At 61.0% G+C, this 57,182-nt stretch carries 53 protein-coding genes, 2 tRNA genes and 3 pseudogenes (1 of these 58 cut by a window edge); 28 read left to right on the forward strand and 30 right to left on the reverse strand.

Annotation, left to right across the window (positions count from 1 at the left end):
* Positions 1 to 357 precede the first annotated feature (357 nt).
* Positions 358 to 567 (reverse strand): ribbon-helix-helix domain-containing protein, encoded by a 210-nt coding sequence (locus NJU76_RS02700; protein ID WP_254531269.1) that lies wholly within the window; start codon positions 565 to 567, stop codon positions 358 to 360.
* A 204-nt stretch (positions 568 to 771) separates the two neighbouring features.
* Here NJU76_RS02700 and NJU76_RS02705 point away from each other — a divergent pair, with 204 nt between their 5' ends.
* Positions 772 to 1,101 carry a DUF5789 family protein gene (locus NJU76_RS02705; RefSeq protein ID WP_254531270.1) on the forward strand — a complete coding sequence of 110 codons (330 nt, stop codon included), beginning with the start codon at positions 772 to 774 and terminating at the stop codon, positions 1,099 to 1,101.
* 98 nt (positions 1,102 to 1,199) lie between these two features.
* Here the strand turns inward: NJU76_RS02705 and aglJ are convergent, their stop codons facing one another.
* From aglJ to NJU76_RS02725, 4 genes and pseudogenes are all read right to left on the reverse strand, one after another.
* Positions 1,200 to 2,207 carry an S-layer glycoprotein N-glycosyltransferase AglJ gene (gene aglJ, locus NJU76_RS02710; protein ID WP_254531271.1) on the reverse strand — a complete coding sequence of 336 codons (1,008 nt, stop codon included), beginning with the start codon at positions 2,205 to 2,207 and terminating at the stop codon, positions 1,200 to 1,202.
* Between the two features lie 375 nt (positions 2,208 to 2,582).
* The gene (locus NJU76_RS02715; protein WP_254531272.1) at positions 2,583 to 2,933 is read right to left on the reverse strand and encodes a type II toxin-antitoxin system VapC family toxin; all 351 of its coding nucleotides are present in this window, start codon (positions 2,931 to 2,933) and stop codon (positions 2,583 to 2,585) included.
* A gap of 46 nt (positions 2,934 to 2,979) precedes the next feature.
* Complete coding sequence (locus NJU76_RS02720; protein ID WP_254531273.1) at positions 2,980 to 3,207, reverse strand: antitoxin VapB family protein; 228 nt, start codon at positions 3,205 to 3,207, stop codon at positions 2,980 to 2,982.
* A 64-nt stretch (positions 3,208 to 3,271) separates the two neighbouring features.
* Positions 3,272 to 3,568: pseudogene (locus NJU76_RS02725) on the reverse strand (UDP binding domain-containing protein); the annotation flags it as partial.
* A 330-nt stretch (positions 3,569 to 3,898) separates the two neighbouring features.
* On the opposite strand from NJU76_RS02725, the gene NJU76_RS02730 reads away from it, so the two are divergent.
* Positions 3,899 to 4,579, forward strand: coding sequence for a carbonic anhydrase (locus NJU76_RS02730; RefSeq protein WP_254531274.1), 681 nt, complete (start codon positions 3,899 to 3,901; stop codon positions 4,577 to 4,579).
* A gap of 138 nt (positions 4,580 to 4,717) precedes the next feature.
* On the opposite strand, the gene NJU76_RS02735 is transcribed toward NJU76_RS02730, so the two are convergent.
* From NJU76_RS02735 to NJU76_RS02750, 4 genes and pseudogenes are all read right to left on the reverse strand, one after another.
* The gene (locus tag NJU76_RS02735) at positions 4,718 to 5,527 is read right to left on the reverse strand and encodes a formate/nitrite transporter family protein (protein WP_254531275.1); all 810 of its coding nucleotides are present in this window, start codon (positions 5,525 to 5,527) and stop codon (positions 4,718 to 4,720) included.
* Positions 5,528 to 5,765: 238 nt separating this feature from the next.
* Positions 5,766 to 6,635, reverse strand: coding sequence for a hypothetical protein (locus tag NJU76_RS02740; protein ID WP_254531276.1), 870 nt, complete (start codon positions 6,633 to 6,635; stop codon positions 5,766 to 5,768).
* A complete protein-coding gene (locus tag NJU76_RS02745) occupies positions 6,632 to 7,228 on the reverse strand; it encodes a flavodoxin domain-containing protein (RefSeq protein ID WP_254531277.1) in 597 nt (198 codons plus the stop codon). The genes NJU76_RS02740 and NJU76_RS02745 overlap by 4 nt, the downstream gene beginning before the upstream one ends.
* Before the next feature lie 75 nt (positions 7,229 to 7,303).
* Positions 7,304 to 7,548, reverse strand: a pseudogene (locus NJU76_RS02750) (zinc ribbon domain-containing protein); the annotation flags it as partial.
* Positions 7,549 to 7,775: 227 nt separating this feature from the next.
* On the opposite strand from NJU76_RS02750, the gene NJU76_RS02755 reads away from it, so the two are divergent.
* A complete protein-coding gene (locus NJU76_RS02755) occupies positions 7,776 to 8,588 on the forward strand; it encodes a helix-turn-helix transcriptional regulator (RefSeq protein WP_254531278.1) in 813 nt (270 codons plus the stop codon).
* Between the two features lie 291 nt (positions 8,589 to 8,879).
* Positions 8,880 to 9,935: pseudogene (locus NJU76_RS02760) on the forward strand (FAD-dependent oxidoreductase); the annotation flags it as partial.
* Positions 9,936 to 10,108: 173 nt separating this feature from the next.
* On the opposite strand, the gene NJU76_RS02765 reads toward NJU76_RS02760, so the two are convergent.
* From NJU76_RS02765 to NJU76_RS02775, 4 genes are all read right to left on the reverse strand, one after another.
* The gene (locus NJU76_RS02765; RefSeq protein ID WP_254531279.1) at positions 10,109 to 11,386 is read right to left on the reverse strand and encodes an RNA-guided endonuclease InsQ/TnpB family protein; all 1,278 of its coding nucleotides are present in this window, start codon (positions 11,384 to 11,386) and stop codon (positions 10,109 to 10,111) included.
* A gap of 220 nt (positions 11,387 to 11,606) precedes the next feature.
* Complete coding sequence (locus tag NJU76_RS26960; protein ID WP_425604309.1) at positions 11,607 to 12,014, reverse strand: GNAT family N-acetyltransferase; 408 nt, start codon at positions 12,012 to 12,014, stop codon at positions 11,607 to 11,609.
* 101 nt (positions 12,015 to 12,115) lie between these two features.
* Complete coding sequence (locus NJU76_RS02770; RefSeq protein WP_254531280.1) at positions 12,116 to 12,451, reverse strand: chorismate mutase; 336 nt, start codon at positions 12,449 to 12,451, stop codon at positions 12,116 to 12,118.
* The gene (locus NJU76_RS02775) at positions 12,448 to 13,320 is read right to left on the reverse strand and encodes a shikimate kinase (RefSeq protein WP_254531281.1); all 873 of its coding nucleotides are present in this window, start codon (positions 13,318 to 13,320) and stop codon (positions 12,448 to 12,450) included. Before NJU76_RS02775 ends, NJU76_RS02770 begins: the two co-directional genes overlap by 4 nt.
* Positions 13,321 to 13,447: 127 nt before the next feature.
* Here NJU76_RS02775 and NJU76_RS02780 point away from each other — a divergent pair, with 127 nt between their 5' ends.
* A complete protein-coding gene (locus tag NJU76_RS02780) occupies positions 13,448 to 13,879 on the forward strand; it encodes a DUF5796 family protein (RefSeq protein ID WP_254531282.1) in 432 nt (143 codons plus the stop codon).
* Entirely contained in the window at positions 13,879 to 14,124 is a 246-nt protein-coding gene (locus NJU76_RS02785) for a DUF7508 domain-containing protein (RefSeq protein WP_254531283.1), read from the forward strand. Before NJU76_RS02780 ends, NJU76_RS02785 begins: the two co-directional genes overlap by 1 nt.
* A gap of 330 nt (positions 14,125 to 14,454) precedes the next feature.
* Here the strand turns inward: NJU76_RS02785 and NJU76_RS02790 are convergent, their stop codons facing one another.
* The 4 genes from NJU76_RS02790 to NJU76_RS02800 form a co-directional block, all read right to left on the reverse strand.
* Positions 14,455 to 15,285 (reverse strand): IS5 family transposase, encoded by an 831-nt coding sequence (locus tag NJU76_RS02790; RefSeq protein WP_254531048.1) that lies wholly within the window; start codon positions 15,283 to 15,285, stop codon positions 14,455 to 14,457.
* 23 nt (positions 15,286 to 15,308) lie between these two features.
* Positions 15,309 to 16,181, reverse strand: a complete 873-nt coding sequence (locus tag NJU76_RS02795; protein WP_254531284.1) for a transposase — start codon at positions 16,179 to 16,181, stop codon at positions 15,309 to 15,311.
* A 395-nt stretch (positions 16,182 to 16,576) separates the two neighbouring features.
* Positions 16,577 to 16,711, reverse strand: coding sequence for a DUF7128 family protein (locus NJU76_RS26500; RefSeq protein ID WP_256566142.1), 135 nt, complete (start codon positions 16,709 to 16,711; stop codon positions 16,577 to 16,579).
* 86 nt (positions 16,712 to 16,797) lie between these two features.
* Entirely contained in the window at positions 16,798 to 17,700 is a 903-nt protein-coding gene (locus NJU76_RS02800) for a ribonucleotide-diphosphate reductase subunit beta (protein WP_254531285.1), read from the reverse strand.
* 87 nt (positions 17,701 to 17,787) lie between these two features.
* On the opposite strand from NJU76_RS02800, the gene NJU76_RS02805 reads away from it, so the two are divergent.
* Positions 17,788 to 18,420 (forward strand): helix-turn-helix domain-containing protein, encoded by a 633-nt coding sequence (locus tag NJU76_RS02805; RefSeq protein ID WP_254531286.1) that lies wholly within the window; start codon positions 17,788 to 17,790, stop codon positions 18,418 to 18,420.
* 92 nt (positions 18,421 to 18,512) lie between these two features.
* Positions 18,513 to 20,747: an AAA family ATPase gene (locus NJU76_RS02810; protein ID WP_254531287.1), complete on the forward strand. Its 2,235-nt coding sequence runs from the start codon at positions 18,513 to 18,515 to the stop codon at positions 20,745 to 20,747.
* 533 nt (positions 20,748 to 21,280) lie between these two features.
* On the opposite strand, the gene NJU76_RS02815 is transcribed toward NJU76_RS02810, so the two are convergent.
* Positions 21,281 to 23,509, reverse strand: coding sequence for a CDC48 family AAA ATPase (locus tag NJU76_RS02815; RefSeq protein ID WP_254531288.1), 2,229 nt, complete (start codon positions 23,507 to 23,509; stop codon positions 21,281 to 21,283).
* A gap of 211 nt (positions 23,510 to 23,720) precedes the next feature.
* On the opposite strand from NJU76_RS02815, the gene larC reads away from it, so the two are divergent.
* Positions 23,721 to 25,043, forward strand: coding sequence for a nickel pincer cofactor biosynthesis protein LarC (gene larC, locus NJU76_RS02820; RefSeq protein WP_254531289.1), 1,323 nt, complete (start codon positions 23,721 to 23,723; stop codon positions 25,041 to 25,043).
* 398 nt (positions 25,044 to 25,441) lie between these two features.
* On the opposite strand, the gene NJU76_RS02825 is transcribed toward larC, so the two are convergent.
* From NJU76_RS02825 to NJU76_RS02840, 4 genes are all read right to left on the reverse strand, one after another.
* Positions 25,442 to 26,152, reverse strand: coding sequence for a hypothetical protein (locus NJU76_RS02825; protein ID WP_254531290.1), 711 nt, complete (start codon positions 26,150 to 26,152; stop codon positions 25,442 to 25,444).
* An 887-nt stretch (positions 26,153 to 27,039) separates the two neighbouring features.
* Positions 27,040 to 27,429 (reverse strand): hypothetical protein, encoded by a 390-nt coding sequence (locus tag NJU76_RS02830; protein ID WP_254531291.1) that lies wholly within the window; start codon positions 27,427 to 27,429, stop codon positions 27,040 to 27,042.
* A 1,056-nt stretch (positions 27,430 to 28,485) separates the two neighbouring features.
* Entirely contained in the window at positions 28,486 to 28,884 is a 399-nt protein-coding gene (locus NJU76_RS02835) for a hypothetical protein (RefSeq protein WP_254531292.1), read from the reverse strand.
* A gap of 682 nt (positions 28,885 to 29,566) precedes the next feature.
* A complete protein-coding gene (locus NJU76_RS02840) occupies positions 29,567 to 29,953 on the reverse strand; it encodes a hypothetical protein (protein WP_254531293.1) in 387 nt (128 codons plus the stop codon).
* Positions 29,954 to 30,708: 755 nt separating this feature from the next.
* Between NJU76_RS02840 and NJU76_RS02845 the strand changes: the two genes are divergently transcribed.
* Complete coding sequence (locus tag NJU76_RS02845; protein WP_254531294.1) at positions 30,709 to 32,214, forward strand: hypothetical protein; 1,506 nt, start codon at positions 30,709 to 30,711, stop codon at positions 32,212 to 32,214.
* Between the two features lie 318 nt (positions 32,215 to 32,532).
* Here the strand turns inward: NJU76_RS02845 and NJU76_RS02850 are convergent, their stop codons facing one another.
* Positions 32,533 to 33,312, reverse strand: coding sequence for a RuvC family protein (locus tag NJU76_RS02850; protein ID WP_254531295.1), 780 nt, complete (start codon positions 33,310 to 33,312; stop codon positions 32,533 to 32,535).
* A gap of 659 nt (positions 33,313 to 33,971) precedes the next feature.
* Here NJU76_RS02850 and panB point away from each other — a divergent pair.
* Complete coding sequence (gene panB / locus NJU76_RS02855) at positions 33,972 to 34,799, forward strand: 3-methyl-2-oxobutanoate hydroxymethyltransferase (RefSeq protein WP_254531296.1); 828 nt, start codon at positions 33,972 to 33,974, stop codon at positions 34,797 to 34,799.
* 227 nt (positions 34,800 to 35,026) lie between these two features.
* Positions 35,027 to 35,767, forward strand: a complete 741-nt coding sequence (gene radB / locus NJU76_RS02860) for a DNA repair and recombination protein RadB (protein ID WP_254531297.1) — start codon at positions 35,027 to 35,029, stop codon at positions 35,765 to 35,767.
* A gap of 187 nt (positions 35,768 to 35,954) precedes the next feature.
* Here radB and NJU76_RS02865 read toward each other — a convergent pair whose 3' ends face one another.
* Positions 35,955 to 37,112, reverse strand: coding sequence for a CBS domain-containing protein (locus NJU76_RS02865; protein WP_254531298.1), 1,158 nt, complete (start codon positions 37,110 to 37,112; stop codon positions 35,955 to 35,957).
* A gap of 106 nt (positions 37,113 to 37,218) precedes the next feature.
* Between NJU76_RS02865 and NJU76_RS02870 the strand changes: the two genes are divergently transcribed.
* The 5 genes from NJU76_RS02870 (at position 37,219) to NJU76_RS02890 (ending at position 40,515) form a co-directional block, all read left to right on the forward strand.
* Positions 37,219 to 37,542, forward strand: coding sequence for a lycopene cyclase domain-containing protein (locus NJU76_RS02870; protein ID WP_254531299.1), 324 nt, complete (start codon positions 37,219 to 37,221; stop codon positions 37,540 to 37,542).
* A gap of 81 nt (positions 37,543 to 37,623) precedes the next feature.
* Positions 37,624 to 38,373 carry a CAP domain-containing protein gene (locus NJU76_RS02875; RefSeq protein ID WP_254531300.1) on the forward strand — a complete coding sequence of 250 codons (750 nt, stop codon included), beginning with the start codon at positions 37,624 to 37,626 and terminating at the stop codon, positions 38,371 to 38,373.
* A gap of 141 nt (positions 38,374 to 38,514) precedes the next feature.
* On the forward strand, positions 38,515 to 39,297 hold the full coding sequence (locus NJU76_RS02880; RefSeq protein ID WP_254531301.1) for a YihY/virulence factor BrkB family protein: 783 nt from the start codon (positions 38,515 to 38,517) through the stop codon (positions 39,295 to 39,297).
* 199 nt (positions 39,298 to 39,496) lie between these two features.
* Positions 39,497 to 40,015 carry an IS630 family transposase gene (locus NJU76_RS02885; protein ID WP_254530415.1) on the forward strand — a complete coding sequence of 173 codons (519 nt, stop codon included), beginning with the start codon at positions 39,497 to 39,499 and terminating at the stop codon, positions 40,013 to 40,015.
* Positions 40,012 to 40,515 (forward strand): IS630 family transposase, encoded by a 504-nt coding sequence (locus NJU76_RS02890; RefSeq protein ID WP_256566672.1) that lies wholly within the window; start codon positions 40,012 to 40,014, stop codon positions 40,513 to 40,515. The genes NJU76_RS02885 and NJU76_RS02890 overlap by 4 nt, the downstream gene beginning before the upstream one ends.
* A gap of 32 nt (positions 40,516 to 40,547) precedes the next feature.
* Here the strand turns inward: NJU76_RS02890 and NJU76_RS02895 are convergent, their stop codons facing one another.
* Entirely contained in the window at positions 40,548 to 41,297 is a 750-nt protein-coding gene (locus tag NJU76_RS02895; protein WP_254531302.1) for a hypothetical protein, read from the reverse strand.
* Between the two features lie 189 nt (positions 41,298 to 41,486).
* Positions 41,487 to 42,887, reverse strand: a complete 1,401-nt coding sequence (locus NJU76_RS02900) for a selenium-binding protein SBP56-related protein (protein ID WP_278002477.1) — start codon at positions 42,885 to 42,887, stop codon at positions 41,487 to 41,489.
* A 461-nt stretch (positions 42,888 to 43,348) separates the two neighbouring features.
* Here NJU76_RS02900 and NJU76_RS02905 point away from each other — a divergent pair, with 461 nt between their 5' ends.
* Entirely contained in the window at positions 43,349 to 44,716 is a 1,368-nt protein-coding gene (locus NJU76_RS02905) for an aspartate aminotransferase family protein (RefSeq protein ID WP_254531303.1), read from the forward strand.
* A gap of 95 nt (positions 44,717 to 44,811) precedes the next feature.
* Positions 44,812 to 45,297: an Lrp/AsnC family transcriptional regulator gene (locus tag NJU76_RS02910; protein ID WP_254531304.1), complete on the forward strand. Its 486-nt coding sequence runs from the start codon at positions 44,812 to 44,814 to the stop codon at positions 45,295 to 45,297.
* 373 nt (positions 45,298 to 45,670) lie between these two features.
* Here the strand turns inward: NJU76_RS02910 and NJU76_RS02915 are convergent.
* Positions 45,671 to 45,745, reverse strand: a tRNA-Val gene (locus NJU76_RS02915).
* Positions 45,746 to 45,935: 190 nt separating this feature from the next.
* Here NJU76_RS02915 and trpD point away from each other — a divergent pair.
* The 4 genes from trpD to trpG are packed head-to-tail and all read left to right on the forward strand — an operon-like array spanning position 45,936 to position 49,993.
* On the forward strand, positions 45,936 to 46,958 hold the full coding sequence (gene trpD, locus NJU76_RS02920; protein ID WP_254531305.1) for an anthranilate phosphoribosyltransferase: 1,023 nt from the start codon (positions 45,936 to 45,938) through the stop codon (positions 46,956 to 46,958).
* Positions 46,955 to 47,605: a phosphoribosylanthranilate isomerase gene (locus NJU76_RS02925; RefSeq protein WP_254531306.1), complete on the forward strand. Its 651-nt coding sequence runs from the start codon at positions 46,955 to 46,957 to the stop codon at positions 47,603 to 47,605. The genes trpD and NJU76_RS02925 overlap by 4 nt, the downstream gene beginning before the upstream one ends.
* Before the next feature lie 10 nt (positions 47,606 to 47,615).
* Positions 47,616 to 49,340: an anthranilate synthase component I gene (gene trpE, locus NJU76_RS02930; protein WP_254531307.1), complete on the forward strand. Its 1,725-nt coding sequence runs from the start codon at positions 47,616 to 47,618 to the stop codon at positions 49,338 to 49,340.
* Complete coding sequence (gene trpG, locus NJU76_RS02935) at positions 49,337 to 49,993, forward strand: anthranilate synthase component II (RefSeq protein ID WP_254531308.1); 657 nt, start codon at positions 49,337 to 49,339, stop codon at positions 49,991 to 49,993. The genes trpE and trpG overlap by 4 nt, the downstream gene beginning before the upstream one ends.
* A gap of 86 nt (positions 49,994 to 50,079) precedes the next feature.
* Here the strand turns inward: trpG and NJU76_RS02940 are convergent, their stop codons facing one another.
* Positions 50,080 to 50,268, reverse strand: a complete 189-nt coding sequence (locus tag NJU76_RS02940) for a DUF8029 family protein (protein WP_254531309.1) — start codon at positions 50,266 to 50,268, stop codon at positions 50,080 to 50,082.
* Between the two features lie 437 nt (positions 50,269 to 50,705).
* On the opposite strand from NJU76_RS02940, the gene NJU76_RS02945 reads away from it, so the two are divergent.
* The 4 genes from NJU76_RS02945 to NJU76_RS02960 all read left to right on the forward strand — a co-directional run bounded on the left by NJU76_RS02945 (position 50,706) and on the right by NJU76_RS02960 (position 55,206).
* The gene (locus NJU76_RS02945) at positions 50,706 to 54,275 is read left to right on the forward strand and encodes a TSCPD domain-containing protein (protein WP_254531310.1); all 3,570 of its coding nucleotides are present in this window, start codon (positions 50,706 to 50,708) and stop codon (positions 54,273 to 54,275) included.
* A 162-nt stretch (positions 54,276 to 54,437) separates the two neighbouring features.
* Entirely contained in the window at positions 54,438 to 54,614 is a 177-nt protein-coding gene (locus NJU76_RS02950) for an HVO_2523 family zinc finger protein (protein WP_254531311.1), read from the forward strand.
* A 112-nt stretch (positions 54,615 to 54,726) separates the two neighbouring features.
* Positions 54,727 to 54,921 (forward strand): hypothetical protein, encoded by a 195-nt coding sequence (locus NJU76_RS02955; RefSeq protein WP_254531312.1) that lies wholly within the window; start codon positions 54,727 to 54,729, stop codon positions 54,919 to 54,921.
* A 200-nt stretch (positions 54,922 to 55,121) separates the two neighbouring features.
* Positions 55,122 to 55,206, forward strand: a tRNA-Leu gene (locus NJU76_RS02960).
* Positions 55,207 to 55,653: 447 nt separating this feature from the next.
* Here the strand turns inward: NJU76_RS02960 and NJU76_RS02965 are convergent.
* Positions 55,654 to 56,145: a PIN domain-containing protein gene (locus NJU76_RS02965; RefSeq protein WP_254531313.1), complete on the reverse strand. Its 492-nt coding sequence runs from the start codon at positions 56,143 to 56,145 to the stop codon at positions 55,654 to 55,656.
* 470 nt (positions 56,146 to 56,615) lie between these two features.
* A complete protein-coding gene (locus NJU76_RS02970; RefSeq protein WP_254531314.1) occupies positions 56,616 to 56,975 on the reverse strand; it encodes a helix-turn-helix transcriptional regulator in 360 nt (119 codons plus the stop codon).
* Positions 56,976 to 57,156: 181 nt separating this feature from the next.
* On the opposite strand from NJU76_RS02970, the gene NJU76_RS02975 reads away from it, so the two are divergent.
* Positions 57,157 to 57,182, forward strand: the start of a protein-coding gene (locus NJU76_RS02975; RefSeq protein ID WP_254531315.1) for a hypothetical protein. The gene runs 355 nt beyond the window's last position; 26 of the gene's 381 nt are visible here — the first part of the coding sequence; it begins with the start codon at positions 57,157 to 57,159; its stop codon lies off the right edge, out of view.

Genomic DNA, 57,182 nt, shown 5'->3' on the forward strand with positions numbered 1-57,182 from the left:
CCCGGAGCCTGCTGCCGGTGTTTTCGTCGCCGATGGTGCGTCCAGCGACCGAAAAAATACGAGCCGAGGACGTCACCCCGAGTTTGATACCGGAAACCCGTCGTCGCCGATAATTCGGTCGATGATGCTTCCGGGAGACCGATCACGACTGTCGTCGTCAGCGTCGTCGGACGGGAAATTCGGAATGTGAGGCATGCATTTCGGCCCTCCAAACGGAGCCTACCGGCTCGAGTCGGAAAAGCGCTTGCCCGCGACTGCGTGGACGCGCCGACCCTCGAACGGAAGCCGGAAACACTGGACCCTACCCGTGCAGAAGCCCCGACTTGCTCCCCGCGGAAACCGTTCCCCGTCGGTTGCTCACTCGAGGTAGCCGAGTCCGCGGAGCTGTTCGGTGATCTCCTCGAACTCCGCTTCGGTGAGCTGTCCTTCCTTCTGGTGCTGGATGACGATGCTGCGCAGCAGGAACCGGACGAGATCGCTGGTATTCTGGAAGCTCGTTCCCTCGATCGTCTCCTCGACGCGGTCTGCGAGGTCCTTCGGTATCGACACCGTGGTATATTCGGTCATACGCCATACTCCGTCGCAGTGCCCAAATGCGTGTCGGCAATCTGGCGTCACTGCCGGTTCGTGGAGGGTGTCGCTCCGGGGTCGGCGGGCCGTGTTACCGTCAGTACAGGGATGGAATCGCTGGCGGTTCGGCGGCAGTCGTTCGCAGCGTTGATCGTCTTCGCAGCCATTTTTATATCCGGCTCCGTACCGTGAGGTATAGATATGGGAGTCCGGCCACCATCGAGCGGAGACGATGAGACACCCGACAGTATCGAGTTCGGCATCGCCGCTGTCGACGCCCGCCTCAAAGACGCCGATCTCTCCTTTCCGGCCACGAAAGACGACGTTGAGGCCGAACTCGGCCACGAGCGCATCCCGTACGACGTCCACGGAAACGACGTTCCGTTGAGCGAAATGCTCGACCGCGTTCCGACGACCCAGTTCGATTCCCGACAGGAACTGCTGAACCAGCTCCACCAACCGTTCGAGAAGTACCGCCGGAACCGATCCGGCGGCGTCGTCGCGCAGGTCCGCTCGTTGCTGCCGTTCTGACTACCCGGTTCGAGTTCCGACTGGCGGTTCGATTTCGCTCGCGACGTCGCAGGTGACTGCAGCGCCGAATCCGTCCACGGCCTCGTGTCTGTACTACACTAGTCTTCGCGGGCTTCGCGTGCGATGCGCTCGAGTCGCCGTCGTTGCTCGCGGTGGAGGGTCACGAGCATGTCCGAGAGGACACCGAACATGAGCAACTGAACGCCGAGCAGGATGGCGGCGGCCGAGACGACCGCCAGGACCTCGTGGCTCTGGGTGTATTGGATCCACTCCCAGAGAACGTAGACTGCAATGAAACTCCCGGATACGATGCCGGCGACGCCGAGGCTTCCAAAATAAAACAGCGGATTGTTCGTCTTCGCCAGCGAGTACAGCGCGAGGATGATCGTCCCGCCGTCTTTGATCGGATGAAGGTTCGTCTCGGACTCGTCGGGCCGAGCCGTGTAGCTGATCGGCACGACCGTCGTTTCGATACCGTGTCTGACGCACTCGACGGCCAGTTCGGTCTCGAGCGTGAACCCCTCGGAGTCCAGCGATAGCCGTTCGAACGACTCGACGGTAAACGCCCGGTAGCCCGAGAGGATGTCCTCGTAGTTGGCGCCGTGGACGAACCCGAACGCTCGGTTGATCATCCGGTTGCCGACGCCGTTTAACGCTCGCATCGCGTCGTCGTCCATATCCGCGAAGCGGTTGCCGATGACGTGTTCGTACCCGCGCGCGAGCGGTTCGATCATCGTATCGGCGTCGGCCGGGTCATAGGTCCCGTCACCGTCGAGCATCAACACGTACGGCACCGTAATGTACTCGAGGGCCTCGCGGACGGCCTGGCCCTTCCCGTCGCCTGACTGGACCAGCACTTCCGCGCCGTATTCGCGGGCGATGTCGCGGGTACCGTCCGAGGAGTCGCCGTCGACGACGACCACGTTCGTGTATCCCTCCTCGAAGAACCCCTCGATCACGTCGCCGATCGTGGCCGCCTCGTCGAGCGTGGGGATGAGGACGCAGACATCGTCGGGCGAAACCTCCCCCGACTCCTCCGTGACGGTGACGCTTTTGCCACCGTCCGAGAGGACGCTCGAATCCGCACGAGCTGCGTCGTCTTCCATCGAGACATACTCCCCCGCCGATCTGCAAAAGGCTACTGATTGGCCAGCGGTGGGACTACATCGTCGATATCCGCGTTGAAGTGATTGACACGACTCAGGTAATCTAGCCGGTAGCTGACTACCAGGCCAGCCCCTCGAGAACGACCGGGTCGCCCGGCGTCGAACTACCAGACAAGTCCCTCGTGAACCGCCTCGGGGTCGAGCCCCGAGGCATTCGGCCTGCCCCGCCTGTAGACCTCGAGAGCGGACTCGTCGACGTCGATCCGGCGGTCAATCTGTTGTGAGACAGGGTGTCTGGTATGGGTCTCGTTTGCGATCAGGAACCACCCTGTGACCCGGGCGATTTGTACACATTCGTCGAACGAAAGATACCGTTCAAAAAGACGCCCAGTCGACGACTGTAATACCATCGATCCGCTCGAAGTGGTCGACGTTTGCGGTCAGAACCGGCAGTTGTTCGACCATTGCTGTCGCTCCGATGTAGACGTCGTGCAAGTCGTGTAATGGGTCTCCACGTCGCTGCAAGGAAGAAATTATGTCGGCTGCGGCGGTTGCAACGGCTCGTTTCACGTCGACAATTTGGAATCTGGCGAGTAACCGCTCGAGATCCGCAAGCGCCTCCTGGCGAACTGCACTCTCCTGATAGCGTTTGTTGACGCCGAGTCGTAGCTCGGTGACCGTGACAGTACTGATCGCGTGGCGGCCTTCGTCGTCGAGTTTCGCCACACGGTCAGCAAACCCTCCACGATCGATATCGACGAGAACCGAAGTGTCACACAGTTTCATCGTCGAGCCGTGAAAGCGTGCCGTGGCTGAGGTCCTCAATTTCGTTCTTCACGTCGTCGTATGTCTCCCGGTCCAGGATATTGGCCCCCGTGACGTCGGAGAGTCGCTGGCGCTCCTCGAGGTGGTCCCGGATGACTTCGCTGAAACTTCGATCCCCCTTCTCACGTTTCAACGCGCGGTACACGTCGTCGGAGATTGCGATGTTTTTGCTCATATGCTATGTATGGGTACCCATACGAAAAAAGATTCCCTCCCCAGTGACGTTCGTCTCGACCGTTTCAGTTTGGTTCGAGACCGGTCGTTGCGAAGATCCGTTCAAGTTCAACGAGCGGTTCCCAGGTAAGCCCCTCGTAGACCTCGAGGGCGGACTCGTCGACGTCGATCGGCCGGCCGTCGACGACGACCGTACGGGACATGCCCTCGAACGACAGGTCGTCGAACTCCGGCCAGTCGGTCGCGACGACGGCCCCGTCCGTGCCCTCGGCCGAGTCAGCGTACTCGACATCTGGGTAGTCGGACCGAACGTTTTCGATTGCCACCACGTCGTACGCGACGGTCGCACCCCGCTTCTGGAGGTGATCGTCGTCTGTGTCCTCGAGCGCGGCCGAACGATCCCCTGGCGCACATGATCGCGAGGTCGAGACTCGCCGTCTTCGGACTGCAGCGTGGGCAGACAGCGGAAGGTGACGTGTGCGGGTCTCGTCGTAGTCCGTCGACCCGCTCGACGTCGCGATCGATCGTGACGAGCGGTTCTTCGTGGATAATTCCCGGCCACCGAGTGACGATCACCGGCCATCGAACGGGACGTGCATCGGGGTCGGGAATCACCACGGGGCGTCTACGACCGTCCGGCGGACCCGTTCCAAACGATTGGAATTATTAACGAAGCCACCGCCTGGTTACGTATGCGGGACGAATTTGTCGAGATGCTGCACCGTAACTCGGACCATGCCGACGCATTCCAGTCCGAGTTCGACGACGTACAGGACTCCCAGCGACCGGACGTCGTCACCGTCTGTTGTTCGGATTCTCGAGTCCTCCAGGACCACATGTGGGGCAACGACGAACCGGGACGAACGTTCACCTGCGGGAACATCGGCAATCGAGTCGTACAGCGGACCGACGCTGGACGGGTCGTCTCGGGGGACGTGCTCTATCCGGTCGAACACACGGGAACGGAGACCATCGTGGTCGTGGGACACACCGGGTGCGGGGCGGTGACGGCGACCTACGACGAGCTAACCGAGGGTGTCTCCGAACCTGACGGAATCACTCACTGCATCGAGTTACTGAAGCCGCTCCTCGAACCGGGCGTGGATCGCCTCCCGCCGGACGTGGACCGAACGGAGGCCATCAACCGGCTCGTAGAGTATAACGTTGACCGACAGGTCGGGTTCCTCGAGGAAAGCGACGACGTTCCCGATGACGTCGACGTAATCGGCGTCGTCTACGATTTCCAGGACGTCTACGGCAGTCGTCGGGGGGAAGTCCACGTTATCAACGTCAACGGAGAAACGAGCGTCGACGCGCTGCGAACAGAATATCCGGAGATCGGCTCGAGAATCGAACGATACTGGGAATACTGAGGGTCAGCGTTCCGGGGCCGTCGACCGTCGATATCGATTGGAAGGCCCGACAGGAAGGATCGTTCGTATCGTATCGGATTGTGGGTGGGTTCTCGCCGGGGCACGGATGAACGCACCCGAGCGTCCTCGGCGGGCCTGTCAATCGCCACCGCGGACGACGTGGCCGTACTTCAGGAGCGCCACGAAGACGCCGCCACCGACCGCGTTACCGGCGGTTGCCATCAGTAGGAATTTCACGTAGTCGACTACCGTAATGTCTGCCGCGAGGAAGAGTCCGAACAGTACCTCGACGTTCCCAGCGATCGAGTGTGGGAGGTGGAGTAAGCCGATCAACGCGGTGACGAGCCAGATGATGAACAACCGGCTGGTCGTTTCCTGCGCGGCGGCGAGCAGCCACGCCACCAGGCCCATGAGCCAGCCCGCGAGGACGCCGGCGATGAACAGCCATCTGACGTTGTGAGCGACGAGTCCGTGTGCAATCGTGGCGAACGCATCCGGAGAGGCGACCCCCAGTCCGGGCAACAGGACGACGATGAAGACGGTGAACACTGCCCCACCAACGACGTTACTGATCCAGACCAGTCCCCAGACTCGAGCCAGATTCTCGAGCGACGCGCGGCCGGCGAGGACGGGCATCACCGCGAGAGTCGTATGCTCGGTGAACAGATCGGATCGTGCGATGATCACGAAAATGAATCCGACGGCGTAGGCGTTCGCCAGCAGGAGTTCCGTACCGAGTTCGCCGTACCCGCCGTCAGAGAGCGTGAGCAAGACTGCCATGAGCAACGGCCCGAACCCGATGTCGAGACCCGCCGAAAACCCCGATAGCAAGAGTCCCTCTGTTTCGCGCTCCATTTCGTGCTGTCCGGCCTCGATGGCTGACTTGAGGATGGTTCTCGACGGCGTTTGCTTGCCGGCGACGGACGGCGCTGAATCCGAATCATCCACGCTGGTCACCTTCCTGCACGGGGGTATCGGTGACGCGGTTCTCGAGCCAGCCCATATCGGTTAGTTCGGTTCGAAGGTGGAAGAAATATGGGCTGATAGTCATTCACAGGGCCTCTTATTACGGCCCCCTCGACGGACCAACAACGCCGAGTACGACGACGGGACGCCGAGGCGATCGCGGACGGCGCACGCTTCCCCATCCCGATTCCGCCAATCGCAACTCCCGAGAAAAGGCCGGTTACGTCTCACTCTTCGTTTCGGTCGTTGAATCGATCGGTGGCCGATTCGACTCCGGACCGATCGCGAGGAAAAACCGAACGAGTAGGAGGGTGCTGACGAGGGTTATCGTGCCGAAGATACCCATCTGCGCCACCGAAACCGGTTGCCCGTCCCGAATCATGAAGATCGCCATCGCCAACACGGCCCCGCCGAGGGTCGCGATTTTGATGAGAAGGACCACGGTGAACGCGTATCCCCACGGCCGCCGGTTCCAGAGCCAGTACGCCGAGAGCGCAGTGCCCGGAACGACCACGCCGAGGTCCAGCGAGTAGATGGCCGACGTCGGAAGTCCGGCATCAGCTATACTCGGCGGAGTCGTCCCCCCGATTATTGCAGGGAGTATCTCCGACAGCCACACGAATCCGATCAGTACGACGAACAGCAGTTGGAACCCCACGAACGAGCGAATCGACGTCTCGCCGACCGATCGTTTCAGCGCGGGTGCGTCGAGTCTGACCATCCCGCCGACGAACGTGCTGAGCGTAAGCCAGAGCAACGCGACGTACACGAGATAGAGCTCGTTGAACGCGGTCATGAACGCGTACGACGCGTAGGTGTACAGCAGATATCCCGTCACGCCGAGCCAGAGGACGTATCCGCGAAACGATCCGTACACGGCAAGATACAACGATCCAGTCAGCGCGGGAACAGCGACAGTCAGCGTTAGCAGATCCTGACCGTATAGCTGTGGGAGGATCACCGGCGCGTCTCTGTAGAAGCCCGGAACGAACAATCCGACGAGCGTCGCAACGACTGTCAGTGCCAGCGTCGCGACCGTTGCGAGGATGGACGAACGCGGGGGCTCGCATCCGCCTCGAGAGGCGGTCATTCGACCGTCTCCTCGTCACCATCCCGTGCATCGGTCGGTCGCACGCCGAGACGGCTCTCGACGAACGCGGCGTAGTCCGCCGCGAAGGCGTCGACCTCGTGCCAGTCGGTGTACTCGTAATCCCGAGACGTGTCCGTATCCCCGGTCGCATCCCCGGCGATCCGCTTCATGAGCAGCCGTTTGAGAAAGCCGTACTTCGAGTAGCGGAGCGCGCCGCCGAAGAGCCCGATCCGGTCGGGGTGCCAGCCGGTTTCCTCGAGAAAATCGTCGACGTAGCTGGCAGCCTCCGCCTGTCGCGTTTCGTCGGAGACCGCCGATGACATCGACAACTGGAAGAACGCGGTCGGCTTGGGCGCCAGCGCGTTTCGGTTGGCCCTCACGAACTCACGAACGGCCGACTGGTGTTTCCCCATGTGGATCGAGGCACCGATACAGACCGCGTCGAACGCGTCGACCTCGAGGTTGGGCGGGAGTTCGTCGACGTCGATCGCAGTCGCATCGTGGCCGCGTTCGGCGAGGACGTCGGTGATTCGGTCGGCGACCGACGCCGTCTGCCCTTCCCCTGTTCCGTACAGGACGAGAATCGAGACCATGGCGGTTCCCCGTTTACTACGTCTGTCGTCCCATTGAATGTTACCCTGCACACGGTGGCGCGGGGAATCCTGTTCTTACGAGGGGAGGTTTCCTGTTTCGACGACGTGACTTGCAGACACGCGCTGGAAATCAGCGGTGTCCGTAGCGGTCACAGTCTCCACAGACGTGGATTCGGTCCACCCCAGCCCTACTTCAGAAAACCCTCTCTTGAGAACGGTCATCGACGCATTCGCGTCCCATCTGTTTCAAACCCACACGCCGGGCATGAATGCTCCCGCACCCAGATGGGTTTCGCGGTCTCCACACCACATTTTGCACATAGTGGGAATCTTCCGCCACGGTATTTACTAGCAAACTTACACACACCGCTCTGCTCGACTGACTCTACGGCAACGATGTCGCCTATTTCGACCGAGAACGTCCCGTTACCTCGGCTGGAGATGAACCGTGCGATCGCCACCTCGACGCGTTCGACGTGGATCTCGGCTGCAACCCCGACGATGCGAAAGTCTAAATCGAGAAACCTCGAATTTGGTAGCATTCAGCATGACACACTCAGACGCGCCGGGAACTCCGCTGGAGGAAATCGAATTCCTTGCGCGGTCGCCGAACAGGGTAACCGTTCTCGACGCGCTGACTCGGGGGCCGATAGGACGATACGAATTGGAGGACTCGATTGGCGTAACACGGGCCACCCTCGGACGTGTCCTCGAGGATTTCGAGGAGCGAGGATGGGTCCGTGAGGACGACCGACAGTATCAGACGACACAGCTTGGCACGTACGTCTCGCGGGAAATAACGAACATCTTGGAACGGTTTGAGCCGGTCCCTGCACTCAACGAGGTGGCGCAGTGGTTCCCCGATGAGGGGTTCGGTTTCGACCTGAGGAACCTAGCTGGCTCGAGGATCATTCGATCGACGAAACGGAATGCCATCGCTCCGACGGCACATATCTCAAAACGCATCCGAACTGCCGACCGTGTCCGACTCATCACGTATTCTGTGCTTCCGAACGTCATGGACGAGTGCTGGCGAGGAATCGTCGATGGCGCCCTCGAACTCGAGGGCGTGCTCGATACTGGAACGCTCGAGAGCTTTGGAACCGACCCGCAGATGATCGAACAGGCACGAGAAATGATCGAAACCGGGCACTCTGAGGTCTACGTGTACAACGGAACCATCCCGTCCACCGTATTCATCGTCGACGACGTGGTACTCCTGTGCCTGTCGGGTAGCCAGGGCGCGCCACTCGCAGTGATCGAGACCGACGACGAGGCGGTCCACTCGTGGGCCGAATCCACCATCGACGACCTCCGCGACGATGGAGAGCGGCTCAACCCAGCCCTGTTCACGGCGTGAGCGTCGTTCACGGGGTGTGAAATTCCCGGCGCGAATCTATACCGCGTGTGGGAGGGTCATTCGTAATGGGAAACTCATGCGACATCGAATTGTGACCCGGCAGAAGAAGCGAACACGGCGCTCGTCCGGAGGTGGTTCCATGGTGGACATTCGGAAACGGAGCAATGGCAACGGCAATACACGACCGGATCCACAGGTCGGGCTGTCAACTCGACGACGGGGGCTCCTCTGCGCATGTTCTTCACCTGGGGAGACCGCTCAACAGGGAATAGGTCGGCGGAGTCTCCCGGAATGACCCTCGCAACCGTTCCGCGGTACGACAGCGACCAGAGCGCTGCTATCGGTGATCATGCGGTCGTAGTCGGCGCAAGCATGGCCGGCCTATTTACGGCCCGCGTCCTACATGATGGATTCCAGAAGGTCACTGTCATCGACCGAGACACGCTGCCAGATACGCCGGTGCCACGTAACGGGGTACCGCAAGCCCGTCAGCCACACGTACTGTTGGAGGCGGGGCGAGCGACGCTAGAAGATCTGTTTCCGGGATACGGTGAGAACCTCATTTCGGCTGGTGGATTACTCGTCGATGGTGCAAGCGATTTCAAATATTTCGACGAGGGTGATTTCGTCGCCGACGGTCCGACACGGCAACTTATGTACTTTGCCAGCCGGTCACTGATCGAGGTGATCGTACGGCAGCGCGTCGCCGATCTCGACGGAGTCCGTATACGCTCGGGCCATCAGTTCATTGACTATTTATTCAATAACGCAACTGCGACCGTAGACGGTGTGGTCGTCCGTGGAGAGGAAACCGATCCGGAGGAGATTCGTGCCGATCTGATCGTCGATGCCACCGGTCGGACGAGTCGGACCCCGAAGTGGCTGGAGAACCACGGCTACACGTCGCCCGTCCTCGATGAGGTAAATATTGACTTGGTCTATAGCAGTACCCTCATCGACCGTCCTCCCAACGACCGCCGTGTGTTGTACGTGCTAGTTTCGCCGCCCCGTACCCGCGGTGGCGCGGCGTTTCCGGTCGAAGGCGATCGCTGGCTGGTGAACCTCCACGGTATGCACGGCGACCATCCCCCACGGACCCTCGATAGCTACGTGGAGTTCGCAGCGAGTCTGCCGACTCCCGAGCTGAAGCGGCTGCTTGACGATCATCCGCAGGCTTCCGAGGACATCGAGCACTATCCAATCCCGTCCAACCGCCGATACCGATACGAGGATCTCGATAGATTTCCCGACGGCCTGATTGTCATCGGCGATGCGATCGCCAGCTTCAATCCGATCTACGCCCAGGGGATGTCGGTTGCCGCACTCGAGGCTGTAGTGCTTCACCACACGCTGGCTACGGGAGACCGCGAGGGGGTTGCCCTGCGCTTTTTCGATCACGCCAAAGCGGTGATCGACATCGCGTGGACAATGGCGGTCGGCGCCGACTTTGGGTTCTCCCAAACCACCGGCCCAAAACCTCGGGGCACCGATCTCTTCAACGGGTATCTGTCCCGAGTGAACTACCCCGCCCTACTCGTCGCCTTCGGCGACTCCTTGAGGGCAGGGCTTCCTGCTTCGACGACGCGACTTGCAGACACTTCAGAAGTATCTACAGCGGTCGCAGTCTCCACAGGCGTTGCTTCGGAGTGAACCACTCCTAGGTTCTCCAGACCACGCGACTGGATGTTCAACGCCGCGTTCCAATCCCTCTCCAACTCGAACCCACACGACGGGCAGGAATGTTCCCGAACCCACACCGGTTTCGCCGTCTCCACGCCACACGATGCACACTCTTTCGTCGTGCCACTCGGTTCGACTTCGATGACGTGACACCCGTTCTTCCGACCGTGATGTTTCAGAATCGTACTGAAGTTTCGCCAGCCAACCTCGGCCTTGTTCCGCGCGTTGCCACTGGCTTCAAGCAGTGACGTCACGTTCAGGTCTTCGACGAACACGGCATCGTGCTCGGTCGTGTAATAGTGCGCGAGCTTGTGCTTATAGTCTCGCTTCTTGTTCGACATGCGAGCATGGACCGTCGCGACTCGCCGCCGTTGCGTCTCCCAGTTGTTCGACTCGTACTGCTTGCGAGAAAGAGCGCGTTGCTCGCGCTCAAGGCGCTCACGCTCCGCAGACAGGTCAAGACGACCGATGGAGCGTCCGTCCGAATCGTGGACAAAGTTAAGGACGCCAAGGTCGATTCCTACGGTACCCTCCGCGTCGATGTCCGCTGGGTCTGGTTTCTCTGGTTCCTCGGTGCTGATGCAGAACGAGGCGTACCACGCTCCTGTGGGTTCTTTCTTCACCGTGACTTCTTTGATAGCATCGTGGTCGGGAAGGTCACGGTGAAGTCGGAGTGGGATTTCGATGGTTTCACCGCGTACTTTTGTGAGGCGGAGTATCGCTCGGTCTCTCGGGCCACTCTTCGTGTCGAGTTCGAAGCCCGATTGCCGGTACGTAAAACTCCGGTACTCACGCGGTGACTTCCAGTTCAACGAGCCAACGTCGTATCCCTTGGCTTTGAGTGTGCCGAGGTTGGTGATGTTGGTTCGGATACGCTCGACAGCTTTCTGCAAGACGGTTGAGTAGACCTGTTTGAGGTCAGTCCACTGTTGTTTGAGTTGTGGGAGTTCGTCGCGGACGTGCCAGACGCGCTGTCGAAGCGTCCCCTCGTCTTCTGGTATCTTGTCGAATTCGTGGAGGGCGTGGTTGTAGAGTTGTCGCACGGTGTCACGAGTCCAGTCCAAACTCTCCCGTTGGGTGGTGGTGGGAAAGAGACGGTATCGTGGACTGTACTCCATGCGACTTGCTTTCGTCTATGGAGTGTAGTTTATTAAGCGTTTATGAGTAGAGATGTGTGACAATCGTGGGGGTGCTGTATCCCCGCCCTCCTCGCTCCCGTCGGTCGCTCCTCGAGGACGGGGGCTTAGCACCCTCTCTTTCAGCTAAATTGCTGGTATCGTGTCAATAAACTCCGAAACGACGGACAGACGAATGTAATTCATCTGTAACCTCTATCGACTACTCTCGTGTGTCGAAGACGAATCCTGTTTTCTCGTCTTTGTCAAATCCGCAACTCTCGTAGAAATCGTGTTTCCACTCCTTATTAGACCCGGTTAGCAGCATGATTTTGTAGCAATTCCGTCCCTCCGCTATGTCGGTGGCGCTCTTCAGACACCGTTTGCCGAACCCTCGCCCTCTGTACTCCTCGTGAGTCACGACGTTCTCTATTAGCCCAAATGGTTGAGCGTTCCGAGTGAGGTTTTTCGTAATCGAAAGTACGCACGTAAAGTACGCACGTAGAGACGAGTCGGTCGTCTTCTTCCACGACGACGATTTCGAGCGAATCGTCGTGTAGCATCTCGTCCCACTGTTCGTGAAGCGCTTCGGTTCGTTCCAACGGTGGGTCGTCTGGATTGAGCATCCGATACAGCGTCAGGAGTTCGTCTAATTCGTCCGCTCGAATCGTTCTCGCGGTTACCATGCTCTATGCGGTTTTCGGTCAGTGACGACGAAAAAGTATGGTGTACTTATCGGCTTTCGCGCTGCTCGACCTTGTTCAGTTCGATCAACAACCGGAAAATCGCTTTGACCAGGTTCGCGTCGACGTCGAACTGCTCGGCGTTGTCGCCCGCGCGGTCCATCACCTGCTGTTCCTGTCTCTCGTCAGTCGTCGGCAGTTCCTGTTCGTCTTTGACCGCCGCGATCGTGTCGGCGACGTAGGTTCGCTGGGCGATCAACTCGACGATCTCCTGATCGATCGCGCGAATCTCCTCGCGCAACTCGTCGAGGGTCATTTCTTCAGGTGTTCGATTCGCGTCGTCCGTTCCACCGTCCGTTACCGCGTTCACTGACTCTCCTGTCATGTCGTTCGTGTTCCGTCTGTGCGCGTCTGCAGTAATCGTGTCGTTCCGTCCCGTTCGTCCCAGCGGTCTCGAACGGCCTCGAGCGAGTCGCGGTCGGCGACGGCGACGTAGCTCGGGCCGGTTCCGGAGAGCGAAACGCCGGCGACGTCCGGAAGCGCGTCGATCATCGGCCCGGTCGAGAACTCGAGTGCGCCACAGAACGCGAAGCCGTTGACGGTCATGGCGTCGCCGTAGCGACCGTCGAGCGCGAGTTCTTCGACGAGGTCGGCCATCGGGGCGACGCGCTTGCAGGCCGAGACGTCGGCGTCGGCGCTGTAGGACTGTTCGGGTGGCGTGTAGACCAACGCAAGCCAGTCGATTTCTTCGCGGGCGAGCAGCGTGTCGGAGGTGTTGTCGGTTACCGTTACACCGCCGAGCATGCTCGCGCTAGCGTCGTCGAACGCGCCGGTCACCGTCACACCGGCGTCGCGGGCCGCCCGGACGCCGAGTCGGCAGGCCTCGATTCGCTCGACCGAGTCAGTAACGGCCAGGGCGTCGAGCGTCGCGAGTACCGTCGCGTTGGCCGCGGCACTGGAACTCTTCAGTCCGGATGCCATCGGTACCTCGCTCTCGGTTCGAACGTGGGCCCCGACGGGTGACTCCTCGAGGCCGGCCTGGTCCGTGTATTCGTCGATCGTCATCGACGCGCACCGCTCGACGAGCGTCGTATCGGCCTCTGGCTGATCGGCGACCTCGCCGACGATCTCTCCGTCGCTGGTGAGTTCGACGGTCGCCGTCGTCTCGAGGTCGATCGCGAACGCGGAACCGGTCCCGGTCGCGAGCGCATTGAGTATCGTCCCGGCTGCAGGGGCGACAGCACGGCCGTCCATACTCGATAGTCTCAGACGGGATACTTACGGCTGACGATCCGCGGGACCCGTTGGCAGGGAAGTCGTCGCGGACGCGCCCAGTCGGGAGAACGCACTTCTTTTCCCCGATCCGGTCGAAAGGCGGATTATGAGCGCGCGCAACAATGTCGCCCCCGGTACGATCGGCGTGGATCTCGTCGACGGCGGCGTCGTCGTCCAGTATCTCGACGGTCGGGAGGTGTTCTATCACGGGCCACCCGAACCCGTCGAAAAGACGGTCACGACGCCGCCGGGCAAGGAGGTTCACGTCCTCGTCACCGATCCCGACGGCGTCGAGGGTGTCATGACGTACGTCAACGACCGGAACACGCACGACGACATCCTCGAGACGACCGGCGTCGGCCGCGTCATGTTAGAGCGGACGGACGAGGAGGAACTCTTCCCAGGCGTAACGGTCGCGACGGAAGCATATTCGATCCGCGTCGAGGCCGATCTCTCGATCGTCGACGGGCGAGTGTTCGTGTTTGCCGAAGACGAGATGAGCGAACACGCCTACGAACTGGTCGAGGAGAGCGACTGATGCCGATTGAAAAGCCCTGGCGCGACCTCAAGCGAGAGACGATCGGTCATGCTCCGGATCGACCCGGGGTCTACGAACTCGGCGACGAGTCGGGGACAGTGCTGGCCGTAGACCACGGCGTCCTCCGCGACGAACTCAAGACCGCGGTCGCCTACGGGGACGGCGCTCGCGTCCGATGGACGGAAACCCACACGCTCGAACAGGCTCGTGAACTCGCGGCCGATCACCGCGAGCGCCTCGAGTGACTGGTCACCGGCTGTGACGACCTTCGCCGCCTATAGACGGGTCACTGATTATAGTGCTGAACAGGCGCAAAACCCACGACTTCACAGTAGGTGCCGAACCTCCAAACAGATGCGTCCAGTTCCCGACCGCAGGGTCAAGATTAACCAGTCAACTAGTGTTCACTCCTTGAGCAAACACATTCATCAGACAATCAATTGACCGCAGAAGGGAATGAATGCAGTCTTGCCAGTCGGCAGCGGCGTGCTGACCCGGGTCGGCCCGGGTCAGCCGCCGCACTCTCTGCTAACTGTCTGGAAGGGCTCTATTGAATCCGCAGAGGGCGACGGGATTCATTGTTTGACGGCTTGTTCGACGTTATAGACTGCGGCTGCGAGAGCGATTTCACGGAACTGGCGATACCATGCACGCGCTCGGACGGCGGAGCCGTACGAGCGCTTGATCACCGAGTTCACGGTTTCACAGATTGAGCGCTGGTTGTAGAGTTCATCCTCTATCCGCGCATTGTGCGCGTGATCGTAGGGTGCGAAGACGCGATGTTTGATCAGTGGTCTTACTTCTTCAGCACGAAGCTCTTCGCGGAAGCTCATATCGTCGTAGCCTTTGTCAGCGGCGAGGCTGAGCAGGTCGCCGGCGTTGCGCCGGGCGACCTGCGGCCCGATGTTGGTTCCGTTAGGCCACTTCGTGCTGCAGTGAACGTCGATAACCGCGCCCTGCGCGGTATCGACGAGAAACGTCGCTTGTATCGTCCGTACGTCTCGGTCACAGCGGTTGAGATAGTGGGTTGATGCCTGTCGACGGTCGAAGTACGTGGCGTCAATGGCGGCGTGACCAGACTGCTCGAGCAGCTCCGACGAAAGTCGGAGCAGCTCTCGCCAGATCCGCATCGGCGCTCGGTCAAACGACTTGCAGAGCGCGGATGGGCCGGGGAGCTCGCCGCGCTTGAGATTGAGCGCGGCTCGTACCCGCTCCATCTCTTCGGCCCAATCGAGGACTTCTTCGAGCGTTGCTTCCATGTGAAGCCGGAGAAAATGCAGGACAGCGTGCTTCCAGCCGGCAACTCCGTTGCCGGCAGGATGGCTGATCTGCATCAGCGCTGCATCAGTAAGTTTTCGTGCGATCGACACAGCCTGTTTAACGAAGCGGAAGAGAGTCTTTTGCACAAAGCTTCCTCTGCCGCTTCAATTCAATCATTCTGACGACTTACCCCGACGCCGTCAGTGGATTCAATAGAACCGTCTGGAAGAGATAATACAAATAGCCGAAACAGGGCTGTCGAGACTGCCGGCCGGTCGGTCAATACTCGCTGCTCAACGAGAACCAGACACACCAGAATCCAAAGATTGTACAACGCCACAGCGAACAGAAACTCGAACAGCCGCACCGCGAACGTCGGCGACGACGTTCGCGGGAGAAACTCTCCGATCTTCCGATAGGACGTCTCTATCCCCCAGCGACGGCGGTACACTTCCGCAAACGGTTCGGCGAACTCCACCGAGACGTCACAGTTCGTTACCAGACAGAACGAGTCGTCGTCCCGCGTTCGGTGCGGGACGACGACGAGTGTTACCGATATTCGTCCCGTCGGTGGTTGTTTCCGGACCATCTCGTAGTTGGTGACGAATGTCTCCTCGTCATGGGCGTCAAGCACGCGCTTGACGCCCGGTGTCTTCGGCGCGCGTACGACGAACCTGACGTCCAGATCAGCCAATGTTTGAACAAGTGAAACCCGGTAGAAACTCCTGTCGCAGTAGACGCGGTTGATCTGGACGAACTGGCGAGCGATCTCGATGAGTCGGCGGATGGACTCCCGCAGCGTGCGGGAGTCATCCGCCTCGATCGATTCCCACGCCAGTGTCAGCCGAACCGCTGGATCGACGACACAGAGCGTCACAAATGCGTAGGCAAGGTTCGTTCCACGGTCTGGATTGATCGCACAGACGTGCGGTGTCTCGGCCGAGCCGTAGTAGAGCCACTCGTGAATATCGAGCGCGACGTCGACAGGACGAGCGAACGCCCGCTGCTGGCGGGCGTGAGCGAACGTGGGCCCGGACGCCATCGAACTGGGCGCCGATGGCGTCCGGGCTTAGTCCACGAAGATGGTAGAGAAGCGATTTCGCGAGCGGACTCCGTTGCTGAAGGTCAATGTCTTCTCCTCGAGCGAGCTGCAGTTCTTTCGCGGTCGTATGGACAAACTCGCCGTCGAAGGCACTTCGAGCGAGGACTTTCTCAAAGTCCTCGCTCGAATACTGCCCGTTCGATTTCGTCGCAAAATCGAGCCGCGTGAACAACAGAGAGGTAGCTGCACGAGATAGGTGTTTTGCCTCGGTCGCATGGATCATACTGTTGATTCGTCACCGACGACGAAAACGACGACTTAGTTACTTCGGCACCTACTGTGAAGTCATGGGAGGATGTCACCGGCTGATGTTTCACTGATTGTCGGTTGACAGTTCATTGAATGTAGGACGGATCGCTGTCGTCGCAGCGCTTCTCGTGTTCCGATGCGTCCGACCGTTCGTCGAAGAGCAGGCCACAGGTCTCACACTCATACCAGATAGTATCCTCGCGTTCTGTCTGGACGACCATGGGAGACGATGGTACACGAACGATAAAAGACGTTTCTCCGATGATCCGAGTCGTTCGAGCGGCGGGTGTCGCGCGGTCTATCGCCTTCATGCCTCGAGTTCGGTCAGTTCCTCGACATCCGGAATCTTCTCGCTCGCGGTGGTGATCTGTCGCATTCGCTGTTCGTGTTTGGTGTAGGCGTAGTCGGCCAGATCGGATGGGGTCGGGCCGGGACCCGATTCGGTGCTGGCTCCGCCGTTGCCCGTCAGGCTCTCCTGGACGAGCGGCACCAGTTCGTCCACCGTCTCCCGGAGGAGTTCGGGGTCGACCGTACCACTGCTCACGAGCAACTTGAGTTTCGCCATCCCGAAGCCGACGTGGCGCCCCTCGTCGCTGCGGACCAGTTTGAGTCCCTCGACCAGTCCCGGCAGATCCGGTAGTTCGGGTTCGTTCTCACCGTATGCGAGGGTAAGTCCGTAGTATCCCGTCTGAGCCAGGATCCCCTCGATCGTCAGGTGGTAGTGGCAGTGTGCTCTCGCGCGGTTCTCCGGCGTGTCATCATCGAGCAGTCGCGCCATCGCTCGCTCGTTGCGCTCGAACAGTTCGTCGTACGGGCCGTTGAACCACCGCTCGTCCGTCGGCGACGAGAGTTCCTGTCCGCGGCGTTTCTCCTCGGCGAGAACCACTTCGCGCCAGTAGCGGTCGAAGAAATCGACGTGTTTGGACTCCTCGTAGAGCTGCGTCGTCAGAAACATCTGGTCCTCGATGTCCTCGAGGACGACCGCCAGGGGCGCGAGATCCTCCGTCACCGACTCCTCGCCCGCGCCGAACAGTGCGAGTGACCGTTTGAGTCCCTCGAACGCCGGCTCGGAGAGTTCGGATGCCCCCTTACGGTCCGCCTCGAGATCGATCTCGTGGGGGTCCCAGTGTTTCTCGACTGCGTTTCGGTAGTAGTTGTGTGGGCGGATCGTCGTATTGAGCTGCATCGCGGGGAGGTCGTCGGCGCTCATGCTCACCCCGTACGTTCGTATCGTGTCGCGATCAAATTGTATCTCATGGACTAGGGCATTTAAGTTAAGATGGGCGGAATGGCCCCCATGGGCCTCATCGCGGAGTTTCAGCTCAATTCACCCGATCTGCCGTTGACGGACGCAGTGACGGCCGTTCCGGAGATCGCGCTCTACATCGACCGGATCCTCGTCGTCGATCCGGATCGTCCGGTCGTTCTCTGCCGGGCCGTCGGGCCGACCGAGGACGTTCCCGGGGCGCTGGCCGACGATTCGACGGTCGGAACGTACACGCTGATAACCGATACCGAGGGCGGGGAACTGTATCGGATCAAGTTGCTGGATCCGCCACTCCCGATCTATCGGAAATACGTCGAACTCGGGACTACGCCCCTAGGCGGGATCGTAACCGTCGACGGCTGGTGGGGTCGGGCCCGATTCCCCGACAGGGAGACGCTCGCAGAGTACCGGACGTTCTGTACCGACCGCGGCGGGACGTTCAAACTCGAGCGACTCACGCGGGAATCGTCGACCGACGATCCGCCTTTCGGCCTGACCCGCGAACAACACGAGGCACTCGTCGTGGCCCACGAGTCGGGGTATTTCGCAGTCCCGAGAGAGGCATCGACCGAGGAAATCGGTGATCACCTCGGTATCTCTGCCCCGTCTGCGTCCGAACGGCTTCGCCGCGGGATCGATCGGGTCCTCGAAAACGCTCTCTGAGTCGCGCTCGAGTGACCCGTCGATACCGAATTCTCGGGCACAGTCCTCGGGAGGGGACAATTCTCAAGACGCCTGAGCCGAAAGGAACGACCATGAGTTCGTCGGAATCGGACGGCGTCACGTTGTCGGTGCGCGCCGCCGAGAAAGCGGATGCAGGCCGGGGTGTCGCACGGATTCCCGAACCAGCGCGGCGGCGGCTCGGCATCCTGAGCGGCGATGCCGTCGTGATCGAGGGCGACGAGTCGACGGTCGTGAAGATGTGGCCGGCCGATCCATCGACGCCCGACGATTCGATTCAGATCGACGGCGATACGCGCGCGAACGCCGGCGTTCACGTCGGTGATACGGTTTCCGTTCAGCCGAAAGGCTCGTCTTCGATCGCCGACGCCGATCGGATCACGTTGATCTCACCGCCGGGGCTCTCAGAGAGCCAGCACCGCGCCGCCGTAAACGGTGCTGCGGAGACCCTTCGTAACCGTCCGGTGCGTTCCGGCGAGCAGGTTCGAATCGAAGGCATCGATCAGCAACCGTTCAACGTCATCGACACCGATCCCGCCGGCGACGTTCGAGTCACGAGCGGGACCACGATTCGCCTCGCGACCGCAAGCGGGGGAGAGAGAGCCACCGGACGCTCGAGCGAATCGGACTCCGTCGACCGCGGGCGATCGCAAACCGAATCGACGGGGGGATCGGGATATATCGACTCAGGTCTCGAGGTCGAGACGGACGACGCGGAAACCGGATCCGGCGTCACGTACGAGGACATCGGCGGGTTGGACGAGGAACTCGAACTCGTTCGCGAGATGATCGAACTCCCGCTGTCGGAGCCGGAGCTGTTTCGACGACTCGGCGTCGAGTCGCCGTCGGGCGTCCTCCTGTACGGTCCGCCGGGCACCGGGAAGACGCTGATCGCACGCGCCGTCGCCAACGAGGTCGACGCCGCCTTCGAGACGATTTCGGGCCCGGAGATCATGTCGAAGTACAAAGGCGAGTCCGAAGAACAGCTCCGGCGAACGTTCGAGACCGCCCGCGAGAACGCACCGACCATCATCTTCTTCGACGAAATCGACTCCATCGCGGGCACGCGCGACGACGAAGGGGACGCGGAGAATCGGATCGTCGGCCAGTTGCTGACCCTGATGGACGGACTCGACGCTCGCGGCGAGGTGATCGTCATCGGTGCGACCAACCGCGTCGACGCGATCGATCCCGCGCTCCGGCGCGGCGGCCGCTTCGACCGCGAGATCGGAATCGGCGTCCCCGACGAGGAAGGTCGCAGGGAGATCCTCGAGGTTCACACCCGAAGCATGCCGCTGGCGGACGACGTCGATATCGACGCAATCGCACGGCGAACCCACGGCTTCGTGGGGGCCGACCTGGACGCCGTCGCGAGCGAAGCCGCGATGGCCGCAATTCGCGACCGTCCGACTGAGGCCGACGAGCGACGCGAGTGGAACCGGAATCCGACGGTTCGGAAAACGCACTTCGACACCGCGCTCGCGTCCGTCGAACCGTCCGCGATGCGCGAATACGTCGCAGAATCGCCGACCATCGACTTTTCGGCCGTCGGGGGCCTCGAGGAGGCAAAGCAGACCCTTCGGGAATCGGTCGAGTGGCCGCTAACCTACGATCGGCTCTTCGAGGAGACCAACACGGATCCGCCCTCCGGGGTCCTGCTGTACGGCCCGCCCGGAACCGGAAAGACCCTGCTCGCCCGCGCGCTCGCCGGCGAAACGGACGTCAACTTCGTCCGTGTCGACGGCCCCGAAATCGTCGACCGATACGTCGGTGAGAGCGAGAAGGCGATCCGAGAGGTGTTCGAGCGGGCTCGTCAATCGGCCCCTTCGATCGTCTTCTTCGACGAGATCGACGCCATCGCCGCCGCTCGGGGCGACGGACACGAAGTGACCGAGCGAGTCGTCTCCCAGTTGTTGACCGAACTCGACGGAATGCGGGAAAATCCGAACCTCGTCGTCCTGGCCGCGACCAACCGGAAGGACCAAATCGATCCTGCATTGCTCCGTCCCGGGCGCCTCGACACCCACGTGTTCGTCGGCGAACCCGACCGAGCGGCCCGCGAGAAAATTCTGGCCGTCCACACCCGGGACAAACCGCTCGACGAGGACGTCGACGTCACCGAACTCGCCGCCGAACTCGAGGGCTACACCGGGGCCGACCTCGAGGCGCTGGTTCGGGACGCGTCCATGCGGGCGATCCGAGAGGTCGCGAGCGAAGACGACCCTGAAACGGCGAACGCGCGAGCACCCGACGTTCGGATCGAGCGGCGTTACATCGAGGCCGCTCGAGCGGCGACGGATCCCCGGTAAGCGCTCCGGTCGCTCGTCACATAGTTTCGCGACACGGTTTTCTCGACGTCTCTGACCGGAGGCCGATGCCGTTGAACTGCCGGCGCTCGAGCGGCGAGATGGCGGGGAAACCCAGAATCGACCGAACTGACCGACGAAATTGGGACAGAATTCGGATCGGTCCGAATCTACAGTATTACAGCGAGAGTACCTCGGTACTTGCGACCGAAGATAAATTTCATAAATTTCATTCTCAGATAATCGTACTCAATCGTACAGTTAGACGGGGTACCGACCGTACTTCGTCGCAACTGTGCACAGTTGCGGAGGAATGTGGCTCTCTCACCAGCCACGTCTTCGGCGTGGTGCGACGGACGCCATCGGGCCGTGGTGGAGCGGCCGACCCTCACGGACACACTGCGTGTTCGGGTGTTACTTCCAGACGACCCAATCCGGGAAGTCCGAGGGGGAATTGCATTCGCTTGCGGCCATCTGGCCCGATTCTGGGCCTGCCGCCAACACAGCGAAGCCACGGGGCTTGTCCCCGTGGTACTTCACTGGAAGCCGATCCGACTGCCGCGACGGCCAGTCGGAGTGGGGCCGCTCGTGCCGCCCTGGAAATCCTCTTCGATCTGTTCGTAGTACTCGAGGATGTCGTCGGTGATCGTCGGCCGGACGTTCTCCATGGCCTGTCGGAAGTGGCGCATTTCGACGACCTCCGCCTCCTGGTCCTCGCGCAGCGCCTCGATGGCAGCCTCGCGCGCGATCGATTCGAGGTCGCTGCCGACGTATCCGTCAGTGATCTCGGCGATTTCCCGCAGGGTGACGTCCGCCGCGAGCGGCGTCTCCTGGGTGTGGATCTCGAGGATCCGTTCGCGGCCGTCGACGTCGGGTTCGCCGATCATGACCAAGCGGTCGAATCGTCCCGAGCGCAACAGCGCGGGATCGATCATGTCCGGCCGGTTGGTCGCGCCGATGACCATCACGTTCTCCATTTCCTCGAGGCCGTCGAGTTCGGTCAACAACTGGTTGACGACGCGCTCGGAGACGTTCGAGCCGGTTTCTCCACCGCGGCCCGGCGCGAGCGCGTCGAGTTCGTCGAAGAAGATGACCGTCGGGGAGACCTGTCGCGCCTTGCGGAAGGTCTGTCGGATGGCCTTCTCCGATTCGCCGACCCACTTCGAGAGCAATTGCGGACCGCGCACCGAGATGAAGTTGGCGTTCGTCTCGTTGGCGACGGCCTTCGCCATCAGCGTCTTGCCGGTCCCCGGCGGGCCGTACAGCAGGACGCCCGCCGGCGGATCGATCCCGAGCCGTTCGAAGCGCTCGGGGCTCGAGAGCGGCCACTCGACGGACTCTTTCACCTGGTCTTTCGCGTCGTGGAGGCCGCCAACGTCGTCCCAGGTGATTTTCGGGAGTTCGACGAGGACCTCCCGCATCGCCGATGGTTCGACTTCGTTTAGCGCGCCGCGGAAGTCCTCGCGCTTGACGATCATCCGGTCGATCAGGCTCGGTGGGATGTCCTCCTCGTCGAGATCGATCTCGGGCAAGTAGCGTCGCAGCGCTTTCATCGCGGCTTCTTTGGTCAGACTCTCGATGTCGGCACCGACGAAGCCGTGCGTCTCGTCGGCCAGGTGGCCGAGGTTGACGTCGTCCGAGAGGGGCATGCCGCGGGTGTGGATCTGGAGGATTTCTTCTCGGCCGGTCTCGTCCGGCACGCCGATCTCGATCTCGCGGTCGAAGCGACCGGGTCGTCGCAGCGCGGGGTCGACGCTGTCGACGCGGTTAGTCGCCGCAATGACGATGACCTGCCCCCGGGACTCGAGGCCGTCCATCATCGTTAGCAACTGTGCGACGACGCGGCGTTCGACTTCGCCGGTGACGTCTTCGCGTTTCGGGGCGATGGAGTCGAGTTCGTCGATGAAGATGATCGAGGGCGACTCCTCGGTGGCGTCCTCGAAAATCTCCCTGAGTTGCTGTTCGGACTCGCCGTAGTACTTCGAGATGATTTCGGGGCCGGCGATAGAGAAGAAACTGGCAGACGTCTCGTTGGCCACGGCTTTGGCGAGCAGCGTCTTCCCGGTGCCCGGCGGGCCGTGCAGGAGGACGCCCTGTGGCGGCTCGATACCGAGCTTCTTGAAGATCTGCGGGTGTTTCATCGGGAGCTCCACCATCTCCCGAACCCGCTGAATCTCGTTCTGGAGGCCACCGATGTCCTCGTACGTGATTCCGCCGCCGGTCTTCTCGAAGCCCGAGATGGGTTCCTCACGGAGTTCGACGTCGGTATCTTCGGTGATGAGGACGACCCCTTCGGGGTCGGTCTCGACGGCGATCAGCGGGATCGCCTGACCCGGCGACCGCATGAACGGATGGTTCGTCGAGGACATCACGGGCACGATGTCGCGACCGACGACAGGGCGCTTGAGAATCTGGCGTTTGACCATGCCCGCTGCGTCGGAACCGAACTGGACTGACGCCTCCTCCGGCGGTGCGAGTACGAGCTTGTCGGCTTTCGTGGCCTCTGCCTTTCGGATCGTGACCCGTTCTCCGATACCGACGTCGGCGTTCTGCCTGGTGAACCCGTCGATACGGACGGTATCCGTGTTCCAGTCCTGCCGGTCTGCACGCCAGACCTTCGCGGCAGTCGTGTCTGCACCTTCGATTTCGATGATGTCGCCCGGACTGAGCTTCAGATGCAACAGCGTGTCCGGGTCGAGCCGGGCGATACCACGACCCGAGTCGTTCGGGTACGCCTTGGCAACCTCCAGTTGGACTTCGTTCATGATTTAGGGATGGACGGCGATGTCACTTGCTCCGATACGTGAGCGGATATGTTTTGTGTTAGTCCGCATTTCTATGCTAGTCTCTACCATAGATACTTGGCACTGGATGCTACAAAGATGTACCGGACTCGGTGGGTTTTGGTCCTATCGACATCCCCGTCTGGAGGCCCGGACAGGTGGTTTTTTGCAGCTTCCACGCTCGACGTTACGTATGCGAGTTCTGGCCTTCGACGGTCGTATGGGAGCCAGCGGTGACATGATCCTCGCCGCCCTCCTCGACGCCGGTGGCGACCCCGACGTCCTCGAGCCCGTCACCGACGCCCTCGAGGTAGAGTACCGAATCGGCACGACGACCAAGTGCGGCATCGCGGCAACGACGGTCGACGTACTCCTCGCCGACGACGGTGAGGATGACCACGATCACGATCACGACCACGGACACGATCACGACCACGACCACGACCACGACCACGACCACGGACACGAGCACGACCGGAATACCCCTGCCGAAGGCCACGGCCCGCACCGCAGCTATCTCGAGGTCTGCGAAATCGTCACAGACATGGCCCTCGAACCGGCGGTCGAACGCGACGCACTGGCGATCTTCGAACTGCTCGGCCGGGCGGAAGCGCGCGTTCACGGCGAGGACCTCGAGGACATATACTTCCACGAGGTGGGAGCCGACGACGCGATCGCGGACGTGGTTGGGGCCGCGGCGCTTGCACACGACCTCGAGCCGGATCGGGTCGTGACGACGCCGCTTTCGATCGGCGACGGGACGGTCTCGATGAGCCACGGCGAGTATCCGATTCCGACGCCGGCGGTCGTCGAAATCGCACGGGGAGCCGACTGGTCGCTTCGCGGCGGGCCGGTCGATGCGGAGTTGCTCACACCGACCGGGGCGGCGATTCTAGCCCACCTCGCCGACGGCGTCGACTCGCTGCCGTCGCTCTCGCTCTCGGCTTCGGGGTACGGTGCCGGCGGGTACGACCTCGATCCGCACCCGAACGTGCTCAGGGTGCTGGTCGGAACCGGCGAGGGGAATCTCGTTACGGACGATATCGCTGTGCTCGAGACCAATCTCGACGACGCGACGCCAGAGGTGCTGGGTGGCCTACAGGATGCGCTTTCTCGCGCGGGCGCGAAGGACACCTCGATCGTACCCGCGACGATGAAGAAGTCCCGACCGGGTCACCTCGTGAAAGTCATCTGCGATCCCGAAGATCGTGAACGCGTCGCCCGGACGTTGGCCGAAGAGACCGGGACGCTCGGTGTTCGCGATGCGGGCGTCACGCATCGCTGGATCGCGAATCGTGAGTTCGAGACCGTGGTCCTCGAGATCGACGACGAAGGAGACGACGGCGACGAGTACGAAGTCACCGTGAAAATCGCGAGCGATACCGACGGCACCGTCTACGACGTGAGCGCCGAATTCGACGACGCGAAGGCGGTGGCTCGAGAGACCGGGCTCCCGATTCGGACTGTGATGGAGCGGGCGGAAACGCTCGCCCGATCCGGAGACTCGGTAGAGTGACCATCCAACGCGATTACGGCCCTGCACCGCGAGGTGAAACGATTCCCTGTCGTTCTCGAGACAACCCACCGCCGACGAAACACCGTTTCGATTTGGTGGTAGCGTTTCCACTCGCGGATATCGTCCGTCGAAAGCCGCGTCCCGTCGGTTCGAGATCGGAGAGCGCGGTTAAAAAAATCGGTATCGGAATCGGTGGGAACGGCCGTTTCAACCGGCGAATGGCGCGGCCCGGTCACCGTTCCAGGCGCGCGCGTCGGTGTTATTTACTGCAGATTCGGGTTGTCCGCACCGACGTTCTGTTCTCATACCTGATACCTGAGTGGTGGTCTGGTCACCGGTGGAACGATGACTGAGATGCCACTATCAATTCCGTCGGTATTGGTGCCGTCGTTGGTATCCTACGTCCCATCGACGAGGTCACAGGATTCGACCGTGCCCGACGTGCCACCGGGGAACGTACACTCGTCTCCGCCAGCACCGACGACGACTTCGTCAATTTCCTGCTCGGAAGTCCAGTCAGCGCGAATCGGCTCGTTCGGTTCGTCTTCTTTGAATTCGACGTTCGTGATCTCGACACCCATCGCGTCGCCACCTTCGGGAACGAATTCGTTTCCGTTCCACTCGAACCGCACCAGTTCTTCGCCGTCTACGTAGAACTGAATGTTGCTGATGGCGGCAACCTGATCGCCGTTATCGCCGTTATCGCCGTTATCGCCGTTATCGCCGTTATCGCCGTTATCGCCGTCATCGAAGTCGAAATCGATTTCGATGTCGTTCTCGGCTTCGTTCTCGTTGGCCTGATTCTCGGCGATCGTGGTCACGTCTTCGACGACGTTGACGTTGTCCTGGTCGACGTCCTGACCCTGGATTGCGGTCGTCTTCGCGTAGCTCTTGTCAGAGCTGCTGTGCGACCAGGCGACCTGGGTCTGTGAATTGCTATTTTCCTGGTTCGTCTCTATCGTCGTGGTCGCGTTGGCGTCCTGGTCGATATCGACCTCGGGGTTCAACGCGTCCACTTCTTCCTGTGCGGCTGCGGAGCCGGTGAATCCCACAAACGCTGCACTGGCGATGAGCGCAAGCGTCAGTAGGACTGTGATGTTCCGTCTCATAGCGTTAGTAGTTCTGTGTTTTCTTCGGGTGAGCGCACACGTGTTCGGTGGGATTTTCGATAGGATACGGATCGTCGCGCATCACCACACTGGTTGCCAACCGTGTCATCGCACGTTTCCACTTCATCGTGGCGCATCTCCCCGACGAAATCAAACGTAGCAGCCCATATGAAGCCCAAATACTGTTCAAACGAATATTCGAACGCTACATTGTACGAGTTTCATTAGTGTAATGAATTATGACTTCACAATATTCGTAGCGCACACCATCGGAAAATATGGAGAGAATATCAGATCGATGACTCGATATTGTCATAAATTACAGACAATGCCTCGCTTCTATAAATCGAGGCATTGGTAGACGACACCGTTAGGCGCTTCGATACTGTCGCCAGAGTTGGGTCATCGACGAATCGACGATCGGACCTGCGATCGGACGACCGACAACCAGATTCTGTTCATCCCGCTACGAGGCGAAGTTCCGAGGCAGCCACCGCTTTGCGCCGAACGACGATCCCAGGAATCGGAAGTGGATCGGCCAGAGACCGGCCAAAAACGCTGCTGGTGGGATTTCTGGTCGCGTGCGGGACTCGTTCTAGATCGCGAACTCGAAGTTCGAGACCGTGTCTCTCCAATTCGACGGTGACGAGTACGAGATTATCGTCACAGTCGCGAGTAACGGCGACGGAGAGAGATGCGTTGTGAGCATCGTGTGTGACGCCAAGTTGGTGGCCTGAGAGACGGATTACAGCAAATTGCGTGACGTATCCATCCGTCAGGAGATGGACGTTCGATTACCCTCTCGGTCGGTAATGTAAACGTGGCCGAACTGCCGCGAAAAACAGAAGAACGGACTATCAGTGGGTACTAGTCCGCTCCAATTAGAATTAGAACACCGGGATAGCCACCATTCTGCCGGTTTGGAGGTCCACTTCGATATCGTTCTCGGCTTCGTTCTCGTTGGCCTCGTTCTCGGCGATCGTGGTCACGTCTTCGACGACGTTGACGTTGTTCTGGCTAACGGATTGGCCTTGGGCTGCGGTGGTCTTTGCGTAGCTCTTGTCGGACTTGCTGTGCGACCAGGCGGTCTGGCTCTGCGAGTTGCTATTTTCCTGGTTGGTTTCGATCGTCGTGCTCGCGTCGGCGTCCTGGTCGATATCGACCTCGGGGTTCAGAACGTCTACTTCTTCCTGTGCGGCTGCGGAGCCGGCGAAGCCGACGAGCGCGAGGCCGCCGATCAGTGCTACCATCAGTGCGAGTGTAACTGAGCGTTTCATTTGTCGTATCTCCGTGTTCCGTCGTCGGGCAGTACGCACGCAAACCACGCGGAATCATGCCCGAAGAGCTGTGCCTCGAGCGACAGCGTCGTCACTCATCGTGCCGTGGCGCTTCCCTCCCGGGCCTCCGCCATGGTGCGGTGCCCGGTCGCTGCTATCGAGGGAAATATATTTAAATCCGACAAACAGTTTCGAGGCGAACACGGCATTAGCGGATCATACGCGGGAGTTTACAGTCGGAGGCCGATCGTACACCGTTGGTAGTCGGAAACTTGTCGTCGAACCGACGACATCATCGAACGGTCCGCCCGTGGTAGTCTTCGGCGTGATAGCCGATCCGCCACCGGAATGTTCGCCACGCAGGGGTTGACGCCCGTCCGTTGTACGAATAACTTGCGTCTATAGCACCCGTCATCGGTACAGGACGTTGTCGCAGGTCCTATTCACTCGGTACAAGGGAAGCACCGTCGAATCGACGGGCAAACGTTCGAACGGCCGACCGACGGTCGGGTCCGACAGTTTCACGTCTCATCCGAGTCTCGTATCGGTCGCCGTGACGAGCGCTGTCCCAGAGGGCAGGGTTTGCCAACCGCGGAACGGATCAAACCTCGGACAGAGTTCCGTTGAAAGTGCTCTCCGGCGGTGTACTCAGAGAGAACGGGCGGACGCCATGTCGGCCAGGGCGTCGTCTGTCCACCCACGACCGGGCGTGCGCTTGTCCCGAAGCGATCGGTTCTACCGACACGCGTACAACGGTCACGTTGAGGGATCGAGAGACGGGACATCGACGGACGAACGACGTTCTCGATCCAGTACGGCCGACGACGCTCGGACGAGAGTCGAGGGGCGGTCTCCTCGTTAGAGATGTACATCGGCCGGTGGAGCGGTTACTCGTCTCGTCTGCTTCGAAGTCGTACTCGCAAGAGCGACTCGCGATACACTCCCGTCTAGTAGTATCGCAACGGCCGAGTGTGTATGGACAGTATGCTAGACGTGGTCGAACGTCCGCCAAAGGTGGAAAATAATATCCGTTATCCGCCTTTCCTAATCAGGATTTTATCCGGCAGAGTTTGGCGGACCGTTGTTACCATCACCGAAGTCGATGTCGAATTCGAAGTCGTTCTCGGCTTCGTTCTCGTTGGCCTCGTTCTCGGCGATCGTGGTCACGTCTTCGACGACGTTGACGTTGTTCTGGCTAACGGATTGGCCTTGGGCTGCGGTGGTCCTTGCGTAGCTCTTGTCGGACTTGCTGTGCGACCACGCGACTTGGGTCTGCGAGTTGCTATTTTCCTGGTTGGTTTCGATCGTCGTGCTCGCGTCGGCGTCCTGGTCGATATCGACCTCGGGGTTCAGAACGTCTACTTCTTCCTGTGCGGCTGCGGAGCCGGCGAAGCCGACGAGCGCGAGGCCGCCGATCAGTGCTACCATCAGTGCGAGTGTAACTGAGCGTTTCATTTGTCGTATCTCCGTGTTCCGTCGTCGGGCAGTACGCACGCAAACCACGCGGAATCATGCCCGGAGAACTGTGCCTTGAGCGACGGACTCGTCACTCGTCGTGCCGTGGCGCTTCCCTCCCGGGCCTCCGCCGTGGCGCGGTGCCCGGTCGCTGCTGTCGAGAGAGAACCACTTAAATTCGACAAACGGTTTCGAGGCGAACACAGCATTAGCGGATCATACGCGGGAGTTTACAGTCGGAGACCGATCGTGCACTGTCGGTAGTCGGAAACTTGTCGTCGACACGACGACACTATCGAACGGTCCGTCTGTGGTTGTATTCGGCGCGATAGCCGGTTCATCTCTGGAATATTCGCCACGCAGGGATTGACGCCCGTCCATTGCACAAATAACCCGCGTCGAGGGGACATCGACGGACGGACGACGTTCTTGATCCAGTACGGCCGCTGGTACCCGGGCAAGGGTCGAGGGGCGGTCTCCTAGTTCGAGGTGTGCATCGACCGGTGAAGCTGTTACTCGTCTCGCCCGCTGGGAGGTTGGATTTGCAAAAGCGACTCGCGCGATTCACTTCCGCCCAGAAGTATCGTGACGTCCGGGTGTTTACGGACGGTGTGTTAGACGTGGTTGAACATCCGTCAAAGATGGAAGAAAAACACCCGTTAGCTGCCTGTTCTAATCGGTGTTATCCCTGGCCTGGCGGAGAGCCGCCCGGCGGGCCTGGTGGGAAGTCATCATCGAAGCCGACATCGACTTCGAACTCGTTACTGGCCTCGTTCTCGTTGGCCTCGTTCTCGGCTTCCGTCTCCACGTCTTCGACGACATTGACGTTGTTCTGGCTAACGTCCTGGTATTGGTACGCGATGGTCGTCGCGTAGCTCTTGTCTGAACTACTGTCCGACCAGGCGACCTGGGTCTGTGAGTTGCTGTTGCTCTGCGTGGTCTCTATCGTCGTGGTCGCCTCGGCGTCCTGGTCGATATCGACTTCGGGGTTCAGGGCGTCTACTTCTTCCTGTGCGGCTGCGGAGCCGGCGAAGCCGACGAGCGCGAGACCGCCGATCAGTGCTACCATCAGTGCGAGTGTAACTGAGCGTTTCATCGTTATGTATCGGACACGCGTGTGAACCGCGACGGGTTCTTGCCGGCAGGAGTCACACCTCGAGCGACAGCGTCGCCGCTCGTCAGCCGGTAGTGATCACCTCCCGGACTCCGCCGTGGCTCGGTGCCCAGTCACTGCTATCGAGAGAGGACCATTTGAACCCGGAAAATGGTTTCAGGACGAATACGGTATTGGGATGCCCTACAAGACCACTACCGGGTAGCACCAGATCGTTCATCGCCGACAGTCGGAAACTTGTCGTCGAAACGACGACCCTATCGAGCGGTGCACTCGCAGTTTCGACGATCACTGCAACCGCTCCGTCCCCGAAATATTCGATATGAATCAAACGATAGGCGTCCACTGAACGGAAACGCACTACTTCCATTTGCGAAACGGTCCTCGGATCGGCCAATCCAGGCCCGGAATGTAGCGTTTTCGCCAGGAGGTGCGCAGCTTCGCGTGAAACTGGCACAGGAAATCGATACAGGACTGCCGGCCGCGCCAGCCGACCGAAGGCGACAATTTCTCGGCGTAAGCCGTGTCCTTCGGACCAATAGGCTGTCACATACGAGAACCAACCTGTCGATAACAAAGTCACTCATACGGATACGATGGTTTGCGTCGTATAGATTGAGAAACGAAAGACCATCACGATACAAATCACGCGATCAATGACAAACGACACGACGAGACGATCACGAGCTACGACACTCATTATGACCTGTATGGTCGCCTTTGCCATGATAGCTGCCGGCGTTCCGGCAGCTACCGCAGGTGGCGACGGCGATCTGGAGAACGGAACGGTACATGCCCTCAACGACGGCGAGGAGCTGTATCTGGTCTTCGGCGCGGACCTCGGCGATATGTCGCTTGAGGAGTACGTCGACCAGCACGCGAGCGGCTCGGCCGATTCCGCGGCCGAAGTCATCCAGTACCAGGACGTCGATCAGGTCAACATCAACGAGCAAGGCTCCGCGGTGTCGATAGCGATCGACGGCGGTGACGCCACCGCGATTCAGGAATCGAACCAGTACAACGACAACCAACAGAACGGTGAGGCCACGGCCGAGAGCATCGACGCTCGAAGCGCCAAGACCCAGTTCGAGAACGTTGGAACCGTCAACATCATCATCGGTGACGGCGGCGACCAGCAGTTCGACGGCTGGGGCGTCAAGGACAAGAAGGGAGACGGTGAGACCATCACGCAGGAAGCCGTCGCCTCCGTAACACAGTCCCAGGAGGTCGCGCAGGCCAACTTCAACAACCAGAGTACCGCCTTCGCCCTCGCCGTCGACGACAGCGAGGCGACCGCCCTCCAGCAGTCCTACCAGCGCAACGAGAACCTGCAGGAAGGGCACGCGAACGCGTCCAACGTCTACCTCGGGGACGGCAAATTCGGTCACAAGAAGGACAAGTCGGGCGATAACGGTCCGTCTGCCAGCCAGAGCGCCGAGGCGTCGGTCACGCAGCAACAGGACGTCGAACAGGCGAACGTCAACGAGCAGGACGGTGCCGTCGCCATCGCGGTCGGCGAGGGAAGCACCGCCACGGCGATTCAGTTCACCGACCAGAGCAACCTCAACGAGCAAATCGCCAGCGCAAGCGCATCGAACCTCCTGGCGTCCAGTCCCGGCATGAACGTCGCGACCGCAGGCGACGTCAGCGGCGAAGTCCTCTCCCAAAAGGACGGCATGACCAAGCCGGACAAGAAGAGCAAGAAAGACGGCGTCGAGCAGACCGCGACCGCCGGCGTGGCTCAGGAGCAGGGCGTCGAACAGATGAACATCAACCTGCAGAACAACGCCATAGCGATCGCACAGGACAGTAGCGAAGCTACCGCTGTCCAGCTTGCGTACCAGACGAACTACAACGCACAGGTCGCCTACGCCAGCGCGCTCAACGTCTACGCGAGTCCGGGCTACGTCACTGACGACGTCAGCCGAACCTCGAGTACGACGGTGACCGTCGACGGTAACTCGGGCATGTCGAACCCCGGCATGTCGTACGACTACGCGTCCGAGGCGACGCAGACGAACGACGTCGATCAGCAGGCAAGCGCCGCGATCGAACAGGCACAGTTCGTCACCCAGCAGAACATCAACGAGCAGCACACTTCCGTCGCAATCGCCGAAGACGGTGGAAGTGCGAGCAGCTCGCAAGTGACCCTCCAAGAGAACGAAAACGTGCAGCTCACGTCCGTCTCTTCGGCAAACGTCTGGGTCGGCGCGTAATTCCAATTCGTCACACGGTCGGTTTTCGACCGACGTGACCGACAGTTTCCGTTTCTTTTTTCCACCCCGTTCCCACTGGAATGTGTCGTATCTCGGTGTGTTGCCCCACGAGCAGTGGGCTATCCGGTTTTGGCACCTCGAACGGAGCGGTCCCCAGAGCGGTTCTCCTCGAATACTGCCCCTCGAACCTGTTGGCGTTGACTACGCTGCCGCCCGACCCTGGTTTGCCGGGTCGAAACCGCCGCCGTATCCGGCACACCGACTCGCAGCCGGCGGAATCCGTTCCGGCGTCGGCGACCGGGGCGACACTCGAGACGACTACGACTCGTCGGAATGGTCCGTGTTAGTCGACTCGGTCGTCGAGCCGTCGCCGTCGTCTCGATGTTCGACGAGCGCTTCGTCGATGGTCAACTCGCCGGCAGCGACCCGACGGGCCAGAACCTCGTCGATCGCCCGATTCCCGTCGCTCTGTTCGCGCGACCGATCTTTGATGACCTGAATCTCCCCCGCCGTCGGCTCTATCTCGCGCGCGTCGACGACCTCGCCCTCCCGGTGGGCGATGTTGACTGCGGCTAACACGTCGCCCATCCCGCGCGAACCGGTGCCGAGGTATGGTGTCGTCCCCGTTTCGTCGACGAGTTCGACCCGAACGTCCCCGAGGTCGGTGATCAGTCTCGCGCCCTCGAGACGAGAGCCATCGCCAATCCGGACGACCGGAGACGGTGCCTCGGCGATTTCGCGCTGTATGACGTCGACGGCATCGCCGAGGGGGATCTGGAAGGCGGCGACAATCGTCTCGCCGGAGAGAACGGCGATTCCGGGTTTCCGACCCGGATCGACGCCGATTATCGTCCGACCATCGCCCCCGCGAATCGCCGCCAGGGCCCGATCGACTGCGCGTCGGGGGTCGTCGGGAGCCGCAACGATCGTCGTCACGCCAGGGAAGGAGTCGGCGTGGTCGGTTCCGGTGACGACCACGGTCGTCCGTTCGGGCAGCTCCTCGTCCGGCTCGACGGTCGTAAACGTCGTCCCGCGATCGCGGAGCTCGTTGACGACGCCGTGGTACACTTCGAAATCTGACGTGGCGACGACGATCACGAGATGAGCTTCGCGTCCGCGACGAATAAACGTACGCGAACGCCGTTCCGTCCCTCAGAGCTCGCCACGCTTCTCTCGAGCAGCGCAGCCCACTCGAAGCTCATTACCGGGCCGCTTCTCGCCAGGGTGGCGGTTCGTCCATCACTTTAAATTAGCTGTAATTGAGGGCGCTCAGCCCCCTTCTGCTCACGGCGACGCCGTTCGCATGGTCAGCGGGACCGACGGTCCCGCGCTATCCGCAGCGAACGAAGCGAGCAGGGAGGGGATACAGCGCCCGCACGTCTTGTTTTCGTGTGAATCGGCACCCTTATTATCCCTTCGGTCGAAGATGAGAATAAGATGCTCACCACGCTTCCGGCGGTGTTCAAACGCGACAACAAGCGTGCATCGTCGGTTGTGGCCGAGTGTCCAACCGGTAGGAGTGGGACACTCCGAACCACCTGTCAAGGGAAGTCGCCTGCGGAGTCTGGAACCGTCCGCAGAACGTCAACGGCGTTCTGCCGGGCCGCACGAGACGCGGAGCGTCTTGTGGACGCTGTGGGATCTGTTCCTGCACGTTCCGACACAGAAACAGGACGCTCCGTCCGCAACAAGCGAGGGCCGGGGAGGCCCGAGCGCGGGAGGGCGGAGTAGTTCACTCCCGGCATCGGTGTCTACGTATGTCACGTACTTCCATTCCCGACCTTCACGAGAAATATCGCGACGGGAAGCCGCTTTCCATGCTGACAGCGTACGACGCGCCGATCGCTCGCCAGATCGATCGCGGCGGTGTCGATATGATCCTCGTCGGAGACACAGCCGGAGATAACCACCTGGGGTACGACGATACGATTCCAGTCACGATGGACGAGGCCCTGTCGAACACGTCGGCTGTCGACCGTGCGGTCGAGGACGCGATGGTCATCGCAGACTTGCCGTTCGGGAGTTACGGCCAGTCGATGGAGACCTCGGTGGACAACGCGGTACGGTTTCTGAAGGAAGCGGGCGCCGACGCAGTCAAACTCGAGACGGCACCCCACGGCGAGACGACGATCGAGATCATCGACCGGTTGACCGAACTCGGGATTCCCGTGCAAGGACACATCGGGCTGACGCCACAGCGGATGAATCAGATCGGTGGCGGCTACATTCAGGGCCGGAATCACTCGAGTTCCGCGGCCGTGGACGCGCTCGTCGAAACCGCCGAGCGTCTCGAGGCTGCCGGCGTGTTCGCGGTCGTTCTCGAGACAGTGACGGAGGAAACCGGCAAAGCCGTCACCGAGGCGATGGACGTTCCGACCATCGGTATCGGTGCCGGCCGATACGTCGACGGGCAGGTGCTCGTCATCACCGACATGCTGGGACTCGGCGGCGAATCGTTCACCCTCTCGAAGCAGTACGCCGACCTCGACTCGATAATCAGCGACGCCGTCGAGACGTACGTTGCAGAGGTCGATGACAGCACGTTCCCAGCCGAGGAAAACGTCTACGATCCACTCGAGGAGTGAGCGGATGTCCCGTCTCGCCACCTGTTTCACGATCGATTTCGACCTCACGAACGAGGTCGCCGAGTCGGGAGAGACGCGCCTCGAATTCCGTGAGCCACTCGAAAAACGCGGGCGCACTCGTCGCCCCTCGAGACCGCGGTCCCGGTGACCGCACTCGAGAAGAACGACAGCGCACCGACCCGAGGCCGTTCCGGGGGCTTTTTGCGCGTTCCCTGCCAACTCGAATCGTGACAGACGAGGCGATTCCGACCGGCTGTAGCCCGGTCGACGAGTTACTCGGCGGGGGTTTCGAACGCGGGACCGTCACGCAGTTGTACGGCCCACCGGCCGCCGGCAAGACGAATCTCGCGCTGTCGGCGGCCGTTCAAACGGCGGTCGACGACGGCACTGCCGTCTACATCGACACGGAGGGCGTCTCCGTCGACCGCTTCCAGCAACTGCTCGATGCTGCAGTCGACGGCGGACCGTCACAGGAGACCGACGGCGATGCCGTCGACGCCGTCGAAGCCGTCGCCTCGAGAATCGTCGTCGAGGACGCGTTGGATTTCGAGGAGCAAGCCGAGGCGGTCCGCGACGCCGAGGAGTTCGCCGACCGTGCGGATCTGATCGTTCTCGACAGCGCGACCGGGTTCTACCGACTCGAGCGCACGGCCGACGGCGACGACGGCGAGGCGCTGCGCAGCGTCACACGGCAGGTGACCCATCTGCTCTCGCTGGCCCGCAAGTGCGATCTGGCCGTCGTCCTGACGAATCAGGTCTTCGCCGACCCGGAATCTGATCGCACCCGAGGACTCGGCGGTAACACGCTGGAACACTGGACCGGGACGATCGTCCGCCTCGAGCGCTTTCGCGGCGGAAATCGGCGTGCGACTCTGGAGAAACACCGGTCGAAGTCCGCCGGGGAATCGGTCCAGTTCCGGATTACGGAGACCGGACTCGACGGCGATGACTCGACGACCCGCCCGTGATACCGAGTTTCGATCACCGATGGTCCTGATACTGGCTTTCAACCGTCGACTGACGATTGCGAATCGGTAGAGGCAGTGGCTGTTCAGAATCCGCCGTGTCGGCCTCGCCGGGACGGACGGTGCACAGGAACCCGTCATCCCGCCGAATGCCGGACCCGTCCATCGTACTCGAGGACGAAAGGCGGCGCTACAATTCGTTCAGTTTCCGCAGGAGCTGTCCGCGGTACTCCTCGTCGCTGGTGACCCCTTTGAGTTCGAGGACGTTGCGCTCGAGTTTGTCCAGTGCGACGCGGAACGAGTTCTCTGCACCGTAGCCTTCGCCGGTGCCGGCGACCTGGCCCTTGTTGGTCCGCAGACGGATCTGACACTGGACCAGCGGCGTGCCACGGAGCTTTTCGTCGTGTTCGTGGAAACGGACGTGGGCGTGCATCACCTGCATATCCGCGTACTTGTCGGAGACTTCCTCGATGCTCTCGACGATCGATTCCCGGGTGATCGTATCGAGCATCGAGACGTTCGTGATCTGGACGTCCATGTGCTGCTCTTCGGTGAACGTCAACGCGCGGAGGACGTCCGTTTTCGTGATGACGCCGATGACGACCCGATCGTCGTCGTCGGGCGTGACCATCAACCCCGCGTAATCGTCCGTGAGCATCGCTTCGACGGCCTCCTTGGCGGTCGCGTCGAGCGTCGTCGTCTCGACGGGACTGGTCATGATGTCGTAGACGGGGACGTCGAGCATCCGCTGTGTGTCGCCGACCCGATCACCGGTCGTCGTCGAGTTGCTCTTCCGGATGACGAAGTCGGCGATGTCGTGGGTCGTGACGACGCCAGAGAGGTACCCATTCTCGTTCATAACCGGCAGTCGAGAGATGCCGTGTTCGCGCAGGAGATTGATCGCCTTGCCGATCCCGTCGTCCTCGTCTACGGTGACCGGATCCGTCGTGTAGATGTCCTCGACGGTGAGCGCGTCGAGATTCTCGAGAACTGCCTCGAGGATCGCGTCGTCGGTGATAACACCCCAGAGTTTGCCGTTCTCGAAGACGGGGGCGACCTTCGCGTTGCTTTCGACCAGCACACGCGCAGTCTCCCGGACGTCTTCCTCACGGGAGACCTTCGGTGCCGGCGCGTTTCGGCTGGGTTTGGTGAGCGCCGCCACCTTGGCGTCGTCCTCGACGTGAGACTGGAGGACCTCTCGCTCGCTGATGACGCCCTCGTACTCTCCATCGTTGGTGACGATGATCCCCTTGGGGTTTCCGTCTTCGAACATGGACCGAATTTTCCCCATTCGCGTGCCGACGTCGACTTCGATAAACTCCGTGGTGGCGATATCAGCGATATTCATCTTTCCGGGCGAACGTACTGTCGCCGAGGTATTTAACATACTGCCCATTTTATGCGGGTGGATCCAGGCGGGGGGTTTTTGACCGTGGCGTTGAAGCGGACTCGCAATGTACGATATCAGCATCTTCGGCCGATACACGTACCTCGTGACCGAGATCGTGTGGGGAACCGTCGCCGCGGTCCTCCTGGGCCGAGCGAACGCCCTCCGGAAGGCAGCGGTTACCATCGTTGCACTGTACCCGATCGCATACGTCTGGGACCGGTATACCCTTTCAGTCGGCGTCTTCGACATCAAACTCAGAACCGGGATCGACGTCGCTGGCATTCCGCTCGAGGAACACCTGTTCATGGCCGTCGTCCCGGGACTCGTCATCGGTATTCACGAGACGATTTTCGGTGACGAGCCCGACAGCGCGAACGCACCGAAGTAACTGGCGAATCGCGCATACCGTTCTCTCATAGAGTGGAATCGGCCGCACCTCTCTTGTACTGACGGTCCAACAGTCGACTCGATGCGAGACCAGCGGCCCGGGAGCGGGAAGACGGAGACGACCGCAGGCAGGAGTCCCGACCGTGCGCTGCTCCGGAGCCTGGTGAATGTCCTCTTCGCCGTCGTCCTCGTCTGTTCGCTCTTGATCGGGGCTGCGCTGTTCGCACCCCAGCTTATCGATGGGGTCGGCTTCGAGCAGCCGCCGGCACCGAGCGCTGACCCGCCGCCGGCCGGCGAGCGCGATCCTGCAGTGACCGATCCCGACGACCCCGACAACTCGAGTTACGAAACCGACGGCGAGGCGATCAGCTCCGCGACCGTGGAGGACTTCGTCCACGCGAAAGTCAACGATCGCCGGGCTCGACACGGCCTGGAGCCGCTCGTGTGGGACGGAACGGTCGCGTCCGTCGCACGCGCTCACAGCTCCGATATGGCTCGTCGCGACTACTTCAGCCACACGAATCCGGAGGGCGAAAGCCCCTACGAACGATTCCGTGACGTCGACGGGTACTGTCAGGGATACGGCGAAAACATCGCCAAGACCTGGATCGATCGACGGATGAGACGACCCGGCGGCGATGGCATCGTTCGACATCGAACGGCAGAGGGACTCGCGACCGGGTTGGTCAATCAGTGGATGAACTCCACGGAGCATCGGCAGGCCATTCTCGAGGAGGGCGACGTACCCAGGTGGGACCGGGCCGGCGTCGGCGTCTATATCACCGACGAGGGGGCCGTCTACGCGAGCCAAAACTTCTGCCACGAGTGGTAAACGGCTCCGTCACGAGCGGAGATCGACCCGGGAACCGCAATCACGTGAGATGATAGGTGCGACGAAAACGACCGTACTGGGCCGGATGCAGTAACTGCGAACGACTTACAGGTTCATGGTCTCGAGAACCGTACGTTCGGTATGACCATTCCGGAGACGGCCACCGCGATTTATCGGACGTCGCGAGACCGTGATCTGACCTTTCTCGCTGCCGGATTCGCGTACTACGCATTCGTTTCGCTGATCCCGCTGATCCTGCTCGCGCTCGTGGTCGGTTCGCTGATCGGCGGTGAACAGGCCGCCCAGCAGTTGATCAGGGTGGCCGGCGACTATCTCCCAGCGGCTGGCGAGGAGTTGGTCAGTGAGGCGTTGACTACCGAATCAGGTCGCACGGAAGCGACCGCCGTCGCGCTCGTGGTCGCCGCCTGGGGCGCGCTTAAAGTCTTTCGCGGGCTGAGCCTCGCGTTCGACATGGTCTACGACGAAGTGTCCGAAGACTCGCTCGTCGACCAGATTCGTGACGGACTCACCGTGATCGTCGCCGGCGTTGGCGCGCTCGGTCTGATGGTCGGAATCGGCGCGTTGCTCACGATCGTCGCCGACACCCTCCCGTTCGTCAGTGCCTTGAGCTGGCTCTCGCTGTTGGTCGGACTCGTTCTCGTTTTCCTCCCCGTCTACTACGTCTTGCCGCCCGTTCCAGTCGAACTGGGCGAAATCTTTCCGGGCGCGATCTTCGCCGCCGTTGGATGGGTGATTCTGCAGTTCGGATTCCAAATCTACGCCGCGAACGCCGGCCAGTACGCGGCCTACGGCGCCGTCGGTGCCGTTCTCCTGTTCGTCACCTGGCTCTACTTCGCAGGAATTATCATCCTCGTTGGTGCCGTCCTCAACGTCGTTCGAGCACATCCTCGGCTCGCAGCATAGCGTCACTGCGTCGACCGTAACGTATTGTCCGTCCTTGACGATGGTCCTTTTCGCGGTAGCACGAACGACGGTGTGAGTCGGTTTTGATGCCGGTCGACGCCCGACGACCCGCCGGGCGGGATCGAGGACGACTGCGCGACTCGAGGTTCTATAGGGATCAGCACTCTGGTTCATATCTTCACGGTGCGTAGAGACGGGTATGACCGGATGGGGAAAGAAGCTGGCTGATGTCGATGAGGAGCAGTTGCGCCAGCAACTGCGCACGGAAACTGATCCAAAGGCAGTCAAACGTCTGACCGTTGCACTGCTCTACGCCGATGGCTCTTCTCCATACGAGATCGAACGTCTCCTTGGGATCCCCGCACAGACCGTTTACGACTGGATCGACACTGTCGCCGAGCGCGAGGGCGTCGCGCTCGGCGACCTCCCTCGTGGCGGGAGCCGTCCTCGCCTTACCGACGACCAGTGGGACGAACTGACGGCGACGCTTCAGGCGCCGCCGTCAGAAGCTGGCATCGACGCACCAGCCTGGAGACCATCCCTCGTCCGTGAATACATCGCCGAGAACTTCGGCGTTAAGTATTCTCTCGCGCACATGTACCGCCTGATGAAAAAGGCCGGGCTGTCGGTCCAGACAGCCCGGCCGATTCACTACCAGGCTGACCCAGAAGAACAGCGACGCTGGCGTGCGGAGTTCAAAAAAAGTGGCCGACGCTGAAGGCTGAAGGGTATCGAATCGTCGCCATCGACCAACACACGCAGAAAGTCGCAACCGAGCAAAAACCCGATTGGTTCCCGGTGAATTCGCGCCCGAGACTGCCGGTCTCGGGCGCTCGTGAGAAGGTGAACATGCTCGGAGCAGTCACCGACGACCGTGAGCGCTTTGTTGCTCTGACGTCGAATCGGTTCAACGCTGAAATCGCAAAGCACTTTCTTCGGGCGATACAGCACGAGTTCGGCAAGAAGCTCGCCATTGTCTTGGACAATGCGAGCTACTTCATCGCGAAGACGCTGAAGAAGCAGGCCGCCGCAGACGGCCTGCTTCTGGAATTCTTGCCGGCGCATTCGCCGGAAATGAACCCGCTCGAAAACTGTTGGCGACAGCTCCGTGAGGGCCGAGCCAACCACCTCTTTCGAACACTCGATGACGTCAACGGATATCTCTCAATGGCTCTGCCAGCACTCAACTCACCGCAAATCTATGAGTATCTCTGCTAATCACTATAGAACTGACATATCCGCGTTCGATGTCACGCTTCGAGGCGTTTCCGGTTCCGGATCGCCGCCACGCGAAGTTCGGTCGCGCCCGCGACGAAGAGGACGCCGCCGACACTCGCGAGCAGGACGGTGACGATCGGCGGGGAGAGACTCCCCACGAGAGTGGCGCCGACGACGGCGCCGGCGACGAAACCGACCTGGATGGCGACGACGCTCGCGACCCCCCAGCTCCGGCTGACCGGCGCGTACAGCCCGCCGACGGCGACCGTCTCGGCGATCGCGTGCACCGTCAGGAGGGTAAGAGCGAACAGCCCGATTGAGGCGTTCGTCGCGTAAATGCCCGCGATGAGGATCCCCTCAACCACGCGGTGGGTCAGGACGGCGCCGAGCGCCGCGTCTGCACAACCTGAGTGCGGTGAGACGCCACGTGTGCGGCCGGCCAACGCGAGCGCAGCGCCGAGCGTTCCGCCACCGATCGCCGGGATCCACCCCTGCGTGAGGGCCGTCGTGAACGTCGCGACACCCAGTACGATCACCAGTACCAGCACTTCGGGTCCCGTTGTCGCGCCGTGGGGATCTGCGACGGCGGACGGCGTCCGATAGTGTGAGACCGAGCCGAGTCCGAACGCGACACCGAGCAGGGCCGAGAATCCGATCGCCATGATGAACGGCACTGCCGGAGTCTGACTCCCCGCGTTCGCCCCGACGCCGTGGGCACTGACGATGCCGGGCCAAAGCGAGAGCGCGACGAGCGCGGTCGGTACTGTTCGATTCACCCGCATCGTCTCTGGGTAACTCTAACGACCGTCGTCTGTTTCATTTCTGAGTTCCATTTCCGTCGTCTCACCGCGGTCGTTCGCGGTTCGTCTGTTGGCGTTTCACCGGCTGTCACCGTCGTTCACGGACGGAGTGGGACGTCCACCGTCGGTCGATCGCCGTCTCGAGGGCAGGTTGCAGCCCACTTCCGACACCTACATCCAGACGTCGCTCGTACAGTCTCCGTCCGGCCATCGGATCTCGTGGGCGCGGGCGGGGCCCTCCGGGAGCGTCCCGAAGTCGACGAGGAAGTCCTCGTCGAGGGTCATCGTTCCCCTGCGCGGGTCCACGTCCACCTTGAGCATCACCGAGCCCTGTTCTCCTTCCGCCGGGAAGAACTGGTCATCCCACGTCGAGTACAGCGACGTCGTGAAGTAGAGCCGCTCGCCGTCGAGCGAGAGCTGGAGCATTTGCGGCCCGGCGTTGATTTGTCGGCCCTGCACCTCACGGACGTCGCCAAAGAGCCCGCCGAGCGAGAGTTCGTCGACGAGACGCGGGGTCGACGGATCGGATATGTCGTACATGCGGACCTCCCCGTGGAGCCAGTTGGCAAAGAATAGGTATCGATCGTCCATCGAGATCAGGAGGTCTGTGATGAGGCCAGGAACCGGCATGTCCCAGTCTTCGTGTTCGCGCGACTCCACGTCGATGACGTTCTCCGCGCGCCAGTCACCGTCGTCCCTGTATAGGTGGAACATGTTCGACGAGAGCGCCGCGCCGACGTAGGCGTGGTCGGACTCGGGGCTGTGGAGGAAGCGCACTTCGAGCGGGACCAGCCCCTCCTCGCCCAGATCGATCGTCTGCTCGACCGTTCGGTCCTCCCAGTTCCAGACGTTGAGCCGCTGGCCGTACTTGCCGGCCTCGACGTCCTCGAGATCGAATCCCGGCTGGTAGGTCGACGGGGCGGCCCACTCGGAGGAGACCATCACGTTGCGGCGCGGCTGGTACCAGTAGTCGTAGTTCATCTGAATGTCCCCTGGCGTGTCCCAACGTCCTTCGATTTCGAACTCCTCGTTGAGCAGGAGGAACCCCCCCGGGAGGTCCCCGTCTGCGTCGCCGAGCATGCTGATCATGATCTGCCCATCGGGGATGCAGTGGACGGTGTGCGGAGCCGAGAGATCGTACTCGTAGACCTCCTCGGGTTCGATGACGGAGATCAGTTCGGGATTCTCTCGATCCGCGGTGTCGATGATGTGGATGCGAGACGAACGGTTGCCAGGGACGACGAGGTACCGTCGCTCCGCGCCCTCGACGTGACAGGACGACGAACAGGCGTTCCAGCCGAAGTGGTGGAGCTCGTCGCCCACCGTCGGCATCTCGACCCTGTCGATGATCTCGCAGTACGTCGACGAATCCGGATCGACGTCGACGACGGTCAGCATGTCGGGGGCGTCCGTCTCAGTTCCCACGTAGAGCGCCGGCACGTAGGCGACGGTCTCTCGAGTCGACGCTTCGATGGCGGCCTGCGGCGTCTCGTATCCCACTGCACCGGGATGGTGTTCGTGGTGGCCTTCATGGACGTGAGCCTCGTCGGTACGCTCTGAATGAGAGCTCATAATCTATATTACGACGACGAGTAGCATAAACAAATATCGTGGAAAACAATGACAATTTTTCCGGTTTGACGTTTCGTTGGACCGGTGCCTCGGGGGAAAAGAACTGGCCGTCGTTCCGCGGGTGAAAGCGAGAACGGGCTCGAGCCGTTGGAGGTCGTCCGGACGCTTCGGGGACTGAGCGGTCGACGATTGACCGCGGAAGGGCAGGGAACGTGAGACGTCCATGTGGCGCTGGATATCTGACTCGAGACCTTCGCGCCGAATACTGCGCTGAATCGGCGCGACTGAACGGGGACGACGAAAGCGAGAGAGCGACCAGGGGACCGACGAGTTCGCCGCTCGTCGGTGGGCGAGACGTTCGATCCGTCGCAGCGCGCCAGTTTATCGGACAAAATATGGAGAGGCCGAATAAAATCGGACTCAATACAAAGTTTTAGTATTTAGTAGAATTGCATTCCGCCATGGCTGTAGAACAGACGTTCGACGAACTCCACTTCGCACAGCAGCCGGAGATCGAGACGGCGATTCCGGGACCGAAGTCGAAGCAACTCCTCGAGCGACAGCGGCGCATCGACAGCAGCGCGGTCGCGTATCCGAAGGTCGTTCCCATCGCGATCGAGGAAGCGAAAGGCGCGACGGTCCGCGACGTCGACGGGAACACGTTCCTCGACTTCTTCGCCGGGATCGGCGTCCTGAACGTCGGTCATTCGAACCCGTACGTGATGGAGGCTGTTCAGGAACAGACCGAAAAAGTTGCACACACGATCGACTTCCCGACCGAAGCACGACTGGACCTGATCGAGGCGCTCAACGACATCGCACCGGGGGCGCTCAACGACAACAATCGCGTCGTTTTCGGCGGACCCACCGGGAGCGACGCGATCGAGGCGACGATCAAACTCGCCACGTACAACACCGGTGGCGACGGCCTCATCGCGTTCCGCGGGGCCTACCACGGCGGTAGCGCAGGGGCGCTTAGCCTCACGGCGGGCAACAAGTACAAGGAAGATTACACTCCCTTGCTCCCGAACGTCCGTCACGTGCCGTATCCGTACGCACAGGCACAGGGAATCGACCCCGAGGACGCCGCAGATCGTGCGCTGGCCAACGTCAGGGAACTTCTCGAAGACCCCTACAGCGGGCTCGCGAACCCAGCCGGAATCTGGGTCGAGCCGATCCAGGGCGAAGGCGGCATCGTGGCACCTCCTGAGGGGTTTCTCCCGGGTCTCAAGGAGATTGCGGAAGCCAACGACATCCCACTCATTGTCGACGAAATCCAGACCGGATTCGGTCGGACCGGCGAGTGGTTCGCGAGCGACTGGGACGACATCACCCCTGACGCGATGCCGATGGCCAAGGCGATCGGTGGCATCGGACTGCCGCTGTCGGCGACCATGTACCACGAGGACCTCGACACCTGGGACGCCGGCGGGCACGTCGGCACCTACCGCGGAAACGCCCCCGCGATGGTCGGCGGTCTCCGTGCCATCGAGTTCATCCGTCAAAACGACTTGCTCTCCCACGCTCGCGACCTCGGCGAGTACATCCGGGACCGCCTGCGCGAGTCGGCCGAGGTGAACGAATACCTCGTTGACGTGCGCGGGCGCGGGCTGTTCGTCGGTGCGGAGTTCGCCGACAGCGAGGAGAGGACGGGCAAAGAACTCGTCAAAGCTGTCCAGGAGGAGTGTTACGAGCGCGGCGTCTTGATCTGGTCGGCCGGCCGACGGGGCAACGTCCTCAGACTGATTCCGCCGCTCGTCCTCACGCGAAAACAGGCTACTGTCGGAATGGACATCATCTGCAAGGCGATCGAGCGACACGCAGCCTGACAGTCACCGCGGGCATCATTCGCTCCCGTAGAGACTAACGACCAGTATTCATTTGTATGCGCCCGCTATCGTTGAACGGTATTCGGAACTAAGCCATGGATGAGAAAGACATTCGGATTCTGACCGCCATTGCCAAAGACGGAACGGCGAGCCCGGACAAAATCGAAGATACGACCGGCATCCCGAAATCGACGGTTCACTATCGGCTTAACCGGCTTCGCGAGTCCGGCGTCATCGAAAACGATCTCTACGATATCGACCTCGAAAAGGTCGGCCTCTCGATCACGCTCATCTCCGAAGTCTGGGCCGAGTTCGAGGAGGGGTACCACGACCTCGTCGGGGAGAAACTCGCCGCCGTCGAGGGCGTCAATCAGGTGTATTTCACGATGGGAGATACCGACTTCGTCGTCATCGCTCACGTGGCCAACCGCGAGATGGTCGAGACGCTCGTGGAGGACTATGAAGCGATCGAAGAGATTGAGCGGACCTCATCGAAGTTCGTTATTACCACGGTCAAAGACGAACGGAACCCGCTCAACGACTTCGACGTCGAGACGCTCGTCGAGGCGCTCGCCGAGTAGCGTCGCAGTCAGCTGGTTCGCCCGGTCGAGACCGGTCGGCTATCATGCCGTTTCTCGAGAGCGCGGATCGCTCCCGAGTTCGTGGCGTCATTCGAAGGCAGCAGTGCCGGTGCAATCCCGATCGAGACTTGCCGAGCGGACGTCATGGACCCCGTAGGTGTCGTCTGACTCGAGGGTGAGCCTGTGGTGTATCGGCGAGTAATCGGCTGTGGCCCGTCGCCGTTGCGGTCGGCCTCGACCAGGAACCCGCGAACGGTATCGCCCTCGTCGTCCGCTGAAACCGTCGTATTCGTGTTGTTCGGAGCTGCGTCTCGTCTAAATCAACCCAGTGTCGCAGTCCCGTCGCTAGCGAATTTGCCTGCGACAGGAGAAGTGGGTTGGGGCAGATTTGAACTGCCGGCCTCCTCCATGTCAAGGAGGTGTCATAACCAGACTAGACCACCAACCCGACCGGTTTTGCGTACACGCAGCCTGGCATCCGGCGCCACGCTGTCCGCACTCAGAGATTGCCGGCCACCACAATTGAAGGTTTCGAATCGACCGCCGTACGCGAGTCGGCACCACGCGCCCGGTCGATACGCTTAAGGTGATGTACGGATTTGGACATTGTAAGACAACTACGTACATTGGTGTCCACAATGAAGGAGTACGTCGAACGCGTTACAGAGGGAACGGATCTCACACAACCAGACGCTCGAGCGGCCTCTACGGCCGTCTTCGAGGGGGCGACGGAGGCACAGATCGGCGCACTGCTGACGGCACTGCGCGCGAAAGGAGAGACAGAAGCTGAAATCGCCGGCTTCGCCGAGGGAATGCGAGCGGCGGCGCGAACGATCTCGCCGAACCGGGAGCCGCTGGTCGACACGTGCGGGACCGGCGGTGACGACTACAACACGATCAACGTCTCGACGACGAGCGCGATCGTCGCCGCTGGCGCGGGAGTGCCGATCGCAAAGCACGGCAACTACTCGGTTTCGTCCTCGTCGGGCAGTGCGGACGTTCTCGAGGAGGTCGGCGTGAACGTAGAAGCGGAACCACCGGCCGTCGAGAACGCGATCGAGAACGACGGCATCGGCTTCATGCTCGCGCCCGTATTTCACCCGGCGATGAAGGCCGTCATCGGGCCGCGGAAGGAACTCGGTATGCGGACCATCTTCAACGTTCTCGGACCGCTGACGAACCCCGCGGGGGCGGATGCACAGGTCGTCGGCGTCTACGATTCCGATCTCGTCTCAGTGCTCGCGGACGCGCTGGCCCGGATGGACGTCGGCCGCGCGCTAGTCGTCCACGGCTCCGGGACCGACGAAATCGCCATCCACGGCGAGACGGTCACCGCGGAGGTCGACGGCGACTCCGTCGAGGAATACACGCTCGAGCCGACCGATCTCGACCTCGACGAGTCCGATATCGACGCCATTTCCGGGGGCACTCCCGAGGAGAACGCGGCCGACATGCGTGGGATCGTCGACGGCGACGTGACCGGTGCGAAACGGGACGTCATCCTCGCGAACGCCGGCGCCGCGATCTACGTCTCCGGCAAGGCGGACTCGCTCGAGGCAGGAACCGACGCGGCTCGCGAGGCTATCGACTCCGGCGCAGCGGCGCGGAAACTCGAGCGACTCTGCGATGCGACGGCGACGCCGGCCGGGACGGGACGATGACGCGCGTGAAAATCTGCGGGTTAACCGAAACCGCCGACCTCGAGGCAGCAGTCGACGCTGGTGCCGACGCGGTCGGGATCATCTGTGACGTGCCGGTCGACACCCCACGGGAGGTATCGGTCGAGCAGGCCGTGGCACTCGCGTCGGCCGCGCCGCCGTTCGTGACGAGCGTGCTCGTGACGATGCCGGCCAATCCTGAGGACGCGATCGAACTTGTCGACGACATCGAACCCGACGCGATCCAGATCCACGGCGGCATCCAACCCGGCGACCTCGCGTACCTGCGTGCGAAACTGGACGTAGAGATCCTGCTCGCGGTCGACGCCGACGATGCGACGACCGCCGAAACCTACGACGACGTCGTCGACGGGCTCATCGTCGACACGGCGGGCGAAGACGGGAGCGGCGGAACCGGACGGACCCACGACTGGAATCAGACCCGTATGGCCGCCGCGGATCTCGAGTCGCCGTTGATCCTCGCGGGTGGACTCACACCAGAAAACGTCGACAATGCCGTCAGGACCGTCGAGCCGTTCGCCGTCGACGTGGCGAGCGGGGTCGAAGAACGCGGCGGCATCAAGGACACCGAAGCCATCCGAACGTTCGTCGACCGAGCCAAGAAGGCCCGCCGACTGGCGGGCCCCTGATCGTGAACCCATGACCGAATCCGCCCCATCCAGATCGCCGGCGTTCGACATCGACCGAGAAACGTTTCGCGACCACGCGGGCACCGGTGCCGACCGGTCGGACCGACCGGTCGTCGTCCGCACCGTCGCGACGCTCGAGGCCGAAACGACGCCGCTCGCCGCCTACGCCGCGCTCACCGGACGGACCGACGCCAGCGACCGCGAGCGGTCGCCCTACGCCTTCCTGCTCGAGAGTGCAGAGAAGACCGCTTCGAGCGATCCAGACGGGGCGTTCCGGCCGAGCGCCGCGGACGCGGAGCGCCACGCGCGATACTCTTACGTGGGCTACGATCCAGCCGCCGTCGTGACGGTCGAATCCGGAGCGGCCACCGTCGACGTGCTCAGCGACGAGGTCTCGCTGGAGGGCGTCCGGACGGACGCCGACGGCGACACCGTCGACGCGCTCCGGGCGGCGATGCCGGACGTACGCCTCGAAAATATGCCCGATCACGACCGTCAACACCTCGAAGGCGGGCTGGTCGGGTTTCTGGCATACGACGCCGTCTACGACCTCTGGCTCGAGGAGGTCGGACTCGAACGGCCCGACTCGCGGTTCCCGGACGCGCAGTTTCTCTTGACGACGAAAACGCTCGCGTTCGACGAGCGCGACGGGACGATTTCGCTAATTTTTACGCCGGTTCTCGACGCAAACGACGACCCCGACGAGGTGTACGACGCGCTCGTCGACGAGGCCGACGCGGTCGCGGCGACGCTCCGAGACACGACTGGCCTCGAGACCGGCCGGTTCGTCCTCGAAGACGAGGTTGCGGGACCGAGAGCGGAGTACGAAGAGAGCGTCAGGCGAGCCAAAGAGCACGTCCTCGACGGGGACATCTATCAGGGGGTCATCTCCCGGACGCGTGAGCTGTACGGCGATGTCGATCCAATCGGCTTCTACGAGGCGATGCGAGGCGTGAACCCGTCCCCGTACATGTATCTACTCGATCACGACGACCTGACCGTCGTCGGGGCGAGCCCGGAGACGCTGATATCCGTGCGCGGACGCGAAGTGATGTCGAATCCGATCGCCGGCACCTGCGACCGGGGCTCGAGTCCCGTCGAGGATCGTCGTCTCGCCGGCGAAATGTTGGCCGACGGCAAGGAACGCGCCGAACACACGATGCTCGTCGATCTCGCGCGCAACGACGTTCGGCGGGTTTCCGAACCGGGGTCGGTTCGCGTCGACGAGTTCATGAACGTCCTGAAGTACAGTCACGTTCAGCACATCGAATCGACCGTGACCGGAACGCTTTCGCCCGACGCGGACGCGTTCGACGCGACGCGAGCGTCGTTCCCCGCCGGTACGCTCTCGGGAGCGCCGAAGATTCGAGCGATGGAGATCATCGACGACCTCGAGACCGAACCTCGGGGCCTCTACGGCGGCGGCGTCGGCTACTACTCTTGGACCGGCGACGCTGACTTCGCGATCGTGATTCGGACTGCGACCGTCGAAGCGGGCGCGGCGCTACGCGCTGCGGACGATCAGGCGGGAGACATACGAGGCGACGGAACACGAGACCGGATCACGGTTCAGGCAGGCGCGGGACTGGTCGCCGACAGCGACCCGACGGCCGAGTACGAGGAGACGGAGAAAAAAATGGGCAGCGTGCTTGCAGCGCTCGAGGAAATCGAACGCCCGGCCGAGGAGTCTTCCCGTGCCGAGACTCCCGAAAAGACGCCAGAGGTGAGTCGATGACCGAACGCACGACTACGACCACGAGTTTCGAAGCGGATCGAGACGACCGAGACGATAGTGACGCGGACTCGCTCACCGTTCTGTTCGTCGACAACTACGACTCCTTTACGTACAATCTCGTCGAGTACGTCAGTCAGCAGGCCGATACCGAAACCGAGGTCCTGAAGAACACCGCCTCGCTCGCGGACGTCCGCGCCGTCGATCCCGACGCGGTCGTCATCAGCCCGGGACCGGGCCACCCGAAGAACAATCGTGACGTCGGCCTCTCGATGAGCGTGCTCCGGAAAGTCACTCCCGAGACTCCGACGCTCGGCGTCTGCCTCGGCCTCGAGGCCGCCGTCCACGAGTACGGTGGGACCGTCGGCCGGGCTCCGGAGCCAATTCACGGGAAAGCCTCGTCGGTCGACCACGACGGCGAGGGCGTGTTCGACGGCCTCGAGCAGGGGTTCCGGGCCGGTCGGTACCACTCGCTCGTCGCGACCGTGGTGCCGGAGTGCCTCGAGGTGTCTGCGACTGCGGAACACGGCGACGTCACGCTGGTTATGGGCGTGCGACACCGGGAGTACCCACTCGAATGCGTGCAGTTTCACCCCGAAAGCGTGCTCACGGCCGCGGGACACGACGTGATCGAGAACTTCCTCGACTCGGTCTGACGGCTGACCCGCCACGCATCGAGGAGTACTTTCTCACCGAGCTACACGGACACTCGTCGTGGAGAAGACCGGACGAAAGCCGGCTCTTAGAGGGGAAGAAACGACAGATCGGTGAATCCGGCGGCGTAGAGTCCCGCGAGGACGACGGCGGCGACGATGCCGATTCGGACGGCCAGTTTGATAGCGATTTTGATCGCGACGACGGCGACCGCGAAGGCGGCGAGCGCGGCCAACACCAGCATGACCGGTGGTGCGGATGTCAGGGCATCGATCATACAATAGTACCTGTACTCCAAGAACGTAATCTTTCCGGGAATCCTGACTTCCTCGCGGCGACGACTGACTCACTCGAGTCACCGTTCAATCGAACGTTCGTTTCTGCAAAAGTGAAAAACGCTCCACGGGGACGGGACGGCGTCGGAAACGGTCACTTTCAGTCCGGTCTGAAAATCGTTAAGGGAGTCGGCGGCCTAGGTATTCGCAACAGCACAGGCGGCCGTCTCGGCGGTCCCGACACACACACAGAATCGACAGGTCACAGAAACATCTACACAAATTAATTTGTGCTACTACAATCAGCGTAGAAGAACAACACCACGTTTTATGAGGAATGCAGGAATACCGAACCTTCGTCACGAATGATGAGTGAACGGATCCGGACATACAGCAGAATCGACGTGCTGCAGCGTGGTACCGACGAGGTGGCTCGCGCATGAGCGATGCCGAACTCTCCGCGGAAGATCTCACGCTCCCGATCAAGCGCACCGAGGGCGAGACGCTCGAGGAGCGGATGACGGAGAACGCCTATCAGAACATTCTCCCGGCACGATATCTTCGCAAGAACGCCGATGGCGATCTCGTCGAGACGCAGGAGGATCTCTTCGAGCGCGTCGGCAAGAACATCGCCCTCGCAGAGGCGGTTTACGAGGCCGAAAAACGGGACCTCGAGATCACCGTCGAGCCCGATCAGTTGAAACGCCAGCACCCGCGCCGAGACGAACTCGCCGCGGAGGTCTTCGGTGACGGAACTACGGTCGAAGACGAGGTCGAAACGACGCTGACCGAGCGGAACGTCAACAAGTTCTCCTACGAGACGACCGTCCCCGAACTCCCCGGCGACGTACGGACCCACGTCGAGGACGTCGCCGAGACGTTCATCGACGGAATGGAATCGCTCTCGTTCATGCCCAACTCGCCGACCCTGATGAACGCCGGCGACGAACTCCAGCAGTTGTCAGCCTGTTTCGTCATGTCCCCCGACGACGACCTCTCGGACATCCACGAGACCGCCAAGAAGGCCGCGGAGGTCTTCCAGTCTGGCGGTGGTGTTGGCTATGGCTTCTGGAAACTCCGTCCCTACGGGGACGCGGTCGGCTCCACCGGCGGCATCGCGTCGGGGCCGATCACCTTCATGCGAACCTACGATCAGCTCTGTGAAACCATCGCCCAGGGCGGGACCCGCCGCGGTGCTCAGATGGGTATCATGCGCATCTCCCACCCCGACGTCATCGAGTTCATCCACGCGAAAAACAAGGACGTCTCGCTGGCCCACTGTCTCCGACTCAACGACCCCGACGACTACACCTACACCTCCTTCAGCGAAGCTCTCGAGGAAGCGCGCGACCTGATCGACGAGGATGGCCGCGTTCCCAAGCACCTGCGTAACGCCGTCGAAGGCCACCTCTCGAATTTCAACATCTCCGTCGGCGTCACCGACGGCTTCATGGAGGCCGTCCAGAACGGCGAGGAGTACACCTTCACCAACCCGCGGACAGAAGAGCCCCACATCGCTACTGCGGAAACCAAGGAGATGTACAGCCGCTACGATCTCGGCGAGCACGTCGACGTCGGCGAACCGCTCTCGATCCCCGCCGAACTCGTCTGGGAGCGCATCGTCGAGGGCGCCCACGAGAACGGCGAACCCGGCGTGATCTACCTCGAGCGAGTGAACAAGGAACACTCCTTCGACGTCGAGGAGCACGACGACCACCGCATTCTGGCGACTAATCCGTGTCTGACAGCGGGCATGGAGGTCCGATTGGCGGACGAAACTACCGTGCCGATCGGCGAACTGGCTGCCAGTAACGAATCGGTGAACGTGCGGACGCTCGACGGTGGAGAGGTTGTTACTTGCGAGGCACGCGCGTTCAAGACGAAAGTAAACGCCGATATTGTGCGCGTCACGACTGAATCCGGCCTCGCCATTCGCGTTACCCCGGACCACGAGATACGTGCTGAAAACGGTGAATGGGTCGAAGCCGTCGATCTTTCGCCCGGGGACGAAGTCGTTAGCCTCTCGAAGCCGCTCGCAACACCGCAAGGAACCGTACACGAGACGACTACGGCCACCATCGCGAGCGTCGAGGCAGACGGCAGCGAAGACGTGTACGACCTGACGGTCGACGATACACACAATTTCTTCGCCAGTGAATCCGGCGACGAGACAATAAACGTCCACAACTGCGGCGAGCAACCGTTGGAAGAGTACGAGGCCTGCAACCTCGGTCACATCAACCTCTCGACGCTCGCGGACCTTGAAGCGCCCGACTGGCGCGTCTGGTCCGGCGAACACGCTGCAGAGTACGACTCGAAAGAAGCGGCTGTCGAGGCGTTCCTCGAGGAGGCCATCGACTTCGAGGAGTTCGACGAGCGCATCGAGTACGGCACGCGCTTTTTGGAGAACGTCGTCACGATGTCGGACTTCCCCGTCCCGGAGATCGAACAGAAGGTCCGGGACATGCGTAAGATCGGCCTCGGTATCATGGGGCTGGCACAGCTGTACGTTCAACTCGGCATCAAGTACGGTAGCGACGAGGGGAACGAGGTCGCCCGCCAGCTGCTGACCCACATCAACCATGGCGCGAAGGCCGCGAGCCACGAACTCGCCACCGAACGCGGCTCGTTCGCCGACTGGGACGACTCGAAGTACGCGTCCCCGACCGAGTACCGTGAGTGGTTCGAGAACCAGACCGGCGAGGACGCCGACGACTGGGCCGACGGCTACTCGATCCGCAACCACAACGTCACGACCATCGCACCGACCGGGACGACCTCGATGGTCGGTAACACGACCGGCGGCTGTGAGCCCATCTACAACGTCGCCTACTACAAGAACGTCACCGACGACGTGCAGGGCGACGAGATGCTCGTGGAGTTCGACGACTACTTCCTGCGAACCCTCGTGGCCAACGACATCGACGTCGATGCAGTCAAGGAGGAAGCGCAGGAACAGATGGCGACCAACCAGTTCGACGGCGTCGAAGGTCTCTCGACCGTGCCAAACGCGATCGGCGAACTGTTCGTCATTACTAGCGACCTCACCGCGAAACAGCACGCGGCGGTGCAGTGTGCCTGTCAGAAGGGCGTCGACTCGGCAATCTCGAAGACCGTAAACGCGCCAAACGATTCCACGGTCGAGGACGCCACGGACGTCTTCGAGTGGGTATACGAGCAGGGTGGCAAGGGCGTCACCTACTACCGCGACGGTACCCGCTCGAAACAGGTCCTGACGACCCGCGCAGACAACGCAGACTTCGCCGACGAGACGGAGGCCGCTCAGGCGCTGGTCGAACAGATCGACGAGATCTTCGGCGGACTCGAACAGTTCATCGAGAGCGAGGACGTCCAGGACGTTCTCGAGGAGAATGTCGGGTCCCTGCTCGGCGACACCGAGCCCGATCGAATCGACTTCACTGAAAAACGCGAGCGGCCCGACGCGCTCCAGGGCGTCAGTCAGCGCATCGACACCGGCTACGGGAAAATCTACGTGACGATCAACGAAGACCCCGAAACGAAACAGCCGTTCGAACTGTTCGCCAACATCGGCCACTCGGGCGGGTTCACCAACTCCTTTACCGAGGCGCTCGCGAAGGTCATCTCGACGTCGCTGCGCTCGGGCGTCGATCCCGAGGAGATCGTCGACGAACTCTGTGGCACCCGGAGCCCGAAGGTCGCCTGGGACAAGGGCGAACAGATCCAATCCATCCCGGACGCCATCGGAACGGCGATGCGACGCTATCTCGAGGGCGAGATCGACAAGCCATACCCGAAACAGCAGACGCTCGAGGAATCCGCCGACGCAGACATCGGCGGGTTCGACGACCACGAGACCGACGGCGGGGCAGCCGCCGAAGCCGGTGCGTCTATAGACGCGACCGACGACACGACGCAGGATCTCATCGACGCCGGAGAATCGCCGGAGTGCCCGGACTGTGGCTCGATGTCGCTGTATTTCTCCGAAGGCTGCAAGACCTGCAATAACTGTGGCTGGAGTGAGTGCTAAGCGCTAACTGAATCCGAGTCGCGCTGTTTCCGTCTCGATTTTCCGCCGCTGTACTGGGGAGGATTTTCCGTCGTTGAACCGGGTGAAATACCCCGCTTCGCACTCAGTCGCTAAACCGGGAGAAACACCACACTTAGCACGTGCCAGGATGAACACGCTCGTATGATGGCCGACGGTCGTGACGGCTCCGGTGGCGGTACGGCGGAGGAGGGCTCGAGTAACCGATCGGCTGGCGGCCCGCGCTGTCCGCACTGTAGCGCTCCGATGTACAAACGCCACTGCAAGTACGTCTGTCCCCAACACGGGGTCATCATCGATTGCAGCGATCCGTTCCGATGAGAATGGGTGGGTTTCGACCCATTTCGGCGATTCAGCGTCCGACTCGAGGCGTGAATTGCCCGGAATCCCTACATTTCGAGGGGCTGTGGTCTCAGACAAGAACGCTATGTCTATGCAATCGACGATCCTCGTCGTCGACGACGGACGAGAACTCGCCACCATTTACGCGATGTGGGTCGGCGAAGACGAGGAGGTCGCGACCGCCTACGACGGCCGCAGGACGATCCCGATGGCCACGATCGTACCTGCGAGCGCGCGTCCGACCCAGCGTCACGGACATCGATCGGACCTCTCGCTCGAGCGTTGAATCCGTCGTGTCTGTACGCGACGAGAGTCCGCTGGCGTCCGCAAGTGTTCCGTCGCTCTGAAAATCAGTGTCGAGTGATGTGTTCGACGATCGGACATCGCGGACCGAGTTCGTCTGGTGACCCTGCCGCAGTCACCGACCCAAAGGAAAGGGCTTTTATAATCACGCTGGATACGATTGAGTGCAGACAGAGACCGCGAGCGTGGGTAGCCAAGCCAGGCCAACGGCGCAGCGTTGAGGGCGCTGTCCCGTAGGGGTCCGCCGGTTCGAATCCGGTCCCACGCATCGCACAGGTGGAATGCTCCACCGTTAATCGATGCAGGTGATCTCCCTTCGAGGACATCACCCACGCATAATTCCTTTCGAAACTACTCCTCCTCGAGCGCCAGCCACGCCGCTCCCTGATCCTATACTTACAGTCGATTCCAGCTATGCATGAGAATGAACGGTCAAAGCTGGTTCCTCGATACGAGCTGGAAGTTTCTACGCAGCTAAGAGTGCAAAATTGATGCATCAAAGGCCCCGGAACACGAGATCTTAACTACAACTACAAATTTATCGGTTTTCTATATAATCTGGTCAATGATGCCTGCCAGAAGGACACTGAGGGTGAGAAGCAGAATAAGGATAGCAGAGTATTATTCCATCAAGTCCACATAGAATCTATCTAGCACAATTCCTATAGATACCCCTACGAATAGGAAAAAGGCGAAAATCAAACTTCGACGGCTGTTAGTATTCAACATACTCAAACTGAATGTCCCCGAGATTATACCGTTCCTTTCGCTCAGAGAGATTATAGAAGTCTTCATCATTCGTAAATATAGTTGGTTTGGGATTATCGCAGTTCTGTGCTGTTTGGAGTATCGGGATATCTTTCGGCTGAATCTCGATGGCTTCTGCATATGCCTGCACTGCTGGGTGATTCCGAACGTCTTCGAGATCGACTTTCGCGACTTCTTCGTAAGAGGGCTCCTGAATGAGTGGATTTGACATCATCTCAGCGAACTTGTTCTGGAGATCGTCAACCCTGGATTGATTTTTAAAGTCTCTCTGAATCGCTTGACCTACTTCTTCGTAGATATATGGCGTGACTATTACACATCGTCTCTCATCGAAAATGGATTCGATACACGATACTGCATCGTCTGATCGGCGGGTTAGCCCATGAACCCAGACATTGCTGTCGAAAATGTCGACCTTAGAACTAAGAGAGAAACTCAATCGTCTATTCGTCTGGGTGATACGGAGTTAGCACAGAAGGATCTCGGTAGAGATCTGGAAGCATGAGATCAACATTCCAGTTTACCTCTTCTGCTAACGATTCAGTTGATTCCCACGCCTCAAAGGATGAGTTCGAACTTGAGGATGCGGCCCGAAGACGTTGGGCTGGTTCTTTGGACATTATCACTCACCCCTGGTTACCTAGACCGAGGACGTGTGTATGAATAAACGTTCTGGAAGTCCCAGGCCGATCGAGTACCCCTGTTGTCAGTGGGCTCACGTTCTGGCCCCATTCAGAGGTGTCCGCGTTCCGCGATGGTACTATCAGCTTCGACGTAATCCGGATCTGGTCTATTCGAATGGAATACGATCGCTTGGATTGAGCCGTTGGCATACTTGGGCATCTGGATCGACCTTTCACCGTCCCAGCGCTCATCGGCGAGTTGCTCTAGATCTTATAATTCATGGAGTTAGTCCTTGTGAGACTGGAGTACATCCTTGTAGTATTTGATTTCCTCGCGTGCATCGGCAAGATTTTTCTCAAGTTCGTTTACATGTTGCTTGAGAGCGTCGATATCTGGCTCAGATTCGGCGTCCGTGCGTGGATCGTCAACGAGTTCGAACAAGCGTGTTCCTTCGTGGACGACGTCGATATGGCCCGCAGCTTTGAGGACCTCCAAGCGATTATAGACTGTATTGCGGGAAAAGCCGGTTGAATCGACTAACATCCCCTTCGTTGCTCTGCCTTTCCGTAATTCGTTGAGGATTTGGACATCAGCATCCCGCAAATCGTCGGCATCCATCGGTTCGTATTTTTGTGCACAGTCCATGGGCATATATCCCAGTGAATGCACTTGTATGACCTTATTTGCCCACCATTTTTGAAATGGCAAATTGCACAATATTTAATACAGAACATCCAATACAGTAAGATAGAGACACAGGATGGCCGGGAAAACCGATTCTCGGCCGGGTGCTGGAACACCCGACCTGTGTCCTCATGCAAGGACAATGTCGACTACGACCCCATCCACAGA

Origin of the sequence: Natrinema gelatinilyticum (assembly GCF_024266705.1) — an archaeon.
GTDB classification, from domain to species: Archaea; Halobacteriota; Halobacteria; order Halobacteriales; family Natrialbaceae; genus Natrinema; species Natrinema gelatinilyticum.

Bases quoted from the DNA above. Each gene is read 5' to 3' on its own strand.
- NJU76_RS02700 (WP_254531269.1), bottom strand. From the start codon at position 567: ATGACCGAATATACCACGGTGTCGATACCGAAGGACCTCGCAGACCGC.
- NJU76_RS02705 (WP_254531270.1), top strand. From the start codon at position 772: ATGGGAGTCCGGCCACCATCGAGCGGAGACGATGAGACACCCGACAGT.
- aglJ (WP_254531271.1), bottom strand. From the start codon at position 2,207: ATGGAAGACGACGCAGCTCGTGCGGATTCGAGCGTCCTCTCGGACGGT.
- NJU76_RS02720 (WP_254531273.1), bottom strand. From the start codon at position 3,207: ATGAGCAAAAACATCGCAATCTCCGACGACGTGTACCGCGCGTTGAAA.
- NJU76_RS02730 (WP_254531274.1), top strand. From the start codon at position 3,899: ATGCGGGACGAATTTGTCGAGATGCTGCACCGTAACTCGGACCATGCC.
- NJU76_RS02740 (WP_254531276.1), bottom strand. From the start codon at position 6,635: ATGACCGCCTCTCGAGGCGGATGCGAGCCCCCGCGTTCGTCCATCCTC.
- NJU76_RS02745 (WP_254531277.1), bottom strand. From the start codon at position 7,228: ATGGTCTCGATTCTCGTCCTGTACGGAACAGGGGAAGGGCAGACGGCG.
- NJU76_RS02755 (WP_254531278.1), top strand. From the start codon at position 7,776: ATGACACACTCAGACGCGCCGGGAACTCCGCTGGAGGAAATCGAATTC.
- NJU76_RS02765 (WP_254531279.1), bottom strand. From the start codon at position 11,386: ATGGAGTACAGTCCACGATACCGTCTCTTTCCCACCACCACCCAACGG.
- NJU76_RS02770 (WP_254531280.1), bottom strand. From the start codon at position 12,451: ATGACAGGAGAGTCAGTGAACGCGGTAACGGACGGTGGAACGGACGAC.
- NJU76_RS02775 (WP_254531281.1), bottom strand. From the start codon at position 13,320: ATGGACGGCCGTGCTGTCGCCCCTGCAGCCGGGACGATACTCAATGCG.
- NJU76_RS02780 (WP_254531282.1), top strand. From the start codon at position 13,448: ATGAGCGCGCGCAACAATGTCGCCCCCGGTACGATCGGCGTGGATCTC.
- NJU76_RS02785 (WP_254531283.1), top strand. From the start codon at position 13,879: ATGCCGATTGAAAAGCCCTGGCGCGACCTCAAGCGAGAGACGATCGGT.
- NJU76_RS02795 (WP_254531284.1), bottom strand. From the start codon at position 16,181: ATGGCGTCCGGGCCCACGTTCGCTCACGCCCGCCAGCAGCGGGCGTTC.
- NJU76_RS26500 (WP_256566142.1), bottom strand. From the start codon at position 16,711: ATGGTCGTCCAGACAGAACGCGAGGATACTATCTGGTATGAGTGTGAG.
- NJU76_RS02800 (WP_254531285.1), bottom strand. From the start codon at position 17,700: ATGAGCGCCGACGACCTCCCCGCGATGCAGCTCAATACGACGATCCGC.
- NJU76_RS02805 (WP_254531286.1), top strand. From the start codon at position 17,788: ATGGGCCTCATCGCGGAGTTTCAGCTCAATTCACCCGATCTGCCGTTG.
- NJU76_RS02810 (WP_254531287.1), top strand. From the start codon at position 18,513: ATGAGTTCGTCGGAATCGGACGGCGTCACGTTGTCGGTGCGCGCCGCC.
- NJU76_RS02815 (WP_254531288.1), bottom strand. From the start codon at position 23,509: ATGAACGAAGTCCAACTGGAGGTTGCCAAGGCGTACCCGAACGACTCG.
- larC (WP_254531289.1), top strand. From the start codon at position 23,721: ATGCGAGTTCTGGCCTTCGACGGTCGTATGGGAGCCAGCGGTGACATG.
- NJU76_RS02825 (WP_254531290.1), bottom strand. From the start codon at position 26,152: ATGAGACGGAACATCACAGTCCTACTGACGCTTGCGCTCATCGCCAGT.
- NJU76_RS02830 (WP_254531291.1), bottom strand. From the start codon at position 27,429: ATGAAACGCTCAGTTACACTCGCACTGATGGTAGCACTGATCGGCGGC.
- NJU76_RS02835 (WP_254531292.1), bottom strand. From the start codon at position 28,884: ATGAAACGCTCAGTTACACTCGCACTGATGGTAGCACTGATCGGCGGC.
- NJU76_RS02840 (WP_254531293.1), bottom strand. From the start codon at position 29,953: ATGGTAGCACTGATCGGCGGTCTCGCGCTCGTCGGCTTCGCCGGCTCC.
- NJU76_RS02845 (WP_254531294.1), top strand. From the start codon at position 30,709: ATGGTCGCCTTTGCCATGATAGCTGCCGGCGTTCCGGCAGCTACCGCA.
- panB (WP_254531296.1), top strand. From the start codon at position 33,972: ATGTCACGTACTTCCATTCCCGACCTTCACGAGAAATATCGCGACGGG.
- NJU76_RS02865 (WP_254531298.1), bottom strand. From the start codon at position 37,112: ATGAATATCGCTGATATCGCCACCACGGAGTTTATCGAAGTCGACGTC.
- NJU76_RS02870 (WP_254531299.1), top strand. From the start codon at position 37,219: ATGTACGATATCAGCATCTTCGGCCGATACACGTACCTCGTGACCGAG.
- NJU76_RS02875 (WP_254531300.1), top strand. From the start codon at position 37,624: ATGCGAGACCAGCGGCCCGGGAGCGGGAAGACGGAGACGACCGCAGGC.
- NJU76_RS02880 (WP_254531301.1), top strand. From the start codon at position 38,515: ATGACCATTCCGGAGACGGCCACCGCGATTTATCGGACGTCGCGAGAC.
- NJU76_RS02885 (WP_254530415.1), top strand. From the start codon at position 39,497: ATGACCGGATGGGGAAAGAAGCTGGCTGATGTCGATGAGGAGCAGTTG.
- NJU76_RS02895 (WP_254531302.1), bottom strand. From the start codon at position 41,297: ATGCGGGTGAATCGAACAGTACCGACCGCGCTCGTCGCGCTCTCGCTT.
- NJU76_RS02900 (WP_278002477.1), bottom strand. From the start codon at position 42,887: ATGAGCTCTCATTCAGAGCGTACCGACGAGGCTCACGTCCATGAAGGC.
- NJU76_RS02905 (WP_254531303.1), top strand. From the start codon at position 43,349: ATGGCTGTAGAACAGACGTTCGACGAACTCCACTTCGCACAGCAGCCG.
- NJU76_RS02910 (WP_254531304.1), top strand. From the start codon at position 44,812: ATGGATGAGAAAGACATTCGGATTCTGACCGCCATTGCCAAAGACGGA.
- trpD (WP_254531305.1), top strand. From the start codon at position 45,936: ATGAAGGAGTACGTCGAACGCGTTACAGAGGGAACGGATCTCACACAA.
- NJU76_RS02925 (WP_254531306.1), top strand. From the start codon at position 46,955: ATGACGCGCGTGAAAATCTGCGGGTTAACCGAAACCGCCGACCTCGAG.
- trpE (WP_254531307.1), top strand. From the start codon at position 47,616: ATGACCGAATCCGCCCCATCCAGATCGCCGGCGTTCGACATCGACCGA.
- trpG (WP_254531308.1), top strand. From the start codon at position 49,337: ATGACCGAACGCACGACTACGACCACGAGTTTCGAAGCGGATCGAGAC.
- NJU76_RS02940 (WP_254531309.1), bottom strand. From the start codon at position 50,268: ATGATCGATGCCCTGACATCCGCACCACCGGTCATGCTGGTGTTGGCC.
- NJU76_RS02945 (WP_254531310.1), top strand. From the start codon at position 50,706: ATGAGCGATGCCGAACTCTCCGCGGAAGATCTCACGCTCCCGATCAAG.
- NJU76_RS02950 (WP_254531311.1), top strand. From the start codon at position 54,438: ATGATGGCCGACGGTCGTGACGGCTCCGGTGGCGGTACGGCGGAGGAG.
- NJU76_RS02955 (WP_254531312.1), top strand. From the start codon at position 54,727: ATGCAATCGACGATCCTCGTCGTCGACGACGGACGAGAACTCGCCACC.
- NJU76_RS02970 (WP_254531314.1), bottom strand. From the start codon at position 56,975: ATGGACTGTGCACAAAAATACGAACCGATGGATGCCGACGATTTGCGG.